Genomic DNA, 55810 nt, shown 5'->3' with positions numbered 1-55810 from the left:
GATGAAGGCCTCGGCCTGCATCGCGGCGAAGCCGATCCGCGGCAGGTCCCGGGTGTTCGGGAAGACCAGGAAGCGCGGCTCCCACTCGGGCTGGAACTTGGCGTTGAACTTGTACAGCGACTCGATCTGGAACCAGCGCGACAGGAAGACCAGCAGCCCGCGCCAGGCCCGCAGCACCGGTCCGGCGCCGATCCGCTCGCCGCGGGCCAGCGCCGAGCGGAACATCGCGAAGTTGAGCGACACCCGGCGGATGCCCAGAGCGGGCACGGCCTGCAGGGCGGCGACGATCAGCAGCTCGTTCAGGCCGGGGTCGGCGGCGCGGTCGCGGCGCATCAGCTCCAGCGAGATGCCGTCCGGGCCCCACGGCACGAAGTGCAGCACGGCCTTCAGGTCGTCGCCGCTCTCGCCCTCCTCGGGCTCCTTGTGGGCGGTGACCACGACGCAGTCGTCGTCGAGCGGGTCGCCGAAGCGGCCGAGGGCCATCGAGAAGCCGCGCTCGGTGTCGGTGCCGCGCCAGCGGGCGGCGGCATCGGCGATCCGGTACTTCTCGTCGAGGGCGAGCTCGGAGACGCGGCGCACCTTGCAGGAGTAGCCGTTGCGCTCGATCCGCTTGACCATCTGGCGGACGTTGCGCATGGCCCGGCCGGAGAGCGAGAACGCGGCGGTGTCGACGATCGCCTCGTCGCCCAGCTCTAGGGCGTCCAGGTTCGCCTCGCGGGTCCAGACCTCGCCGCCGACCTCGCTGCAGCCCATGACGGCGGGCACCCAGGCGTGCTCGCGGGCCTCGGCCATGAAGACCTTGATCGCGCCGGGCCAGGCCTCGACGTCGCCGACCGGGTCGCCGGAGGCGAGCATCACGCCGGAGACCACCCGGTAGGAGATGGCGGCCTTGCCGGTGGGCGAGAACAGCACGCTCTTGTCGCGGCGCAGCGCGAAGTAGCCGAGCGAGTCGCGCTCGCCGTGCCGGTCGAGCAGGGCGCGGACCTTCTCCTCGTCCTCCGCGGTGAGCTCGGGCTTCGGCTTGCCCGGGCGCAGCGCCAGGTAGGCGGTGGTGAAGGCGGTCAGCAGGCCGAGCCCGCCGAGCAGGTAGGCGACCAGGTCGGACATCCGCGCGTTGGTGTAGCGGATCGGGCCCTCGAAGCCGAACAGGCCGTAGGCGACGTGCTGGAGGCGCTCGTACAGGCCCGGGTGGCCGACCTCGTAGCGGGTCCGGACACTGACGATCATGAGACCGAGCAGGACGCTGACGGTGCCCATGGCGATCAGGTTGACGAGCGCGCGCCAGCGGGTGCGCGGGTCGGCCTTGGCGTAGAACTCGCGCCGGTGCACGAGCATCACGGCGAGGACCACGAGGGAGACGACGGCCGGGCCGATCTGGTGCCAGCGCACGATGTGCAGCGCGGCGCCGACCGGCAGCAGGACGCAGACCGCACGCCAGGCCCGGAGCTTGCGCCGGCGCAGCGCGTGCGCGAGCAGCACCAGCAGGATGCCGATCATCATCGTGCCGACCGCGGCCAGGGAGGTGGTCCCGCCCGGCAGCTGTCCGGCGACGGTGTGCATCCTGGTGTGCCGGAGCTTGGGGAACACCGCACTGGCGATGTCCACCAGTCCGATCAGCAGACAGGCGTAGCCGACCGCGCCGGGCAGCCAGGCCCTCGGGACGGCAGCGGCCTGGTTGCGAAGCGTCTGCAGACCGCGACGGCGGCGCGGCTGCTCGGGGCTCGGCTCATCGGACACGGGAACACTCATGGGAGCTCAGCGTAGAGGCTGTGGGGAGCTGTCCTGTCACTCCGGGGGAGCACGTGTGATGGACCTTCATGCCTTTTCCTTCATCAGGCCATACGCACGCAAAGAAACCGGAAACGGACGGTAAACCGGTGTCGAGGCGCGCTGCGATTGAGCCAGGGGTGGGAGCCGGGGCCACCGCCGCGTGGCGCGACGGGGACCTCCGGGACGCGTTACGTACGGTGGACGCCGCATTCTAGGGCGCCGGTTGCCCGCGTTCGCCCCCGGCCTCCCCGACGGTCCCGGCGTCCGGACAGCCTAGCCTCGGTGGCCCCGCCTGACGGACCGCCAGACGATGAAGCGTGCACCGACAGGGTCCTACCGGAAGGCCGACGGCATGGAACTGACCAGCGACGCGCTGGTGAACTCGCTGCTCGCACTCGGCGCTGCGGCTCTCGTCACCACCCTCTGGATCTGGCCCCGGCTCGCCCGGCAGAGCCCGCTGCCGGTCCTCGGCCGGATCGGCCTGCTGACTGTCACTCAGACCTCGGTGCTGGCCGTGCTGGCGCTGTCGGTGAACAACTCCTTCGGGTTCTACACCTCCTGGGACGACCTGCTCAACCCCGGCGGCACCAAGCTCGTCCTGACCAGCAACGAGAACCACAAGGGCGGCACCCCGGTCTCGGACGCGCTGATCCAGCCCACCGACGAGGGCGGCCTGGAGACGGTCCCCAACCTGCCCAAGGGCGCCCCCGAGGAGGTCGGCAAGATCGAGTCGGTCCGGGTGAGCGGCAAGGAGACGGGCTACACCGACCAGATGTTCGTCTACCTGCCGCCGGAGTACTTCGACCCGAAGTTCGCCCTGGTCCGCTTCCCGGTCATGGTGGGCATCGCCGGCTTCCCCGGCACCACGCTGAACATGCTGAAGGAGCTGCCGGTCGTCCAGACCGCGGCGGACCTGCAGAAGAACGGCAAGATGCCGCCGACCATCATCGTCCTGGCCCGTCCGACGGTCGCCCCGCCGCGCGACACCGAGTGCGTGGACGTCCCCGGCGGCCCGCGCGCGGAGACCTGGTTCGTCAAGGACGTCCCGGAGGCGCTGAGCACCACCTACCGGACCGGCCGTTCGGCCACCTCCTGGGGCGTCTTCGGTTACTCGACCGGCGGCAGTTGCGCGATGCGGCTGGCGATGCGCTTCCCCAACGTCTACGGCAGCGCGGTCGGCCTGCACGGCGACTTCAGCGTGCGCGAGGACCAGTTCACCGGCGGCAACCTCTTCAACAGCGACAAGAACCTCACCCAGCAGAGCGACCTCGGCTGGCGGCTGCAGAACCTCCCGGCCCCGGCCCTCTCCCTCCTCGTGGTCTCCACGCGCAAGGAGTCGGACTACCCGCAGACCGTCCAGTTCGTCGACCAGGCGCAGCAGGTCGCCGCGAGCAACCCGCAGTTCAAGGTCGAGTCGCTCTACCTGGACGACGGCGGCCACAACTGGGACAGCTGGATCCGGGAGCTGCCGGCCTCGCTGGAGTGGGTGGGCGCGCACCTCGGCTAGCACGTGCGGGTGATTACCCGCCGGTCGGCCCGCCCGGCCGGCGGCCCGGAGGGAACGTATCGCGACCGCCCGCCCGACCCGCGGCGGGCGCCGCCCCGGATCCGCGCAGGAGGCGCCGTGCTGAGCACCCGCTCGCTCTTCAACGAGATCTACCGCAACGACGAGGCCTACCAGCTGTTCTGCAGCATCGCGGCCGGCGGCGAGGATCAGGGCGGCTGGGAGAACGAGCGGATCACCACGCTCACCCGGGACCCGGCCCTCGCCCCGAAGGTCGCCCGGCACGGCGCCGACGAGCGCAAGCACGGCCGGATCTTCACCCAGCTGCTGAACAAGCGCGGCCTGCCCAAGGTCACCGTTCCCGCCGACGCCGACTACTGCATGCTGCTGGAGGCCCAGGGCGTCGGCCTGGCCCACGAACGGCTGAACAGCGACATCCCGCTGACCGACCGCGAGATCATCACCTACCTCGCGCACAGCCGGGTCACCGAGCAGCGGGCGGCCGAGCAGATGCGCCTGCTGGTCAAGGTGTACGGGGACAACCCCGACCTCGGCCGCGCGATGCGGATGATCTCCGCCGACGAGGACAACCACCTCGCGTACTGCCACGAGGAGCTGCTGCGGCTGCGGGCCGAGGGCCACGGTCCGTACATCCGGCACACCCTGGAGGCCAGCGCCCGCGGCGAGATCCGCACCCACCGGGACGTCGGCCTCGCGGTGACCGCGCGGATGGCCCGGATCCTGCGCTGGCCGCGCTGGCAGCTGGCGGCCGTCTCCCTCGGGGTGCGCGCCCTCTACCTGTACGACCGCGCGTTCGGCTGGCGGCGGATGGTGCGGCTGCGGATGCCCGAGCGCCGCAACGCCCTGGGCACCCCGGCGCCGCCGCACTCCGAGCACGAGGCGCTTTGAGCGCCGCTGCGGGTCAGCGCCCGATGATGAGGCTCATCGCCTCGGCCCGGGTGGCCGGGTCGCGCAGCTGCCCGCGGACGCAGGACGTGATGGTCTTGGCGCCCGGCTTGCGGATCCCGCGCATCGACATGCACATGTGTTCGCACTCGACGACGACGATGGCGCCTCTCGGCTCCAGGATCCGCATCAGTGCGTCGGCGACCTGGCTGGTCAGCCGCTCCTGCACCTGCGGGCGGCGGGCGTAGACGTCGACCAGCCGGGCCAGCTTGGACAGGCCGGTGATCTTGCCGCTGGTGGACGGGATGTACCCGACGTGCGCCACCCCGCGGAACGGCACCAGGTGGTGCTCGCAGACGGACGTCAGCTCGATGTCCTTCACGAGCACCATCTCGTCGTGGCCGAGGTCGAAGGTGGTCGTCAGGACGTCCTCCGGCTCCTGCCAGAGGCCCGCGAATATCTCCTTGTACGCGCGCGCGACCCGGGCCGGGGTTTCCAGCAGCCCCTCGCGGTCCGGGTCCTCCCCGACGGCGAGCAGCAGCTCGCGGATGGCGTTCTCGGCCCGCTTCTGGTCGAAGGTCCCGACGGCGGACGGACCGTCGAGCGTCACCGGGTCGATCATGCGGGCCTCGCTTACTAGGGGAAACATCGGGGCGAACAGCACGGATGCCGCGCCTCCAGGGTACAAACCCTGGTGACGCGGCATCCATTCCGTCCTGAGGTCCGCCCGGGACCCGTGGATCAGCCCTCCGCGGGCGGCTCCGCGGTCGGCAGCGGCGGGAGCTTCACGATGTCGACCGGGGCGGTGTCGGCCGTGGCGGCGGCGCCGTTGGTGAGCGCCAGCTCCTTCGGCGACTGCACCGGTGGCCGGGTGGACGGCGTGCGGCGGGCGGAGCCCGTCCAGGCCGGCCGGGCCGGGCGCTTGACGACCGGGGCGAAGATCTCGGCGATCTGCTCCTTGTTGAGGGTCTCCTTCTCCAGGAGCTCCAGGACCAGGTTGTCGAGCACGTCGCGGTTCTCGACCAGGATCTCCCAGGCCTCGTTGTGCGCGGCCTCGATGAGCTTCTTGACCTCCTCGTCGACCAGCCCGGCGACCTCCTCCGAGTAGTCGCGCTGGTGGCCCATCTCGCGGCCCAGGAACGGCTCCGAGTTGTCGGTGCCGAACTTGATCGCGCCGAGGCGCTCGGTCATGCCGTACTGGGTGACCATGGCCCGGGCCGTCGCGGTGGCCTTCTCGATGTCGTTCGAGGCACCGGTGGTCGGGTCGTGGAAGACCAGCTCCTCCGCCGCGCGGCCGCCCAGCATGTAGGCCAGCTGGTCGAGCATCTCGTTGCGGGTGGTGGAGTACTTGTCCTCGTCCGGCAGCACCATCGTGTAGCCGAGGGCCCGGCCGCGGGACAGGATGGTGATCTTGTGCACCGGGTCGCTGTACTGGCAGGCCGCCGCGACCAGGGCGTGGCCGCCCTCGTGGTACGCGGTGATCTTCTTCTCCTTGTCGGACATGATCCGCGTGCGCTTCTGCGGACCGGCCACGACGCGGTCGATCGCCTCGTCCAGGATGCCGTTGTCGATCAGCTTCTTGTCCGAGCGGGCGGTCAGCAGAGCGGCCTCGTTGAGGACGTTCGACAGGTCCGCGCCGGTGAAGCCGGGGGTGCGCTTGGCGACGGCCGACAGGTCGACGTCGGGCGCGATCGGCTTGCCCTTCTGGTGCACCTTGAGGATGTCCAGACGGCCCTGGAGGTCGGGGCGCTCCACCGCGATCTGGCGATCGAAGCGGCCCGGGCGCAGCAGCGCCGGGTCCAGGATGTCGGGGCGGTTGGTCGCGGCGATCAGGATCACGCCGCCCTTGACGTCGAAGCCGTCCATCTCGACCAGCAGCTGGTTGAGGGTCTGCTCGCGCTCGTCGTGGCCGCCGCCGAGACCCGCGCCGCGGTGCCGGCCGACGGCGTCGATCTCGTCGACGAAGACGATCGCCGGGGCGTTCGCCTTGGCCTGCTCGAACAGGTCGCGGACGCGGCTGGCGCCGACACCGACGAACATCTCGACGAAGTCCGAACCGGAGATGGAGTAGAACGGCACCCCGGCCTCGCCCGCGACGGCGCGCGCCAGCAGGGTCTTGCCGGTGCCGGGCGGGCCGTAGAGCAGCACGCCCTTGGGGATCTTGGCGCCGACGGCCTGGAACTTGGCCGGCTCCTGGAGGAACTCCTTGATCTCGTGGAGCTCCTCGACCGCCTCGTCGGCGCCGGCGACGTCGGCGAAGGTGGTCTTGGGGGTGTCCTTGGTGAGCAGCTTGGCCTTGGACTTGCCGAACTGCATGACCCGCGAGCCGCCGCCCTGCATCTGGTTCATCAGGAACAGGAAGACCAGGACGATGATCACGATCGGCAGCATCGACAGCAGCAGGCTGACGAAGGTGCTCTGCTTCTCCGGGCTGATGGTGTAGCCCTCGGCGAGCGTGCTCTGGTCGTTGTCGTTGATCTGGGCCTGCAGCTTGTCGGCGATCGCGACACCCTGGTCGCCGATGTACGAGGCCTGGAACTTGCTACCGGACGGGACCTTGCCCGTACCCGCGCCGGACAGCGTGGCGCCGTCCTTCAGCTGGATCTTGATCGTGTTCGAGTCACCAGTGGTGATCTGCGCGGACTTGACCTGCTTCGCGTCGATCGCCGCGACCACCTGACCGGTGTCCACCGTCTTGTAGCCGTTCGAATCCGAAACGACCTGCATCAAGACGATGACGGCGAGGACGGCCAGCACGATCCACATGATCGGCGCACGGAAGTATCGCTTGACGTCCATCCATGCGGGGCGTTGCCGCCCCGTCCCTCCTGCCACTCAACGGCGCCGGGGGGCTGTGGGCCGCGGCGCATCCGAATCGGTGCTCATGTGAAGAGCGGTTTATTGGACCGTACCGCAGTCGAACCCACCGATGGCGGGAGCAGAGCGACACGGTTGTAGTTCTTTGTCCCCCGGTCCAACGGGCGAGAACAACCTACTGTTCCCGCCCGTAGCCCGAACGGGGCTCTCAGCCGCCGTAGACGTGCGGCGCGAGAGTACCGATGAACGGCAGGTTACGCAGCTTCTCCGCGTAGTCGAGGCCGTAGCCGACCACGAACTCGTTGGGGATGTCGAAGCCGACGTACTTCACGTCGATCTCGACCTTGGCCGCGTCCGGCTTGCGCAGCAGGGTGCAGACCTCCAGCGAGGCCGGGCCGCGCGAGCCCAGGTTGCCCAGCAGCCAGGACAGCGTCAGGCCGGAGTCGATGATGTCCTCGACGATCAGGACGTCCCGGCCGGCGATGTCGGTGTCGAGGTCCTTGAGGATCCGCACCACGCCGGAGGACTTGGTGCCCATACCGTAGGACGACACGGCCATCCAGTCCATGGTGACCTGGGAGTGCAGCGCCCGGGCGAGGTCGGCCATGACCATCACGGCCCCCTTGAGGACGCCGACGATCAGCAGGTCCTTGCCTGCGTAGTCCCGGTCGATGCGCTCGGCCAGCTCCAGGAGCTTGGCGTCGATCTCGTCCTTGCTGATGAGCACCTTCGCGAGGTCAGCGCCCATGTCGTTCTGGTCCACCGGGGATACGTCCTCAAACGTTCGGGGTCTGTGTGGCCGGCGGCCGGCTCCCCCGGGGCATGCCCGCCCGTCAGTCGCCCTGCCGCCGAAAGACCAGCGTGCCACACCTGCGGGTGGCCTCGACGCCCCCGGGTAGGTGCAGCGGCCCCTGACCCCTCCATCCGGTGACCAGCTGGTCGACGGTTTCCAGGTGCCGGGCGAACAGGTCGCCGGCCGGACAGCCCGCCCGAAGAGCGGCCCGGCGCAGCACCCGGCGGCGGACGGCGGGCGGCAGCTCGGCCAGTTTGACGGCGTCCAGGGCGCCTTCGCCGGCCCGAAGGTCGCGCTCGGCCAGGGCGGCCCACTGGTCGAGCGCATCGGCGTCGTCGCGGAACAGCCGGGCGGTGCGGGCCAGCGCCTCGACCACGCCGCCGCCCAGGTGCTTCTCCAGCACCGGCAGCACCTCGTGGCGCACCCGGGAGCGGGTGTAGGCGGGGTCGCAGTTGTGCGGGTCGTCCCAGACCGGGATCGACTGGGCGGAGCAGGCCTGCCGGGTGGCGGCCCGGTCCAGCTCCAGCAGCGGGCGGCGGTAGCGGCCCTTCTGCGCGGGCATCCCGGCCAGCGAGCGGGCGCCCGAGCCGCGGGCCAGACCCAGCAGGACCGTCTCGGCCTGGTCGTCCCGGGTGTGACCGAGCAGCACGGCGATCGCACCGTGGCGCTCCGCGGCCTCGTCCAGGGCGGCGTAGCGGGCCTCCCGGGCGGCCGCCTCCGGGCCGCCGGCGCTGCCCACCCGGACCGGGATCGCCTCGACCGGGTCCAGACCCAGCGAACGCAGCCGCTCGGCCACCTGGGCGGCGCGCTCGGCGGAGCCCGCCTGGAGGCCGTGGTCGACGGTGACGGCGCCGACCCGCAGGCCGATCTTGGGGGCCTCGAAGGCGGCGGCGATGGCCAGCGCCATGGAGTCCGCGCCGCCGCTGACGGCGACCAGGACGAGCGGCGAGCCGGGCGCGGCCGGGGTGCGGGGCAGCCCGGACGGGTGCCGGGCGGCGTTGCCGATCAGCGTGGTGCCGACGGCGGCGCCGACCAGCGGCGCGCCGGCCGGGCGTCCGCGGGACTCGCGGGCGGGCGCGGTGAAGGTGGAACCGGCCTCGGCGGCGAGGTCGGTGAGCGTGCGGCGTACGGCCAGGCGTATCGCGGCGACGGCGGGATGTGGGCCCACGGCGGACGACTCCTCGACGGAGGGGGACAGGACGGCGGTGGGCGCGGCGGGGGCCGCGCACGTGTGAGCACCCTGTTACCGGGCGCTCACAGATGGTGGCAGAAAGGAGCGACCCGCTACGCCACCCGCGCCACCAGTACGACCACCGTCCCACGTTCGGGTGAATGGAGAAACGTATCTTCTCCCTCGGTCCGCCCGATTGGACCACTCGTACGAACGGGTTTGAAACCCGGTTGACCGCCGCCGACCGGCGGCGGTCCGCTGCTGCCCCGTCAGCGCGCGACGCGGGCGACCCACGCGGCCGGGTCGTGGATCTCCTCCTTGGTCGGCAGGGTGTTCGGAGACGTCCAGACGCGGTTGAACCCGTCCATCCCGACCCGCTCGACCACGCCCCGGACGAACACCGCGCCGTCCTGGTACTGGCGCAGCTTGGCGTCCATCCCGAGCAGCCGGCGCAGGATCAGGTCCAGCCGGTTCGCGCCGCGGTCCCGGCGCTGCTGGAACTTCTCCCGGATCTCCGCGACCGTCGGCACCACCGAGGGGCCGACCCCGTCCATCACCACGTCCGCGTGGCCCTCCAGCAGCGACATGACCGCCGTCAGCCGGCCCAGGATCTCGCGCTGCGCGGGCGTCTGGACGATCTCCAGCAGCCCGGTGGAGGCCGCTCCGGCGGGCTCCCGGCCGCCGGAGCCCGGCAGCCCGCCGCCCAGCGCGCCGGCCGCGTCCCGCAGCCGGTCCAGCAGGGCGCCCGGGTCGACGTCCGTCTCGCCCAGGAACGACTGCACCTCGGACTGGATGTGGTCGCGCAGCCAGGGCACCGCCGTGAACTGCGTGCGGTGGGTCTCCTCGTGCAGGCACACCCAGAGCCGGAAGTCGGACGGGTCGACGTCCAGTTCCCGCTCGACGTGCACGATGTTCGGCGCCACCAGCAGCAGCCGGCCCGGACCGGGCCCGGCCGGGCCGAGCCGCGGCTTGTCGAACAGGGCGGCCGGGCTGTCCGGCGCCTCCAGCGAGGGCTCCGCGGGGGCGAAGGTCTCGTACTGTCCGAGCACCCTGGTCGCCAGGAACGCCAGCAGCGCGCCCACCTCGATGCCGGTGGCCTTCTCCCCCACCGAGCCGAACACGCCCGCGGCCGGACTGTTCGCCCGACGCGCCTGGAGCTTCTCCACCAGCGGCTGGACGACCGTCCGGAACCCCGCCACGTTGGCCCGCACCCACCCCGGGCGGTCCACCACGAGCACGGGCGTCGCGACGGCGTCGGACAGGCTCGCCGACCGCATCCCGGTGAACCCCCGCACGTGCTCCTCGGCCGCCAGGGCGTGCCGGCGCAGCTCGGCCACCACGGCCGCCGCCTCCGCCCGGCTCACCTCCGGCCCCGGCCGCACCAGCCTGGTCGCGGTAGCGACCGCGAGATTCCAGTCGACCATGTCAGAACCGCCACTCGCGCTCGTCATGTCCTCACCGTACGTGCTCAGCCCCACCCGGGGCAGCCACCCGCCCCACCCACGCCCTGCCCCGTCCTGCCGACCCCCAACCCCACCCGACCGGGCACGCACGACCTCGCCCCGACCACGACCGCCCCCGGGCGCACCGAGGGCGGCAGCAGGGGCCCGAGCGGGCCGCGGCGGCCGCGCCGCCGGGCGTGGTCAGCGGCAGCCGCAGGTGGTGAGGCGGGCGGCGAGACGGTCCATGGCCGCGCGGGTGGTGTCGGCGGAGGTGTCTCCCGAGGTGTGGGTCATGACGGCGAAGGTGAGGAGGCGGCCGTCGGCGTCGACGACGGTGCCGGCGAGGGTGTTGACGCCGCGCAGGGTGCCGGTCTTGGCGCGGATCAGGCCGGCCGCGGCGGCGGCGCCCGAGTCGGCGCCGTAGCGGCTGCCGAGGGTGCCGGTGAAGCCGGCGACCGGGAGGCCGGTGAGGACCGGGCGCAGGGTGGGGTGCTGGTCGGAGGCGGCCAGGGCGAGGAGCTGGACCAGGACGGCCGGCGGGATCGCGTTGTCGGAGTCGAAGCCGCTGCCGTCGCCCAGGAACACGTTCGTCATCGGCACGCCGAGCCGGGCGAGTTCCTGCTTCACCGCGGTGGCGGCGCCCTCGAAGCTGGCGGGCTGGTGGGCGGCGATGGCCGCCTGCCGGGCGATCGCCTCGGCGATGGTGTTGTCGGAGGTGGTGAGGAGCCGTTCGACCAGCCGGTCGACGGTCGGCGAGTCGACCCGGCCGAGGACGGGGGCGGTGGCGGCGGCCGGGGTGGCGGCCGGCTTGGCCTTGCCCTCCACGGTGATGCCCTGGGCCCTGAGCAGGACGGCGAAGGTGTCGGCGGCCGCGCCGGCCGGGTCGGCGACGCGCGGCGGAGCGTCCGCGCGGCTCTTCGGGTCGGCCTTGCCCTCGTCCGCCATCAGCGGGACGACGAGCGGGAGGTTCTCCGCGTCGTAGTTCTTGTCCTCCGGGTTGCCCGTGTACATCGACAGGTCGTAGTCCAGCCTGACCGTCGTCGTGCCGCCCGCCTTCAGGGCGGCGGCGGTCTGCCGGGCCAGCGCGTCGAGCGAGGCGGGGGCGGTGTCGGCATCCACGGGCAGGCCGCCGATCTGCACCTGGTCGGCGGGCAGCGCGGTGAGCGTCGGGTCGCCGCCGCCCACGAGGGTGATCTCGCCGGGGCCGGCGCCCTTGACCACCCGGGTGGTGAGCCGGGTTTCTCCGGGGATCAGCGACAGGGCCGCGATCGAGGTGGCGAGCTTGGTGGTGGAGGCCGGCGTCGCCGGGGTGTTCTCGCCGGAGCCGTACAGGAGTCGGCCGCTGGCGGCGTCCCCGACGGCGAGGGTGACGGTGCCGAGGCTCCGGTCGGCGAGGGCCGTGGCGAGCGCCTGCTGGAGGCCCTGGGTGGTGGGCAGGCCGGCGTCCGGGCCGGCCTCGGCGGAGGCCAGGACGGCACCGGGCGCCGGGGCCGGGCGGGCGAGCGGGGACGCGCTGCCGCTCGGGGCGGGGGCGCCGCCCCCGGTGGCCGGGTCGGCCGCGCCCTGGGTGCCGGCCTCGCCGGAGCGCTTGCCCTTGCCGTGGCCGCTCCTGCCCTGGTCGCCCTGGCCGCCCTGATCCCCCTGGCCGCCTTGGTCGCCCCCGCGGCCGCCCTTCTCGTCGCCCTCCTGGTCGCCCTCCCCGTGCCCGGCGCTGTGCCCGCCCGGCGTCGGGGACGGCTGAGCGTACGCACCACCGCCCGATGTCAGGACCGCCCCGGCGACCAGCAGAGCCACCCCGAACAGTCCTGCGGCCGTCCCCCTCCGGCGGCGCCCCGCCCCGACCCCTGTTCCCACCGACCGGCCCCTTTCCCGAGCACTCACTCCCGTAGGAGACACTTGGATTCTGTCAGTCCCTACCTTGGAGGAACCGTTGGAGTTCGACGTCCTTATCGAAATCCCGAAGGGCTCTCGTAACAAGTACGAGGTCGACCACGAGACCGGCCGCCTGCGGCTCGACCGGATGCTCTTCACCTCGACCCGCTACCCGGCCGACTACGGCTACGTCGAGGGCACGCTCGGCGAGGACGGCGACCCGCTGGACGCGCTGGTGATCCTGGACGAGCCGACCTTCCCCGGCTGCCTGATCAAGTGCCGCGCGATCGGCATGTTCCACATGACCGACGAGGCCGGCGGCGACGACAAGCTGCTGTGCGTCCCGGCGACCGACCCGCGCTGGGAGCACCTGCGGGACATCCACCACGTGTCGGAGTTCGACCGCCTGGAGATCCAGCACTTCTTCGAGGTCTACAAGGACCTCGAGCCCGGCAAGTCCGTCGAGGGCGCCAACTGGGTCGGCCGCGCCGAGGCCGAGGCCGAGGTCACCGCTTCGATCAAGCGTCTGGCGGAGCAGGGCGGCCACTGAGCCGCCGTTCCGATCTCGTTCGATCGACGCGGTTCGAGGTAGGTCGGGGCAGCCTGGGGCCGGGGTTCGCGGATTCGTCCGCGGGCCCCGGCCCTTGCCGTGTCCGGGGCCGGGGTACATCGTGGGTTCCGAGTGGTTCCCGACAGGCTGTCGGCATGATGGTTCATGAGGTTGGGCCAACCAAGAACTGCCGGGCCTGATTCCGATCCCTGGAGGCCGCATGCCCACGCCCGAGCCCGTCCCGTTCTCCACCGTGCTCCGTACCGCCAGCAGCGAGGAGCACGAGGCCGCGGAGCAGTCCTCGTTCATGAGCCGCCTGCTCGGCGGGCGGCTCGGGGTCGAGGCCTACGCCGACCTCACCGGACAGCTCTGGTACGTCTACCGGGCGCTGGAGGGCCGTACGGAGCAACTGGCGGAGCACCCGCTGGCCGGCCCGTTCATCGACCGGGCACTGCTGCGCACCGCCGCCATCGAGCACGACCTGGCGCACCTGCGCGGGCCGGACTGGCGGGACGGCCTGGCACCGCTGCCGGCCACCGCCGCGTACGCGGCGCGGGTGGAGGAGCTGGCCGCCGAGTGGCCGGCCGGCTACCTCGCGCACCACTACACCCGCTACCTGGGCGACCTCTCCGGCGGGCAGATCATCCGCGGCGTGGCGGAGAGGACCTGGGGCTTCGAGCGCAAGGGCGACGGCGTCCGGTTCTACGTCTTCGAGGAGGTCGGGAACCCGGCGGCCTTCAAGCGCGGGTACCGCGCCAAGCTGGACGCGGCCGGACTGGCGATGGACGAGATGGAGCGGCGCCGGGTGGTCGAGGAGTGCAAGCGCGCCTTCGTCCTCAACGGCGCGGTCTTCCACGACCTGGACGCCCGGTACCCGCTGGCGTCCTGAGACCGGTCCGCGGCCGACCGGACGGCCCCGGCGAGCAGCTGCCCGCCGGGGCCGTCGCGCGTCCCGGGGATGCGTCAGGACCGCGCGGTCCGTCGGCCGCGGACGAACGCGGTGGCGCCGCCGCCGAGGTGCCGGCGCACCCGCACACGGGCGTGCCGCTGGTTGCCGCCCGAACGGTAGGTGTCAGTCCTCCAGCCGGAAGCCGATCTTCAGCCCGACCTGGTAGTGCTTGACTTGCCCGTCCTCCAGGTGCCCCCGGACCTGCGTCACCTCGAACCAGTCGAGGTTGCGCAGCGTCCGGGAGGCCCGTTCCACCCCGTTGCGGATGGCGGCGTCGACGCTCTCGGTCGAGGACCCGACGATCTCGGTCACCCGGTACACGTGCTCGGTCATGGCGAAGCTCCTCAACTGTGCGACGGCCCCAGGTCCACCGTGCACCGCCCCCGGTCCGCCCGCACGCCGACCGCCACTGCGAACGTCAGAACGCCGCCCGCACCTGCCCGACGGGCACACCGCCGCCGAGCAGCGGGGCCGCGCCGATCCGCTCGACGGTCTCGTCCGCGCCCGTCACCCCGAGCCGGCGCAGCGCCGCCGCGAGGACCGGTCCGCGGGCCCGCTCCCCGCCGTCGTCGATCTTGAAGGCGAGCGCCCGCCCGTCCGGCAGTGCCACGACCTGGACGGACTCGGCGCCCATCTTGGACAGCGCACCCGGGACGGCCCGCATGAGCCAGGTGTCGGCCCGGCGGCTGCCGGCCACGTACTCGGGGTGGGCGCGCATCGCGTCGGCGACCCGGCGCTGCGGGGTGCCCTCGGCGGCCAGCACGAGCTCCCGGTAGCCGCGGGCCAGGCCGGTCAGGGAGACGGCCAGCAGGGGCGCGCCGCAGCCGTCCACACCGGCGTGGCCGACGGTCTCGCCGGTGGCCTCCTCCAGCGCCTCCCGGGCCAGCAGCTGAATGGGGTGGGCCGGGTCGAGGTAGCCCTCGGTGTCCCAGCCGTTGGCGACGCACGCGGCGAGCCAGCCGGCGTGCTTGCCGGAGCAGTCCATCAGGATCGGGGCGCGCTCGCCGCCGGAGCGCAGCAGCAGCTCGGCCTCGGTCTCGTCGAGCGGCAGGTCGGCCGGGGTGCGCAGGGCGGACTCGTCCAGCCCGGCGGAGGCCAGGATCGTCCGCACGCCCGCGCGATGAAACGTTTCTCCGGAGTGGCTGGAGGCGGCCAGCGCCAGCAGCTCACCGCCGATCTCCAGCCCGGCCCGCAACGTGGCCACCGCCTGGAACGGCTTGGCGGTCGACCGCGGGAACACCGGCGCGTCGGGGGCGCCGAGCGCGAACTCGACCGAACCGTCGGCGGCGAGCAGCACAAGCGAGCCGTGGTGCCGCCCCTCGGTGAAACCCGAGCGTATGACCTCGGCGAGAACGGTCGGGGTGGCGGACTGGGACATGACGGGGCCTTCCGGGGCAGGGGTGGACCGGGGCGAGCCGGGCCCCACCCGCCCATGGTGCCTCACCTGGGTCAGAGGGGGCCGCCCGCGAGCAGGTCGTCGACCCGTGCTTCCCCATCACGGTACCTGCGGGTGATCTCGGCGTTGCAACCGTCCGCGGTGCGCAGCAGCCGTTGGCGCCGCCCGGACACCTCGCGCTCGTGGGCCCGCAGCCGCTCCAGCGCGGCGAGCAGTTCCTCGGCCGAGTGCGCGGCCAGGTCGGCGAGCTGGACGTCGCCCATCAACGCGTCCGCCTCCAGCTGCGACTCGTACCCGCGCGGCGGCCCGAGCGTGACGTGCCGGGCCGAGCGCCGCACGGTGGAGGGCGCGTCGCTGAGGATGGCCGGCAGCCGGTCCAGCAGGTCGCCGGACGGCCCTTCGGTGCTGCCCGCCCCCGCCTGCCGCAGCGGGCCGCCGGGGCGGCGGTCCAGCTCGGCGCGCAGGATGTCCATCCGACCGTGCAGCAGCCGCCGCAGGTAGGAGAGGTCGGCCTCCTGCTCCAGCGTCTCCCGGCGCAGGGTCCGCAGCTGCTCCAGGCCCAGCCGCTCCATGGCGGGCCCGTCCTCCCCGGCCACCCGCCCCGACCGGTCCTGCGCCGCGCTGCTCGCGTCCATCAGCCAACCACCTGCCGTCATCCGTTCCCGCCCGCTCACGGCACCCCGTCCCTGCCGCCGGTCCGGCCCGTCCCCCGACGGACCGTGCACGTCCCGTCCGTTGGCACGCCCGGACACCCCCGAAGGTTCCGGTCCCCGGCGGACACCACCCGCCCGGGCGACACCACCAGAACGCCTGACCTACCGGCTCGACCGCCCGGTCGAACCCGGGCCCGGTGCGGCGGACCTCCTGGCGCCCCGGGCCGTATGTACGGTGCCCCAGCGTGCCACCCCGTCCGGCGCGGGCGCACCGCCCGTGCACCCGAACGGCCCCCTGGCGAACGGGGGTGGCTGATACGACCACCCCTTTCCGCAGCGAGAACGGCGCCCGACCCCGCGCATGCGGACGCAATCCGGCGCGCACCACCCCTGCGCACGCCGCCCCGAAGCGCACGCGGATCCCCCGCTCGGACGACGGGACGGCTCCGGCACAATGGCCGCATGCGAGCAGTGGTGCAGCGGGTGAGCGAAGCCAGGGTGACGGTGGCCGGCGAGACCGTCGGCGCGATCGAGGGGCCCGGACTGTGCGTCCTGGTGGGCGTCACCCACGACGACACGCCCGCCGAGGCCGCCCGGCTGGCCCGCAAGCTGTGGACGCTGCGCCTGCTGCCGGCCGACGAGAACGGCGTCGAGCAGTCCTGCTCCGACCTCGCCGCCCCGCTCCTGGTGATCAGCCAGTTCACGCTCTACGGCGACGCCCGCAAGGGCCGCCGCCCCACCTGGAACGCCGCCGCCCCCGGCCCGGTCGCCGAGCCGCTCGTGGACGAGGTGGTCGCCCGGCTGCGCGCGCTCGGCGCCAAGGTGGAGACGGGCCGGTTCGGCGCCGACATGCAGGTGGCGCTGGTGAACGACGGCCCGTTCACGGTCCTCGTCGAGGTCTAGGGCACGCCCCGGGCACTCACTGCGGGACGATCACGTCCTGCGTGCCCAGCACCGTCCCGGCCAGCAGCACCGCGTCCACCGGCACGTTCCGCTTGACGATCGCCAGCGCGATCGGCCCCAGCTCGTGGTGGCGCGCCGAGGACGTGACGAAGCCGAGCGCCCGTCCGTCCGGGTCGGAGGCGAGGCGCACCTCGGTGCCGTGCGGAGGCAGCGTCTCCTCGGTGCCGTCCAGGTGCAGGAAGACCAGCCGGCGCGGCGGGCGGCCCAGGTTGTGCACCCGGGCGACGGTCTCCTGCCCGCGGTAGCAGCCCTTCTGCAGGTGGACGGCGGTGCGCAGCCAGTCCACCTCGTGCGGGATGGTCCGGTGGTCGGTCTCGAAGCCGAGCCGCGGCCGGTGGGCCTCGATGCGCAGCGCCTCGTACGCCCAGACGCCGGCCGCCGGTCCGTACCCGGCGGTGAGCTTCTCCAGCTCGGCTCGCGGCACGAACAGGTCTCGCCCGTACGGGAGTTCGCGTACGGCGGCGACCCCCTCGACGGAACCGGCGGAGCCGGCCGGCAGGTGCACGACGGCGTAGTCGGCGGTGGCGTCGGCGACCTCGACCCGGTAGAAGAACTTCATGCTCTCCAGGTAGGCCAGCAGGCCGCCCTGGGTGCCCGGCTCGACGTGCGCCCACGTGGTGGTGCCGTCGTCGACCAGGTAGAGCGCGTGCTCGACGTGCCCGTGCGGGGAGAGCACCAGCGCCTCGGTGGCCTCCTGCGGCGGCAGCGCGCTGACGTGCTGGGTGAGCAGCAGGTGCAGCCAGGACAGCCGGTCGGCGCCGGTGACGGTGACCACGCCGCGGTGCGAGAGGTCCACGAAGCCGGTGCCCTGCGCGAGGTTGCGTTGCTCCCGGAAGATGTCGCCGTAGTGGGCGGCGACTCCCTCGTCGGCCCCCTCGGCGGGGACGGCTCCGGGCAGGGCAAGCAGCGGGCTCTTCACACCGGTCATACCGGCCAGCTTACGACTGGCCGTTCCCGAGCTTGGCGGTGCAGTCGGCGCAGCGGCCGAAGATGGCGAAGTGCTTGAGGTCGGTGTCGAACCCGTGCCGCGCGCGCAGGCTCTGGATGAGGGGTTCGGCGATCTCGGTGTCCGTCTCGGTGACCTTGTCGCAGTCCCGGCAGACCAGGTGCAGGTGGTGGTGGCGGCCGGCCAGGTGGTAGGTCGGGGCGCCGTGGCCCAGGTGCGCGTGCGAGACCAGGCCGAGCTCCTCCAGCAGCTCCAGCGTCCGGTAGATGGTGGAGATGTTGATGCCGCTGGCGGTCTGCCGGACGTGGCTCAGGATCTCGTCCGGGGTGGCGTGGTCGAGGGTGTCGACGGCCTCCAGTACGAGCTGGCGCTGGGGCGTCAGCCGGTAGCCGCGTTCGCGCAGGTCGGCCTTCCAGTCTCCGGAGAGCTGCCAGTCGGTGGTGCCGGTGTCCGCCACGATGCTGTCCCTGCCACGGTCGGGGTCCTTGGAACAAGTGTAGGGACCGGCCGCGGGCCGGTCCCTACGTTGTGCGCGGGTGGTACCCGCCCGCGCCGCGCCTACTCGGAGGCCTGCTTCTCGACGGCCTACTTGAAGAAGGCGATGCCGTCGTCCGGCAGGTCGTTGATGTCCTGGATCAGCTGCGCGGGGCTGAGCACCTTCTTGAGCTGGGCGGACATGTACGGCCGCAGCGGCACGGTCGGGGCGGCCTTCTCGCCGACCCAGAGCAGCTCACCGTTGACGAAGCCGTACAGCCGCTTGCCGCCGGAGTACTCCGGGGAGCCCTCGATCCGGGCCACCGCGTCGGTGGAGACGTCGACCTGCGGCTTGCCGTCGGCCAGCTCGCCGTACCAGATCTCGACGGTGCCGTCGTCGCGGACGGAGGAGATCTCGATCCCGCGCGCACCGGTGGTGCCGTCCTGGTTGCTCGTGATGCGCCAGAACGCGTGCTCGTTCTCCAGCGGGCGGACCCGCTCGCCCTCGTTGTTCAGCACCCAGGTGCGGGAGCGGAACTCGAGGAAGGGACGGCCGTCGTGCCGGATCACGATCTCCTGGCCGAAGTTGCACTTCTCCGTGCCGGGGAAGTCGTACACCCCCGCGCCCTCCCAGGTGCCGAGGAGGAAGGCGAGCGGGACGACGTCCTTGTGGAGGTCAGAGGGGATCTCGATCATGTTCCTGGTCGCTGTCGTCGGTGTGGGACTGCTTCAACCGTACGGCAGGCTCAGCGCTGGCCCTGGTACAGCTTCATCACCGAGAAGATGGCGAACCAGGTGATCAGCACGGCCATGAGGGCCAGCAGACCGTCGAAGAACATTTCCAGACCGGACACGGGGGGCTCCCAGGCGGCGACAGTGTGGTGGATTTTGCTGGCGCTCACTCTATCCGCCGGGCATCGGCGGGTCGCGGTGAGCCCCACCACGTCGGTGTTCACGGGATCGGGTCGGCGCGGTTCACGGGACGACTTCCGCGTGCCGCCGAAGGTTTGCCCGCGCGATCCGGGGATTCCGGGAACCTGACGTTCCGGGCGCTCTAAGGTGGCGCCATGTCGAAGAAACTCGTCATCAAGGTCACTGCCGGGGCGGACGCGCCGGAGCGGTGCTCGCAGGCGTTCACGGTGGCGGCCGTGGCCGTCGCCAGCGGCATCGAGGTCTCGCTCTGGCTGACCGGGGAGTCCTCCTGGTTCGCCCTGCCGGGGCGGGCGGCGGAGTTCGAGCTGCCGCACTCGGCGCCGCTGCCCGACCTGCTGGAGTCGATCATGGCGGGCGGGACGGTGACGCTGTGCACCCAGTGCGCGGTGCGCCGCGGGATCGAGCAGAAGGACACCGCCGAGGGCGTCCGGATCGCGGGCGCCCAGGTCTTCGTCAGCGAGATCATGAGCGACGGCGTCCAGGCGCTCGTCTACTAGTACCAACGCCGTTCAGTTTGGGCGGTCTGGGCGGTGTCAAGGGTCGGTTGTGAGCATGTTGATGCTGATGGTGGCCTTGTAGGTGGCTCGGTCGATGGCGGGTCCGCGGGCGTTGTACTTGGAGATCGCGCGTTTGACGATGCGGTCTTTGGTGCGGACCCGGCGTCGGGGCAGTAGCTGGGCCAGGACGTGGCGGCCGATGACTCCGACCAGGTCGATCACGGTGTCGGCGATGATGCCCGCGGCCAGGACGAGCTGGTCGCGGGCGGCGGACAGCGCGACGGTGAAGCCGGCCCGGTCGGGATCGGTGCCGGCGATGCTGTCGGTGGCGTCCGTCATCACGGTCCGCAGTGCCTGGTAGGCGACCAGCAGTGCCCAGACCTCCTGTTCGACCCCGGCCGGGGTGCGGGCGCGCAGGACCCGGCCGCCCAGGATCGTGGATTTCAGCTCCGCGTAGGCCGTCTCGATCTCCCAACGCTCGTGGTAGAGCCGAACGAGTTCACGGGCCGGATGCGCCGACGCATCGGTGAGGGTGGTCAGCAGCCGGTAGTGGCCGGTGCGGGCCCCTTGGGACGTGATGATGCTGATCTCGGCGTCGATGACGCGGACGGTCAGTGCTCCGAGCCGGGCCAGGAACGAGCCGTCGCCGCAGCGGGCCACCGGCGGCAGCCTCCGCCCGGACTTGCACCGCACCAGCAGGTGCGCGCCGGTGGCGGCGAAGCGGTTCAGCAGGTCGGCGGCTGCGAAGTTGCGGTCGCCCAGCAGCAGCATCCCGGCGCGCAGATCGCCTGCCAGCCGGCCGGCGTATTCCAGCTCGCCGACGGTGGCCGGGCCGAACGCCGCACCGATCACCGCCCTCGTGCCGCAGGCCACCAATGCCGCAAGCCGGACCTGTGGATAGCCGCCGGTCCCGTTGTTGCACCGCTGCTTGGCGAACACCGCAAGATTCGCCGCAGCGTCCGGCACCGGCAGCAGTGTGCCGTCGACCGCCACCACCAGCAGCCCGCGCCACCGTGCCTGGGCCGCGGTCGTGGCCACCGGGCCGCGGACCAGATCGAACAGCGCCTTCATCGGCGCGGCCCCCAGACGCTGGCGGGCCTGCCGTAACGCGCTGCCGCCGGGCCTGGTGGGTGCCAGGTCCGTCAGTCCGGCGCACATCCGGTCGAAGACCTGCCGGTAGCCCAGCCCGGCGAACAACGCTCCCGCCAGCAGCAGGTACACAGTGACCCGCGCCGGCATCAGCCGGACCCGCCGCTGGACCGCCTTCGTCTCGGCCAGTACCTCATCGACCATCTCGAACGGCACGATCCGCGTCAACTCGCCGATATGACCCGGCGCGAACGCGCCGGACGCTATCCCGACCGTCCGCGTTGTGGCAGCCTGTTCCAACAGCGGAGCTCCCGTGGTGAGGATGTCTTGGAGTGACAGACCTCTTCTACGGCAGCTCCGCTGCTTTGCCTACCGGCCTTGACACACAGGCCCCACACCAAACTGAACGGCGTTGCTACTAGTACTGGGCACCCCCGTCCCGGGGGTGATGTTCCTGATCGGGGCGGTCCCGGTCGTGGCCGGGCTCGTCCCACTTCGGGTCGTCCCAGCGCGGGTCGTTCCACCAGTCGTCGTCCGGGTCGCGCTTGTTGGCGAACACCGCCGCGGCCGGGGGGATGACCATCGCGACCACGCACAGCGCGATCGCGGCGGGCACGGAGAAGAAACGCACCACACCCCAGGCCAGGACGAACATGCCCAGGCACACGCCCATCATGGCGAAGTAGTAGCGACGCCGCCGGCTTGCCTGCACGCCTCCACGGTACGACCGAGGGCCCTGCCGCGGCAGGGCCCTCGTCATCGCCGTCCGCGGAAATCAGACCGCGATCGCGACCTCGACGGCGGTGCCCTGGGAGGCCACCACCTGACGGTCCACGGTCTGCCCCGGCACCAGCGCGCGCAGGGTCCACTTGCCCGGTCGGGCGAAGAACCGGAACTGGCCGGTCGCCGAGGTGGGCACCTCGGCCGTGAACTCTCCGCCCTCGTCCAGCAGCCGGACGTAGCCGTTGACCGGCTCACCGTCGCGGGTCACCGAACCCTGGATGATCGTCTCGTTCGCCACGTCAACTCCTGCCAGGTCCGGCCCGCCGGCCTTCGCACCGCACATGTCCGTCTTCCCTTCTGACTTACGGTCGAGCCGCGCGGGCTCAGTTGCCGCCGAGCTCGATCGGCACGCCGACGAGGCTGCCGTACTCGGTCCACGAGCCGTCGTAGTTCTTCACGTTCTCCTGGCCGAGCAGCTCGTGCAGGACGAACCAGGTGAGCGCGGAGCGCTCGCCGATGCGGCAGTAGGCGATGGTGTCCTTCGCCAGGTCGATGCCCTCGGCCTCGTACAGCGCCTTGAGCTCGTCGTCGCTCTTGAAGGTGCCGTCGTCGTTCGCGTTCTTGGCCCACGGGATGTTGCGGGCGCTCGGCACGTGGCCGGGGCGCTGCGACTGCTCCTGCGGGAGGTGGGCCGGGGCGAGCAGCTTGCCGGAGAACTCGTCGGGCGAGCGGACGTCGACCAGGTTGAGGTTGCCGATGGCGGCGATCACGTCGTCGCGGAAGGCGCGGATCGACGAGTCGGCGGCCTTCGCCTCGTACGCGGTCGCGGCGCGGGCCGGCACCTCGGAGACGAGGTCGCGGGAGTCCAGCTCCCACTTCTTGCGGCCGCCGTCCAGCAGGCGGACGTCACCGTGGCCGTACAGCTTGAAGTACCAGTAGGCGTACGAGGCGAACCAGTTGTTGTTGCCGCCGTACAGGACGACGGTGTCGTCGTTGGCGATGCCCTTGGCGCTGAGCAGCGCCTCGAAGCCGGCCTGGTCGATGAAGTCGCGGCGGACCGGGTCCTGGAGGTCCTTCTTCCAGTCGATCCGGACGGCGTTGCGGATGTGGTTCTTGTCGTACGCGGAGGTGTCCTCGTCGACCTCGACGATGACGACCTTCGGGTCGTCCAGGTGGGCCTGGACCCAGTCGGCGTCGACCAGGACGTCGCTGCGGCTCATGGTGGTGTTCTCCATCCGAGGGCGGTTGGCGGAAGGTGCTGCTCAGCGGGGTGCTGCGGGGGCGCCCGGACTGCTCCGGTCCGAAAGTCTGTCCGAATGATGGGACGGAGGCAGGTGTCCGGGACGGCCGAGCGGTGGATCGCGGCGTGTATCGGCGAGGGCCGGCCGCGGAGGCCGGACGGGATCGCCAGAGGATCGGCGGCGGGCAGTAACTGCCCTGCCGGAATGCCGAGTTAGCGCATTCGACACAGACAGGCGGCCACGCGGCACAGGTCGACCGCCCGCCGCTTCGTGAGATCCGTCTGTCGCTTCATGCCGACGATGCTAGGGACACCGGCGGCCCGCTGTCATCAGCGTATCGAATATCGAGACCAGATCGACCGAATGGCGAGATTTGACCTTTCCGCAGCCGTGGGGTGGTGGCCGGGGGCGGATCGGGGGCCGTCCGGGGCCGGAAACGGCAGCGCTCCGCGGTCCGCGCTGGACAGCGCGTCTCGCGGAGCGGAACGGAACCGATCGGGTGAACGCTCAGCCGAGGAGCTTGACGCCCTTCCCGTCGAAGTTCAGCTGCAGGCCGTCCTCGGTCGGCGTCACGCCGTCCTTGTCGGCCAGTTTGAGCCCGGCCGGGAGCGAGTCGAGGGTGAAGCCCACCGGATCGATCTTCTGGTTGGTGATCCCGGCGAACATCCCGGCCAGCCCGCTGAGCTGGAAGCCGTCCGCGGTGACGGTGTTGCCGTCGCTGTGCACCGAGCCCGTACCGACCGGCAGCGGCCCCAGCGAGGCCTTGACCTTGCCCGGCCCGCCGTAGGACAGGCTCAGCCGCGCGTTCGAGCCCACCGGCAGCTTGCCGCCGCCCGGCATCAGCTGCGAGGCCGGCGGCAGCAGCTGGGCGAGGTCCGCGTACGTGATCAGGCCGCTGCCGGTGCCGCTGTCCACCGTCGCCGAGTTCATGCTGTCGCTCACCTTGACGCCCGACAGCCGGGCCTTGAACCCGTGCAGCGCCACCTGGTGACCGCCGTCGCTGATCATCAGGTTGTCGGCCGAGATGCTGACATCGTCGAGCTTCTTCGACAACACCTGGGTGAGGAACGGGAAGCCCCCGATCGAGACGTCCGGGCGCTGGCTCATCCGGCCGCTGCTCACCATCCGGTCGGCGGCCTCGTCCTCGGCCACACCGACCGCGATCCGGTCGGCGCCCAGCAGCAGTCCGGACAGCACCACCAGGCCGGTCGTCGCCTTCAGCCATCCGCGCATCGCACTCCCCCGTCGTCGCCGGTCGCTGTCGTTCGCCGCCTCACGGCAGCGGCCCTCAACCGGGCCTCCGCACGACCGTACGACGTCCCGCCCCGGAACGTGGTTCCGGGGCGGGACGTCGGGGCGGGGCTCCGGGGCCGGCCCGCGGTCAGGCCAGGAGGCCGGTCGCCATCCAGATCAGCGGCGCGGCCACGGCGAGCGGCAGCGCCACGCCCGCCGTCATGTGCACGAACCGGGACGGCCAGTCGTACGAGGCGACCCGGCGGCCGACCAGCGCGCCCACGCCCGCGAGGGCCCCGAGCGCGAGCGGCGCACCCACCAGCAGTCCCAGCAGCACCGCCGCCACCAGGCCCAGCACCGGACCCAGCAGCTTCGGACCGGGCAGCGGCGCCGCGGCCAGCACGGTGGCCAGCGCGACCGCGCCGACCCCGGCCGGGACCCAGCCGGCCAGCAGCAGCGCCGTGCAGAGCACCGTCACCACGGTGGCGGAGCCGAGCACGGTCAGGGCGTAGAACCGCTCCTTCGGGTCCGACGGACGGAACGTCTGCAGCACCAGGACCAGCAGGAAGAAGCCGCCGAGGGTGCCGACCACGGCCGCGATGCCGCCGTCCGAGCTCGCCAGCAGCACCGCCACGTCCGCCGTGAAACCGGCCAGCGCGGCCAGGGCGATGCCCTGGCGGGCCGGCCACATGCCGTTCAGCCGGAACCAGCCGGCCGCCGTCAGCACCTGGAGCAGCGCGACCACGAGGGCCAGCGCCACCTGCCCGAGCGCGGCACTGCCGGCCAGCAGGGCGGCGACGGCCGCGGTGATCAGCGCGGGCTGGACGCCCGGCTCGATGATCGGCGAGCCGGTGCGGGGCGCGCGCGGTGCGGCCGGTGCGGCCGGCGGGACGGCGGGCGCCGTGGGCATCGCGGGCATCGCGGGCATCGCGGGCTGCGGCGGGAGGGCCGCGTACGGCGCCGCGCCGGGGGCCGCGGGCCGCTTGAGCGTCATGGTCGGCTGGTCGAGGCCGGGAGCGGCCATCGGCACCGGAACCGGGGCGGGCGCGGCGTGCCGGGGCCGGGACTGCGGCTGCGCGACCGGCATCGCGTCGGAGACGACCACCGGCGGAAGCAGCGTGGTGGCGGCCGCGTCGTCCATCGGCGGGACCGGCGGGAGCAGCGTCGTCGCCGCGTCGTCCACCGGAGGCACGGGCGGGAGCAGCGTCGTCGCCGCCGCGTCGTCCACCGGCGGCTGCACCGGCTGCCCGTACCCCGGGTGGCCGTACTGCTGCTGGTAGCCGTGCTGCGGGCGGGGCTGCTGCGGCTGCTGCCAGCCCCCGTAGCCGCCGTTGTTCACGTCGTTCATGTCCGTCACGCCGCTCAGCCTCCCGCGAACGGGGGCAGGACCTCGACGGTCCCGCCCTCGGTGAGCTCGACGGTCGCGTGGTCCCGGCCGCCCACCTGGGCGCCGTCCACGAGGTAGGAGCAGTGCCCGAGGAGCTGCACGAGCTTCGGCCGGTCGGCGTGCCGCTCCTCGGCGGCCGCCAGCGCCTCGGCCAGGGTCGCCGCCTCGTACGGCTCCTCGGCCAGTCCGGCCTCGGACTTCGCCGCAGCCCAGTAGCGGATCGTCCCGCGCACCCGGGCGCCGCTCGCGGGCTCGGTGGTCGCGCCCATGGCAACCCCTTCTCGTCGTCCTCGCCCGGCCCGGTGCCCCGGTCCGGCTCGCCACCGGGGCGGCCGTCCGACCACCCGAAAGGTGGACGTGCGCGGTGCCGCCGATGTGCGTCCCATGATGGCGTGTCCGCCGCCGCGAGCGGCAATCGCCCTGGCCGGGCGGATCCGGAGCGCCAGTCGAAGCTGTGTCCAGGCTCACCCAGCGCGCGCCCGGATTGGGCGAACCGCCGGATTCGAGCCCTCCCGGCGAGGCGGCCGGTCGGCTATCCTCGTCGTCCAAGAGGGATCCGGGCAGAGTCGCCCCCGGGTCCTTTTGTGCTTTCAGGACGCCAGTACGGACGTTCTTGCGAATCGTCGGCCCACCCCCGGCGGTGAGCGGGAACCGCCCCGCCTATCGCGGCACAACGACGTGCCCCGTCCGGCCGGGGTGACGCCACCCCGGTGTCGGGCCGCCGCCCGGCGCAAGACCAGGACCGGAGGTTTCGCGGGATGAGCAGGGCAGAAACGGTGCGCCAGGGGTTGCGGGACCCCCGGCACGTGCGCCGTTGCGCCGTGCGCGCCGGCCAATCCTCCGGTGCGCTCCCGGCGTCCGAACCCTCCTTCCTCGCCCTCCTGCCGCCCGCCGCCACCCTTCTTGGGACACTCCCCCAGCCTCCGGCCGGGGGGACCCCCCTCGCGCGGCACCTCCTCGAATGTGCGCCATCCGGCTGTGGCGGCAGCCGTAAAGCGACCGCGACGACCCGGAAAGGGGACTACCGGGTATGAGTTCTCTCCTCCTCCTCACCAACGCATTGCAGCCCTCCGCGGAGGTACTGCCGGCGCTCGGCCTGCTGCTGCACAACGTCCGGGTGGCGCCCGCCGAGGGATCCGCCCTCGTGGACACCCCCAACGCCGACGTCATCCTGGTCGACGGCCGACGGGACCTCCCACAGATCCGCAGCCTCTGCCAGCTGCTCCGCTCCACCGGCATCGGCTGCCCGCTGATCCTCGTGGTCACCGAGGGCGGCCTGGCCGCCGTGACCGCCGAGTGGGGCATCGACGACGTCCTGCTGGACACCGCCGGCCCGGCCGAGGTCGAGGCCCGGCTGCGGCTCGCGCTCGGCCGGCTCCAGGTCGTCGCCGACGACAGCCCGATGGAGATCCGCAACGGCGACCTCTCGGTCGACGAGGCCACCTACTCCGCCAAGCTCAAGGGCCGCGCTCTCGACCTCACGTTCAAGGAGTTCGAGCTGCTCAAGTACCTTGCCCAGCACCCCGGCCGGGTCTTCACCCGGGCGCAGCTGCTGCAGGAGGTCTGGGGCTACGACTACTTCGGCGGCACCCGGACGGTGGACGTGCACGTCCGGCGCCTGCGCGCCAAGCTCGGCGTCGAGCACGAGCAGCTGATCGGCACCGTGCGCAACGTCGGCTACCGCTTCGTCGTCCCGGAGAAGCCGGAGAAGGGGGAGCGCCCGGAGCTCGCCCAGCGCCCCTCGGCGCCGCTGGAGGCGTGACCGGCGCGCCGGGCGGGGCGATCCCGCCCGGCTTGTCCGGTTCACCCCCTCGTCGCCCACCGTCCTCCCGTCGGCAGCCACAGGTCCCACTGCCGACGCCGACGCCACACGCGTAGACTCCCCTCGTGGCCAAAGTGACGCGCGACGATGTAGCCCGACTGGCCGGTACCTCGACCGCAGTCGTCAGCTACGTGATCAACAACGGGCCGCGCCCGGTCGCGCCCGCCACCAAGGAGAAGGTCCTCGCGGCGATCGAGCAGCTCGGCTACCGGCCGAACAGCGTCGCCCAGGCGATGGCCTCCCGCCGCACCAACCTGATCGGCATGGTCGTCCCGGACGCCCGCCAGCCGTTCTTCGCCGAGATGGCGCACGCCGTGGAACGGGCCGCCTCCGAGCGCGGCAAGCTCGTGCTGATCGGCAACTCCGACTACGTGGACGACCGCGAGGTGCACTACGTCCGCGCCTTCCTCGGCATGCGCGTCTCGGGCCTGATCCTGGTCAGCCAGGGCCCCTCGCAGCGCGCCGCCGAGGAGTTCGCCGCGATGGAGGGCGCGAAGGTGGTGCTGCTGCACCGCCGCCCCGAGGCGATCGACGACGTCGCGGTGGTCACCGACGACGTGGGCGGCGCCGAGGCCGTCGTGCGCCACCTGCTGGAGGTGCACGGGCACCCGTACGTGGCCTGCTTCGGCGGCCCGGTCGACTCCCCCGCGCCCGGCGACCCGGTCATCGACCACGTCGAGGGCTGGCAGCGGGCCATGGACGCGCACGGCCTGCCCACCGAGCCGCACCTGATCGACGCGCCCTTCCACCGCTACGGCGCGTACGAGGTCGCGCTCGGCGTGCTGCGCTCGCCGGACCGGCCGCCGGCGATCTTCTGCTCCACCGACGACCAGGCGATCGGTGTGCTCCGGGCCGCCCGCGAGATCGGCCTGAAGGTCCCGGAGGACCTCGCGGTGGCCGGCTTCGACGACGTGCCCGAGGCCGCTCTCGCCGACCCGCCGCTGACCACCGTCGCCTCCGACCGGGACGCGATGGCGCGCGCCGCCGTCGACCTGGTCCTGGACGACTCGCTGATGGTGCCGGGATCGGACACCGAGCGGGTCCGGAAGTTCCCGTCCCGCCTGGTGGTCCGGCGTTCCTGCGGCTGCGACGGAGCGGCCCCGGGCGCCCCGGCCGTCCCGACCACCATCGAAACGGAGTAACAAACTCCGATCCGACGCCCGCCGCGCACTGCCTGACCAGGCTTTATGAGAAGTCAACGGGCTTCTCGGACCCTTCTGAGCCCGCGTTCATCCGATCCTCATCCGCCGGGCGGACGTTGTTCGGCATGAGCGATCAGCAGCGCAGCGAGCAGCAGTACGGGTGGACCGGACAGCACGGCGCGCAGCCGTCCGCGCCGCACGAGCACCGCATCATCGAGGGCACCGTCCTCGGCGGCAGCACGGGCACCGGCGCCGACCACGGCACTGACGCCCACGGGTACGGCTACCGCGAGGACCACTCCGGCGGCAGCTTCGACAGCCCGCCCCCTCCGCCCATGCCCCCGGCCCCGCCGTCCGCCGACTGGCCCGGCAGCCCCCAGGGCCTCGAAGGCTCCGGCGACCACGGCGACCGCACCCGGCGCGGCATGCGCCGCGGACGGCTGGCCCTGGTCACCGCCGTCGCCGCGATCGCCGCCGTGCTCGGCGGGGTCACCGGCGGGTTCATCGCCTCCCAGGAGCGCTCCGCGGACACCCGGAGCACCACCATCGCCAGCCCGGTCGCCGCCCGCTCCGACGGCGGCGCCGACGTCGCGGCCATCGCGGCCGCCGTCTCGCCCAGCGTCGTCCAGATCACCGTCAAGGCCCCCGGCGGCACCGCCACCGGCACCGGCGTGGTGCTCGACAAGAGCGACCGGATCCTCACCAACTTCCACGTGATCTCCGGCGCGGTCGACGGCAGCGGCCAGATCACGGTCACCTTCAAGGACGGCTCGACCGTGCAGGCCGCCGTCACCGGCACCGACAAGTCCCTGGACGCCGCGGTGATCACCGCGAACGGCGCCAAGAACCTCACCCCGGCCACCCTCGGCGACTCCTCCACCGTCGCCGTCGGAGACCCGGTCGTCGCCATCGGCAACCCGGACGGCCTCACCGGCACCGTCACCTCGGGCATCATCAGCGCCGAGAACCGCGCGGTCACCGTCCAGGTCGACGAGGGCGCCACCGGCGGCAACGGCGGCTACGGCTTCCCGTTCCTGCCCGGCCAGCGCGGCGCGCAGCAGCAGCCGAGCAACAGCGGCACCACCACCTACAAGGCCTTCCAGACCGACGCCGCCCTCAACCCCGGCAACTCCGGCGGCCCGCTGATCAACGCCAACGGCCAGGTCATCGGCATCAACTCGGCCATGTACTCGCCCAGCGGCACCGGCTCCACCGCGGGCGGCGGCAGCAACTCGGCGGGCAGCGTCGGCCTCGGCTTCGCCATCCCGATCAACGACATCAAGCAGGTTCTGCCGAAACTGCAGGCCGGCCAGAACGTGTAAGACGGACAATTGCTCCGAGCAGGTCCCCAACACGACGAGAAAGGGCAAGGGCCCATGACCCCGTCCGCCGACGACCGCAACCCCGCCGAGTCCGGCCACACCTCGGCCAGACTTCTCGTGGTCGACGACGAACCCGCGCTCCGGGACGCCCTGGAGAGCAGCCTCGCCTTCGAGGGATACGAGGTCGCCACCGCCACCGACGGCTACGAGGCCCTCGAATCCGTCGAACGCGACAGGCCCGACCTCGTCCTGCTCGACATCATGATGCCCCGGATGGACGGCCTCACCGCCGTCCGCCGGATGCGCTCGCGCGGCGACACCGTCCCGGTGCTCATGCTCACCGCCCGGGACGCCGTCGGCGACCGCGTCACCGGCCTGGACGTGGGCGCCGACGACTACCTCGCCAAGCCCTTCGAACTCGACGAGCTCCTCGCCCGGGTCCGCGCCCTGCTCCGCCGCAACGCCCTCGCCACCGAGGCCGCGGCCCGGGCGGCGGCCGAGGACGAGAGCGAGGTGCTGGCCTTCGGCGACCTGCGGATGAACACCGCCACCCGCGAGGTCACCCGCGCCGGCCGGTCCGTCGAGCTGACCCGCACCGAGTTCATGCTCCTGGAGATGTTCCTGTCCCACCCCCGGCAGGTCCTCACCCGCGAGCAGATCCTCAAGGCGGTCTGGGGCTTCGACTTCGAGCCCTCCTCCAACTCCCTGGACGTCTACGTCATGTACCTGCGCCGCAAGACCGAGCAGGGCGGCATGCCCCGGATCATCCAGACCGTACGCGGCGTCGGCTACGCCCTGCGCCCTGCGGCCGGCACCAGCGCGTGAGCAACGTTCCCCCGCCGCCCCTCGCGCCGCCCCGCCCCTCCCGGATCCAGCGCCTCGTGCACTGGTTCCGCTCCCGCTCGCTGCGCGGCCGCCTCACCTTCCTGAGCGCGGCCGCAGTGGCGGTGGCCATCGCGTTGTCGGCGCTGGCGTGCTGGTTCATCGTGGAGAAGCAGCTCTACGGCCAGGTGCAGACGGACCTCGCGAGCGCGCCGCTCCCGCCACCGCCCCGGGTGCCGAGCCTCTCCTGCTACGACACCCCGCAGGCGGCCCTGCAGGCCCAGCCGCGGGGCGTCGCGCCGGAGAACAGCACGTCGGTCGCCCGGGACACCCAGTACGTCGCGGAAGACCCGGCGGGGGTCTGTCTGCCCCCTCTCGCGACCAAGGCGATCGTGGTCAGGCCGAGTGACTCCGCCGTGTTCCGGCTCAAGGTCGGTCAGTCGGTCATCCGGGACGGCCACTTCACCGACGGGACGCCTGCGGTCGTCCGCGTCGCCCTGACCCACTTCGGAGCGCGGCCCGTCCTGCTGATGGTCGCCAGCCCGACCCAGTCCGTCGAGGACTCCCTCCAGGGCCTCGCCATCCTCCTCGGCGCCGTCTCCGTCGGCGGCATCCTCCTCGCGGCCATCGCCGGCCGGATCGTCGCCCACTCCTCGCTCAAGCCGGTCGACCAGCTCACCGACGCCGTCGAGCACATCGCCCGCACCGAGGAGGTCGGCACGACCATCCCGGTCCGCGGCGACGACGAGATCGCCCGCCTCTCCACCTCGTTCAACTCCATGAGCACCGCCCTCGCCAACTCCCGCGAGCGGCAGACCCGGCTGATAGCGGACGCCGGGCACGAGCTCCGCACGCCCCTCACGTCGCTGCGCACCAACGTCGACCTGCTGATCCGGAGCGACGAGACGGGCCGCCCGCTCCCGCCCGCCACGAAGTCCAAGCTGCTGGGCAACATGAAGGCGCAGATGCAGGAGCTCACCGTCCTCATCCAGGACCTGCTCCAGCTCTCACGCCCCGACTCCCCCAAGCCGGGGCCGAACCTCGCCGTGGTCGCCCTGCACGAGATCGCCGGGCGGGCCGTCGAACGCGCCAAGTTGCGCGGCCCCGGGCTGGTCTTCGACACCGGGACCGAGCCCTGGTTCGTCCACGGCGACGCCTTCGCCCTCGAACGGGCCGTGATCAACCTGCTGGACAACGCGGTCAAGTACAGCCCGCCCGGCGGCACCATCGAAGTCCGCCTCCGGGAGGGCGTGTTGACCGTCCGCGACCACGGCCCCGGCATCCCGCCCGACGAGCTGCAGTACGTCTTCGACCGGTTCTGGCGCTCCCCCTCCTCGCGCCAACTCCCGGGCTCCGGTCTCGGGTTGTCGATCGTCGCGCAGAGCGTCCGGGAGGCCGGCGGCGAGGTCTCGCTCGGCCCGGCCGCAGACGGCGGCCCTGGCGCCCTGGCAACCGTCCGCCTGCCCGGCGGCCCCATCGCCGAGTAGCCCGAAAGAGGGAGGGGCGGGGCGCCCCGACAGCGCCCCGCCCCTCCCGGACCGGCTCACGGTCAGCCGACGTCAGTCGACGTCGCTGCCCGGGCCGATGACCTTGATCCGGTCCTGCGCCGGGGCCTTCAGCGGCGCGGACGCCGAGCTGTGGGCACCCAGGTAGGCCACGAAGACCTCCAGGTCGGAGGCGCCGACGAGCTTGTCGGTGCCGGCCGCCAGGGCCGGGAAGCCGTCGCCGCCCGCGGCCAGGAACTCGTTCGCCGCGACCCGGTACTTGCCGGCCGGGTCGATCGGCGCGCCGTTGAGACGGACGGAGTCGACGACGACCCGGTCGGCCCCGGTCCTGCGCATGTCCAGGGTGTAGGTCAGCCCCCTGGACGCCTGGAGGATCTTCGGCGCGGCGGCGTTGCTCCCGCTGACCTGCTGCTGGAGCAGCTGGATCAGCTGGGCCCCGGTCAGCGTTTTGACCTGCATCATGTTGGTGAACGGCTGGACGGTGAACGCCTTGCCGTACGTCACCACGCCGTCACCCTCACTGCCGACCGCCTTGTGGACCAGGTCGGACCGGATGCCGCCGGGGTTCATGAACGCCACCTGCGCCCCGCCCTTGTCCGCCGGGGCCAGCCCCTCCAGCTGCGCGTCCGCGATCAGGTCGCCGAGCGGCTTCTCCAGGTCGCTGCTGCCGCGGCCGTTGATGTCCGAGGCGATGTAGCCGACCGGGCGGCCCGCGATCGGCGCGGCCAGCTCGGAGTAGCGGGCGATCAGCTCGCTCATGTCCTCGGCCTTGGGCAGCGTGCGGCGCACGATGTGGTTCTCGGCCTTGACCGACGGACGCACGATGGTGCCGGTGGCCTTGTCCAGCTTCAGGTCGATCTCGGTGAAGAGCCGGCCGAAGGAGGCGGCGCTGGTCACCGAACGCGGCACGCCGTTCGGGTCCGGGATCATGCACGCGTACGCGTTGTGGGTGTGGCCGGTGACGATGGCGCCGACCGCGGGGTCGATGTTCCGGGCGATGTCGACGATCGGGCCGGAGACGCCCTGACCGGCCGCGCCGCAGTCGTAGTTGTAGACGCTGCTGGCCGGGTAGCCGCCCTCGTGGATCAGCGCGACGATCGAGTTGACGCCCTGCGCCTTGAGCTCGGCGGCGTACTTGTTGATCGTGGTGACCTCGTTGGCGAACTTCAGGCCCTTGACGCCGGCCGCCGTCACGATGTTCGGCGTGCCCTCCAGGGTGACGCCGATGAAGCCGATCTTCACGCCCTGCGACTTCGTCACCCAGTACGGCGGCAGCAGCGGCTCGCCGGTGTTCTCGTCGGTGACGTTGGCGGACAGGTAGTTGAAGTTGGCGCCGCGGAACTTGCGGCCCTTCTCGTAGCAGCCGTCGACCGGGTGACAGCCGCCGTTCTGCAGCCGCAGCAGCTCCTGCGCACCGTGGTCGAACTCGTGGTTGCCGACCGACGTGACGTCCAGGCCGAGCTTGTCCATCGCCTCGATGGTCGGCTCGTCGTGGAACAGCGCCGAGGTGAGCGGGCTGGCCCCGACGATGTCGCCCGCCGCGACGGTGATCGAGTCGTCCGCCGCCTCGCGCGCCTCGCGCAGCGCCGTCGCCAGGTACTCGACGCCGCCGGCCGGGGTGCTGACCTGCTGGCCGGTGGCCGGGTCGATCTCCCGGATCGTGCCGGCCGAGCCCGCCGGGGGCTCCAGGTTGCCGTGGAAGTCGTTGATCGCCAGCAGCTGGAGGTTGACGGTCCGGTGCCGCCTGGAGTTCGCGTCGGCGGCCTGGGCGGCCGACGGCACGGCCACCGAGCCGAACAGTCCGGCCGCGGCGACCACGGCGAGCGCCGCACGTCGTGATCTGACGGTGAGCATGAGGAGGTCCCCTGCGCCTAGGAGCACCCGGCCGCGGAACCGGCGCAGGCGCGCGTGGATGTGGGTGTGCGCGAATGCAGCCTAGGGTCAACGCGCGTAGCTGTCAGGTTTTCTGACGTAACGACTGGGTTACTCGTCGACGAACCGTCGTGAACGAATCAGGATCGGCCCCACACCGGGGCACCCCGGCTCACACGCCGGGCTCGGCCGCCAACTGCCGCTCGGCCCGCTCGCGCTCGGCCACCGCGTCCTCCGTCATGGCACGGTCGGTGTAGACCAGCGGCCGCTCGGTCTCGGTGATGATGTGCTTGACCACCTGGACGTTCCCGTTGACGTCCCAGACCGCGATGCCCGGCGACAGCGTCGGGATGATCTCCACCGCCCAGCGCGGCAGACCCAGCACCCGACCGGTCGCCCGCGCCTCCTCCGCCTTCTGCATGTAGATCGTGCGGGTGGAGGCCATCTTCAGGATCGCCGAGGCCTCCCTGGCCGCCGCGCCGTCCACTACGTCCGACAGGTGGTGCACCACCGCGACGAAGGACAGGCCGAGCCGACGGCCGAACTTCAGCAGACGCTGGAACAGCTGTGCCACGAAGGGGCTGTTGATGATGTGCCAGGCCTCCTCGACCAGGAAGATGCGCTTCTTGCGGTCCGGCCGGATCCAGGTGTGCTCCAGCCACACGCCGACGATCGCCATCAGGATCGGCATCGCGATCGAGTTGCGGTCGATGTGCGAGAGGTCGAAGACGATCAGCGGTGCGTCCAGGTCGATGCCATCGCTGGTCGGGCCGTCGAACATGCCGCGCAGGTCGCCGTCGACCAGCCGGTCCAGCACCAGCGCCACGTCCAGGCCCCAGCGCTGCACCTCGTCCACCGCCACGCCCAGCGACTCCACCGACGACAGGTCGGGGTTGCGCAGCGTGTCGATGATGTCGTCCAGGACCGGCTGACGGTCCTTCACCGAGGTCACCACGTGCGCGTGCGCCGCCTTCAGCGCGAAGCCGGCCCGTTCCTCCAAGCCGCGGCCCATCGCCACCTCGATGATGGTGCGCAGCAACGACAGCTGGCCGGTCTGAGTGATCGCCGGGTCCAGCGGGTTGAGCTTCACCCCGCCGTCCCGGGCCGCCATCGGGTCCAGGCGGATCGACTTTATGCCCAGCGCGTCGGCGATCAGGTTCCACTCGCCGACACCGTCCTCGCCCTGCGCGTCCAGCACCACGACCTGCCGGTCGCGGAACCTCAACTGCCGCAGGACGTACGTCTTCTCCAGCGCCGACTTGCCGTTGCCGGACTCGCCCAGCACCAGCCAGTGCGGGGCCGGCAGCTGCTGCCCGTACAGCTGGAAGGGGTCGTAGACGTACCCCTTGCCGCTGTACACCTCACGCCCGATGATCACCCCCGAGTCGCCCAGCCCCGGTGCCGCGGTGGGCAGGTAGACCGCCTGCGCCTGACCGGTCGAGGTGCGCACGGGCAGCCGGGTGGTCTCCACCTTGCCGAACATCAGGCTGGTGAACGCGTCGGTGAGGTTGCCGAGCGCCATGGGCGGCCTCCTGGTGCCAGCGGTAGGGGTGGACGAGCGCAGTGGGTGGAATGGCGCAGCGGGTGGACGCGCGCGGCGGTCAGCGGCGGATGCCGGTGGCGAACGGCAGGGTGTTGACGAAGGCCCGGTGGTGCTCGCGGTCGCACCACTCCAGCTTGAGGTAGCTCTTGCCGGCCGAGGCCCGGATGGTCCGCTTGTCGCGGGCCAGCGCCTCGGGGTTGCGCGAGGAGACCGTGATGTAGCCGACCAGGTTCACCCCGGCCGCGCCGGAGGCCAGGTCGTCACCGCGCTGGTCGACCCGGCCGGTGTGGGCCAGGTCCCGCGGGTCGACCGTGCGGTTCATCTTGGCCGCGCGGCTCGCCTCCGCCTCGTCGTTGGTCTTCTCGGTCAGCATCCGCTCGATCGCGACGTCGGTGGGCTCCAGGTCCATCGTCACGGCGACCGTCCGGATCACGTCCGGGGTGTGCACCAGCAGCGGCGCCAGGAAGTTGACGCCCACCGGGGTGAGCGGCCACTCCTTGACCCACGCGGTGGCGTGGCACCACGGCTCCCGGGTCACCGACTCGCGGGTCTTCGCCTGCAGGTACTGCGGGTGGGTCGCGTCCAGCTCGGCCGGCCAGGCGTTGCGCCGGGACATCGCCTGGATGTGGTCGATCGGGTGGTCCGGGTCGTACATCGAGTGCAGCAGTGAGGACAGCCGGGCCTGGCCCAGCGGCTGGCGCACCCGGATGTCCGCCTCCGCGAGCCGGGCGCAGATGTCGGTCAGCTCGCGCGCCATCACGGCCGCCAGCCCCTCGTCGTCCCGGGCCCGCCCGCCGGTCGCCGTCCGGCCCATCGCGTGCGCCTCGGCCGCCAGGTCGCGGGTGTAGTGCATGCAGGCCACCAGGTACGCCCGGTGCTGCTCCGAGGAGGTCGACACCATCGACTGCAGCTGGTCGTACGACTCCTGCAGCCAGCGCGGCGCATCGCGGTCACCGCGCCGCTCGACGTCCTTGGCGTGCGCGTCCGGGTCGGCCGGCAGGGTACGGGCCAGGATCTGCAGCCGGGTCACGAAGCCGTCCCCGTTGGCGACGTGCTTCAGCAGCGTGCCGAACCGGTCGACCAATGCCTCCTGGTCCTCCGAGTCGCGCAGGCCCACACCCGGGCCCTCGATCTCGATCGCGGCCGTCACCGTGCGCCGCTCCAGGTGCATCAGCACCCCGACCTCGTCCGGCCCGAACGGCGCCGTCAGCCAGCGCAGCCGCCCCACGCCCGGCGGCGGGCCGACCTCCACCTCCCGGCCGTCCAGCCGGGTGCCGGCGTCCATCACGTCCGAACGCCACACCGCGCGGCCGCTGCGGACCGTCCGCCGGTAGGTGCGGTTGATCTCCACCCACTTGTAGAACGTCCGCTTGCGGTACGGCACGTAGACCGCCGCGATGGCCAGCGCGGGCAGGCCGACCAGACCTGCGATCCGCAGCCCCAGGACCGGCATCAGCAGGCCCCAGAGCATGCCGAGGAACGCCCCGAAGATGATCATCAGGATCTCGCCGGTCTCCCGGTTGCGGCCGATCGGCGCGTTCGGGCGGGCCTTGCCGATCAGGTAGGTGCGGCGCTGGTGCACGTACGGCTGGGCGTACTGGGCACCGTACTGGCCGAGCGGTTCGCTGCTCACTTACCCGTCACCCCCCCTTCGCTGGATTGCTGTCGCGGATCGGAACCGGAGCCTGCGGCGGCGGCCCGGCCTGCGGCGGCGGGGCCGGCGTGCGGCCCGCGTGCGCGGCGATGCCGGGCGCGACCGAACCCCCGCCCGCACCCCCGCCGCCCGTGCCGGCCGCCTGCGGACCGCGATCGCCGTGGGTGGTGATGCCCTGCTTCATCAGGTTCGCGGTGCCGTTGATCATCGCCGACCCGGCCGACACCGCGCTGGCCCGGGCCCGGCGCATGTTCAGCATCTCGTCGCCGAAACCCGGTACGAAGCGGTACACGGTGGCGCTCGCGAAGATCGACAGGAACAGGATCGCCAGCCCGGACAGCACCCGGGCGAAGTCGTCGTTCGCCCCCGCACCGGTCGCGACGGCACCCGCCAGGCCCAGGATGATCACGATGATCGGCTTCGCCAGGTCCACCGCCACCATCACCCCCGCCCAGCGGCGCACGTGCTTCCACAGCTGTTTGTCCACCAGCCCCGCGTACACCGCCGTCCCCAGCAGCGCGCCCACGTACAGCATCGCCGCCCGGATCAGCAGCTCGATCCAGAGCACCGCCGCCGCCAGCACCGCCACCAGCGACACGATGATCAGGATCAGCGGCCCGCCGCCCGTGTCCCCCTTCTCCAGGGTGTCGGCGAACCCGCCCAGGTACGTCCCGGTGTCCGACTTCGTCCCGACCGCGATCGCCTTGGTCAACCCGTCCGTGGCGCTCACCACGGTGTACAGGATCAACGGCGTGAACGCGGACGCCACGACCGTCAGCCACAGGAACCCGATCGCCTCCGAGATCGCCGTCGTCAACGGCACCCCGCGCACCGCCCGCTTCGTCACCGCGAGCAGCCACAGCACCAGCGTGATGATCGTCGAAGCCGCGAACACCACCGCGTACTGCTGCAGGAACGACGCATTGGTGAAGTCCACCTGCGTCGTCCCGTCGATCGCCCCCGACAACTTCCGCACAACCCAAGCCGCCGCCTGCGCACACCCCTTGGCCAACGACCCGAGCGGATCGGTCACGGTGCCGACGGTGCCGCTGCCCGGAATCACGACGGCCCCGTTCGGGGCACAACCCGCGTCACTGCCGGGGATCGGTAGATCGACCTTCTGACAGGTCGGGGTGGCGGAGGGTGTCGGCGAAGGATCCGCGAAGACCCGTTGGGCCGTCAGCAGCGCGGCCAGCTGCAGGCTGGCCATAGCGCCTGCCAGTGTGGCCGCGCGGCGCACGATGGAGCGGCGTGTGGTCTGATCAACGGGCATAGCGGAACCCCCCGAACTGCTGGACGGCGCCGGTGATCTCGTCGGCGGTGGCGGCCTGCTGGTCTCCGGGCATCGGCGCGGGGCCCTGCCGGCTGGCGTAGTCACTGAGCTTCCAGTCGCCGGCCGTCCAGCGGAGCGAGAGCGTCAGGGTGAACCAGTTGGTGGTCACGGGCTGGACGGAGCGTTCGCCGGCGAGGCCGGTGAGGCCGGTGCACCAGACATCGATCTTGGCCTCGGCATCGCTGTAGCCGACCTGCTTGGTGCCGACCGGGATGGTGCGGCTCACGAAGGTGAGGCCCTTCGGGGCGCGGCCCTGTGGGTCGAGGCCGTAGCGGGTGGCGGTGTCGCCGCCGAAACCCTGGTCCAGGCGGGACTGGAGGGTGGGGAGGGCGGCCGGGTCGGCGATGGTGGTGACGATGGTGTGGCGGGTGTCGGTGCGGAACATGTCGGCTCCGCCCATGGCCACCGCGTAGTTGGTGGCGGCGGACTGGGCGCCCTGGTCGGTGTGCGCGAAGCCGCTGGGGATGCCGTTGGTGGTGGTGCCGACGGGCTGGTCGCCGCTGGGGACGGGGCCGACGCCGGAGGGCGCGGTGGGGGTGGCGTTGTCGGAGGAGCGGGCGTTGTTCCCCGGGGCGGGCTTGCCGTGGTTGGCGATGGAGATCGCGACGACGAGCAGCGTGACGACGACGAGGACGGTCAGCAGGGCACGGAGCGGTCTCGGCTGACGCCCGTTCAGCTGCGAGGAGGGCTGTTCGCCGACCGGTAGCCGCGTACGGGTGTGCGGCTGGTCGTCGGACAACGGCACGGCGGCCCTCCTGGTGCGGGGAGCCGGGCGGCTCCGGGGGCCCTCCGGCCGTGGGCGGGCGCGGACGGAGGATGGGAACGGGGATGGACTCCTGGCGGGCGGACTCCGGGCGGTCCGGGCGGAGACCTGACCTCAGGACCTCAGGTCGGCAGGACTACTGCTGTCCGATCGTCAGATCGCCATGCCGTAGACAATGGTGAACAGAGTGCCGAGTGATCCGATGATGAACACGCCGGTCAGCCCGGCGATGATCAGCCCCTTGCCCTGTTCGGCGCCGAAGCTGTCCCGCATGGCGGTCGCACCGATCCGCTGCTTGGCGGCTCCCCAGACGGCGATGCCGAGGCAGACGAGGATGGCGACGGCCATGATGACCTCGACCATCACCCGGGCCTCCGACCCGAGAGTCGCGAACGGGCCCCAGTCCGGGGCGATCCCGCCGATGATGGTGTCGATATTCGGCTTCTTTGGAGGGTCCTCGGCCAGGTGGCCGATCGCGATGCTCTGCACGCTGCTCAGGTTCATTTCCATCTCACCGCCCGATCAGGCAAATTCAAGGGCCCCGACCCCGCCCGCGCGAAGGGTCGGTGCCTATTCTTGGCCAGATCTGATGTCGACTTGGCTACTTCTCGCGTATTGGTCGTGAGGCATCGGACACGTACGCGAGGATGTCCACCGTACGAAGGATAGCGCTCACTCTTTGTATCTCTGATGATTGCGGTGAGCAACGCCTTCCGGAACACTTCGACTGACGATTCGTCGGGATGGTGCTGATGGTACTCCGGAAGGCCGGTACGGCCGCCGCTGCGGCGGGAGTTGCCGGGATCGGGTTCATCGGGCTGGTGACGGTCGGGACGTACGCGGCGAGCGGGACACCGCAGCAGACGGCCAATCGCGCTGCACTGTCGGCGGGTTCGGTGCCCGCGACGTACCAGGGGATGATCCAGAAGTGGGGCGCGCTCTGCCCGGAGATCTCCCCGCCGATGCTCGCGGCGCAGCTGTACCAGGAAAGCGGCTTCGACCCGCAGGCCCGTTCCGGTGTGGGGGCGCTGGGAATGGCCCAGTTCCTGCCGGGCACCTGGGACATCTACGGCGTCGACGCGAATGGCGACGGCAGGAAGGACATCTGGGACCCGGCGGACGCGATCGCCTCCGCGGCGAACTACGACTGCGCGCTGGCCAGGGACGTCGCCAAGGTCCCGGGGGACCGTCAGGACAACCTGCTGGCCGCGTACAACGCCGGCCCGTACGCGGTGGAGAAGTACAACGGAGTGCCCCCGTACAAGGAGACGCAGGGGTACGTGAAGAACATCAAGGCGCTGGCGCGCAGCTTCACGGCGCCCACCGCGCCGGTGGAGGTGTCGCAGCAGTCGGCCGGCGCGATCTACTTCGCGCAGACGAAGCTGGGCACGCCGTACCTGTGGGGCGGTGACGGGCTGCCGTCGCAGGACGGGCGGTTCGACTGCTCGGGCCTCACCGTGGCCGCGTTCGCGACGGTGGGCATCACGCTGCCCCGGGTGGCCAACGACCAGTGGTACGCGGGGCCGCACCCCTCGCGGGACCAGTTGCGGCCGGGCGACCTGGTGTTCTGGGCGACGGACCTGAACGATCCGCGCAGCATCCACCACGTCGGGATCTACGTCGGCGGCGGCTACATGATCAACGCGCCGCACACCGGCGCGGTGATCCGCTACGACAAGATCGACACCAGGGAGTACATCGGCGCGACGCGGGTCACCTCGGACGGCGCGGAGGCACTTCCGGTGCGCAACGCGGACGGCAGCATCACGGGCAAGGGCGGCATCAGCAGCGGAGCCACCCCGGACGCGCCCGCCTCCCCCACCGCGACCGCCGCCGCGGCACCCCAGCAGGCCACCCCTCCCGCCGCACCTCCCACCGCACCTTCCGCGGCTCCCCATGCGGCGACGGCGCCGCCCGTCCCGACCACGCAGAATCCGCCGCCCACCGGCCAGCCGACCGTCCCGCCGACACCCCCACCGGCCGCCCGCCCGACGGGTCAACCGACCGCAAAGCCCTGAGCCCGCGAAGCCCCGGGCGTGTGAGTGCGCTGTGGACGCTGAGTCAAGTTTCCATAACCACGCGTTTACGTGGAACGCTGTGCCCCGGCGATGACGTTGGATCTGATGGCCCCTCGTCAGCTCATCGCGCCGGGCGGGCCGCCCGGCCGGAACGTACAAGGTGCTGCAGCGGACCAGAAGGAGGTGCGGCGTGTCGACGCCGCTTGCCGACACGACCAACCCCGACCTCGGCCTGCTCTACGCCGTCAACGGTCTGGCCAAGAGCTCCCCGCAGTGGCTGGACCACCTGGTCTCGTGGATCGGCGAGTACGGCATCCTGATCGGCCTGGCGATGCTCGGCCTGGTCGGCTGGCTCCAGGCCAGACGCCGTCCGGACGCGCCGGTGGCGATCGCCGGACTGCTCTGGGTGCCGCTGTCGGTCGCCATCGCCGAGCTGGCCAACCTGCCGATCGCCGCGATCGTGAACCGCCCGCGCCCGTTCGTGGACCACGGCGGGCTGCTCGTCCTGGTGGACGGCAAGGCCGGCACGCACTCCTTCGTCAGCGACCACTCGACGATGACGATGGGCGTCGCGGTGTCGCTCTTCCTGGTGAACCGGCGGCTCGGCTGGATCGCCGGCGGGCTCGCCCTGTTGCAGGGCTTCTGCCGGATGTTCATGGGCGTCCACTACCCGACCGACGTGATCGGCGGCTACGCGCTCGCCACCGCCGTGGTGCTGCTGCTGGCGCCGATCGCGATGGCCGTCCTGGTCCCGCTGTGCCACGCGCTGACCCGCACCGCCGTCGCCCCGCTGATCCGGGCGCCCGAGCGCGGCGGCGCTCCGCGCGGCCGTCGGCGCGGCCGCGAGCGCGGGGCCGTCCGCCCGGACGAGCAGCCGCCGGAGTCGGACCTGGCGGCCTGAGCGGCTACCCGGGTTCGCCCCCGCTGCCGGAGAGGTGGTCCGCCCCTTCGCGGCGGGCCAGGTCGCGCGAGCGGCGGGCCGGGGAGTACCAGCCGCAACTGCAGGTCGCGTAGGCGAAGGACCCCCGTTCGCTGATCGCGACGCGGTGCTCGGGCATCCGGGTGCCGGGCGCGGCCGACAACTCACTGTGCACGTCGTTCACGGTAGCGTGCCGGGCCCCCAGCCCGCGACGCCCTCCGCGCCCGGGTTCGGCGTAACCATCCGAGCCCCGACTCGTTTGCCCGACAAGAGCCCTGCCCACCCGGTGGTGTCCGGCAGGGCAGTCGGGCCCGAGGGGGTTGTCGCGAGGATGAAGATGACCGACCAGCAGCGCACCGAACGGCCGGGGCGCCGGCCGGTGCCACACCTGCGCTCGGCGGCCGGGGCCGCCCTGCTCGCCGCCGCCCTGACCGCACTGTCCGGCTGTTCGGGCGGGTCCGGCGGCGGCTCGTCCGACCAGAGCGTCCCCGATCAGCTCGCCGCGGACCCGGTCACCGCCGTCCGCAACGCCGCCGACATCACCGGCCGCACCGGCTCCGCGCACACGGCCACCGAGCTGACCACCGAGTCGACCGAGAAGAAGGCCGTCTTCGCCGGCACCGGCGGCTACGACTACGTGAAGCGGATCGGCCGCCTGGAGATCGCGGTGCCGCCCGGCGCGGCGACCACCGGCAAGATCGTCGAGGTGTTCCTGCCGGGCACGGTCTACCTGCAGAACAGCGGCGCCAAGGTGCCCGAGGGCAAGTGGGTCAAGCTCGACGTCCGCCAGCTGCCGGACGGCAACCTGGTCAGCAGCGGCGCCACCGACCCGGCCACCGCGGCGGGCGCGCTGCGCGGGGTGCAGAAGGCGGACGCGGTCGGCGCCGAGACGGTCGACGGGGTCCCCCTGCACCACTACCGCGGCACCCTGGACCTGTCGAAGGCGGCCGACGCGACCGGCGGCCGGGGCGGCGACGGCCTGCGGATGGGCGCCCAGACCTTCACCGTCAAGGACGTCCCGTACGACGCCTGGCTGGACGACCAGGGCCGACTGCACAAGGTGGTCGAGGTCTTCACCTTCGCCGGGGTGGCCGGTTCGAAGGAGGCCAAGGACCAGGTGAAGGTCACCTCGACCATCGCGCTGACGGACTTCGGCAAACCGGTGGAGGCGGCCGAGCCGGCGGCCTCGGACATCTTCGCCCTGAAGCCCACGGAGAGCCCGAAGTAGGCGGTCGGGGCAGCGCTCCGGCGCCGGGGCGTATCGGGGCGCCGCCGGAGCGGGTGGCCGTCCGGGGAGCCGCGGTCACCCGTTTCGGCGGCGCCGAGATGGCCCGTCCGTGCCATGTGGACGGGCTCCGAAGTGCCTAGGCTGGACGTCGGGTGGCTGCCGCCCGGGCTGGCGAGGCACTGAAGGGGTGGTGCAGGTGGTGTCGTCCACGGGCGGCCGCAGCAACGGCCACGACGACGCGGCCCTCGACGAGATCGAGCTGGCCGGCGAGCTGATGATCGCCGCGACGGCCAGCACCGGCGACCGGCTGCCGACCGAGCGGATCGACGAGGTGCTGCTCGACCGGCCCGAGCCCGGCCGGCCGGACGCTGACCGGTGTGACGGGCCGTAGGGCCCGCGGGCTCAACTGCGCAGCAGCCGGCTGATCGCGGCGGTGGCCTCCGCCACCTTGGCGTCGAGCTCGGCGCCGCCCTGTTCGGCCGCGGCCGCGACGCAGTGCCGCAGGTGCTCCTCCAGCAGGGAGAGCGCGAAGGACTGCAGGGCCTTGGTGCTGGCGGACACCTGGGTGAGCACGTCGATGCAGTAGACGTCCTCGTCGACCATGCGCTGGAGCCCACGGATCTGGCCCTCGATCCGGCGCAGCCGCTTGAGGTGGGCGTCCTTCTGCGCGCTGTACCCGTGCGGGCCGTGCCCGCCCTGGTGTGCTGCGGCGGCGGCCGGGGTCTGCTCGGCGTGCGGCTCGGTGCCGGGCGCGTGGTCCGCCTCGGTGCGCGCTTGCGTCGTGGTCATCGGCCCGCCTTCGTCTGAGTGCCTGGTGGCTGCGTCGGCCACCAGTGTCCAACACCGGGGCCGTCCATGGTGTTCCTGGGACCGGACCGGGCCCGGCGGGGCTTGGACGGGGGGCTGCGGACGGACGCGGGCGGCCCGCCGGCCGGGCTCACCCGTCTGGGCGGCGCCCCGGTCTTCCGTATGCAGGACGAGGGCAATCCGGGCGAGGTTCCGTCAGACTGGGGGCTCACTTCCGCACATGGAAGTGCGCTCCGGGTCCGTCGGTGCGACAGCCGAACGGAAGAGGAGGTTCCGCCTCCTGCCGAACCACCCCGTTTGCGCGATTGCGCTTGGTTGCACCTAGCATCGTTCAGTCCCTACCCCGCACATCGGAGATTGATTTCCGTGCGTTTTAGCCTGACCCCGAAGGAGACGAGCTTCTACGACATGTTCGCCGCCGCCGCGGAGAACCTCGTCGTCGGATCGAAGCTCCTGCTGGAACTGCTGGGATCAGACGTGTCGGCCCGCGCGGAGATCGTCGAGCGCATGCGCGCCGCCGAGCACGCCGGGGACGACACCACCCACGCCGTCTTCCACCAGCTGAACTCGTCCTTCATCACGCCCTTCGACCGCGAGGACATCTACAGCCTCGCCTCGTCGCTGGACGACATCATGGACTTCATGGAGGAGGCCGTCGACCTGGTCGTCCTCTACGACATCCAGACCCTGCCGAAGGGCATCGAGCAGCAGATCGAGGTGCTCGCCCGGGCCGCCGAGCTCACCGCCGCGGCGATGCCGAACCTGCGCAGCATGTCGAACCTCACCGAGTACTGGATCGAGGTCAACCGCCTGGAGAACCAGGCCGACCAGATCCACCGCAAGCTGCTCGCCCACCTGTTCTCCGGCCAGTACGACGCCATCGAGGTGCTCAAGCTCAAGCAGGTCGTGGACGTCCTTGAGGAGGCGGCGGACGCGTTCGAGCACGTCGCCAACACGGTGGAGACCATCGCCGTCAAGGAGTCCTGACCCCTGTGGACATGGCAGCACTCATCGCCGTCATCGGCGTTGCGTTCTTCTTCACGTACACCAACGGCTTCCACGACTCGGCGAACGCGATCGCCACGTCGGTCTCCACCCGGGCGCTGACCCCGAGGGCCGCGCTCGCGATGGCCGCCGTGATGAACCTGGCCGGCGCCTTCCTCGGCAGCGGTGTGGCGCACACCGTCTCCAAGGGCATCATCGAGACCCCGACCGGCAACCAGGGGATGGCGGTCCTGTTCGCCGCCCTGGTCGGCGCGATCGCGTGGAACCTGACCACCTGGTACTTCGGCCTGCCGTCCTCCTCCTCGCACGCGCTGTTCGGCGGCATGGTGGGCGCCGCGCTGGCCGGCGGGATCGACGTGATCTGGAGCGGCGTCCTCGACAAGATCGTCATCCCGATGGTCGTCTCGCCGGTGGTCGGCCTGATCGGCGGCTTCCTGGTGATGCTGGCGATCCTGTGGATCTTCCGCCGGGCCAACCCGCACCGCGCCAAGCGCAACTTCCGGGTCGCGCAGACCGCCTCGGCCGCGGCGATGGCGCTGGCGCACGGTCTGCAGGACGCGCAGAAGACCATGGGCATCGTGGTCATGGCGCTCACCATCTCGGGCCACCAGACCACCAGCGACATCCCGGTCTGGGTGAAGATCTCCTGCGCCACGATGCTCTCGCTGGGCACCTACGCGGGCGGCTGGCGGATCATGCGGACCCTCGGCCGCAAGATCATCGAGCTGGACCCGCCGCAGGGTTTCGCGGCCGAGGCCACCGCCTCGGCGATCATGTACATCACGTCGTTCGTCTTCAAGGCGCCGATCTCCACCACGCACGTGATCACCGCGGCGATCATGGGCGTCGGGGCCACCAAGCGGGTCCGCGCGGTGCGCTGGGGCGTCGCCGGGAACATCGTGCTCGGCTGGTTCATCACGATGCCGGCGGCCGCCATCGTCGCAGCGCTGATGTACTGGTTCGTCCACCTGTTCTGGGGCTGAGCCCGCTGAAGTGACAGGGCCCGCCCCCACATCTCGGGGGCGGGCCCTTCTCATGCTCCACGGCGGCACCGCCATGCAGCACCGTGGAGCAGCTCGGTCTCCGGATCTAGCCGAAGCGGCCGGAGATGTAGTCCTCGGTGGCCTGCACCGAGGGGTTGGAGAAGATCCGCTGGGTGTCGTCCAGCTCGATCAGCTTGCCCGGCTGGCCGACGCCGGCCAGGTTGAAGAAGGCGGTGCGGTCGCTGACGCGGGCCGCCTGCTGCATGTTGTGGGTCACGATGACGATGGTGAACTGGGACTTCAGCTCGCCGATCAGGTCCTCGATGGCGAGGGTGGAGATCGGGTCGAGCGCCGAGCAGGGCTCGTCCATCAGGAGGACCTGCGGCTCGACCGCGATGGCGCGGGCGATGCACAGGCGCTGCTGCTGGCCGCCGGAGAGGCCGGCCCCCGGCTTGTTCAGCCGGTTGTGGACCTCGTTCCAGAGGTTGGCGCCCTTCAGCGAGCGCTCCACGACCTCGTCCAGGACGGCCTTCTTCTTCACGCCCGCGAGGCGCAGGCCGGCGACCACGTTGTCGTAGATCGACATGGTCGGGAACGGGTTCGGCCGCTGGAACACCATGCCGACCGAGCGGCGCACGGCGACCGGGTCGACGTTGGAGGCGTAGAGGTTCTCGTCGTCCAGGAGCACCTTGCCCTCGACGCGGGCGCCCGGGATCACCTCGTGCATCCGGTTGAGGGTGCGGAGGAAGGTGGACTTGCCGCAGCCGGAGGGACCGATGAAGGCGGTCACCGAGCGGGGCTCGATGCTCATCGAGATGTCCTCGATGGCCTTGGTGGAGCCGTAGTAGGCCGACAGTCCGCTGACGTCGATGCGCTTGGCCATGATCGTTGCTTCTCTCGTCTGTCTTCGTCAGTCGGTCGCTCAGTGTCCGCCCTTGGGCGAGCGCCAGCGTGCGATGCCCCGGGCGATGAGGTTGAGCCCCATCACGAAGGCGATCAGCACCAGCGCCGCACCCCAGGCACGGGCGTAGCCGAAGTCGTTGTTGACCAGGGAGTACTGCTGCCAGATGTACATCGGCAGGGACTGCTGCGGTCCGTCGAACGGGTTGCTGTTGATGTAGTCGGCGCCGAACACCAGCATCAGCACCGGGGCGGTCTCGCCCGTGATGCGGGCGACCGCGAGCATCACACCGGTGGTGATGCCACCGATCGCGGTGGGCAGGACGATCCGCAGGATGGTCTTCCACTTCGGCACGCCGAGCGCGTACGACGCCTCGCGCAGCTCGTTCGGGACGAGCTTGAGCATCTCCTCGGTGGAGCGGACCACGACCGGCATCATGAGGATCGCCAGCGCGAGGCTGCCGGAGAAGCCGGAGTAGCTGAAGCCGAGGGCGAGGTTCCAGAGCGACAGGATGAACAGACCGGCGACGATCGACGGCACGCCCGTCATGACGTCGACGAAGAAGGTGACGACCTTGGCGAGCTTGCCGCGGCCGTACTCGACCAGGTAGACGGCGGTGAGCAGACCCACCGGGGCGGCCATCGCGGTGGCCAGGCCGACCTGCTCGAGGGTGCCGATCAGCGCGTGGTAGATCCCGCCGCCGGGGCCGGAGGCGATGACGCCCTTCATCGAGTGGCTCAGGAAGTACCCGTTCACCACGCCGGCGCCCTGCTGGACCGTGTAGACGGTCAGCGCGACCAGCGGCACGACGGCGAGGATGAAGGCGACCCAGACCACCGAGGTGGCGAGGCGGTCCTTGGCCTGGCGGCGGCCCTCGACCTTGGCCGAGAGGACGTAGCCGATCACGACGAAGAGGAGCGCCGAGATCAGGCCCCACTGCAGGTGGCTGGCCAGGCCGCCGACGGCGCCGACGGCGCAGCCGAGGGCGATCGAGCCCGCCGCGACGGCGGCCGGGGCCCACTTGGGCAGGCGGTTCGCGGTCAGCGCGTGGCCGAGCGGGCGGGCCTCCGCCGGGATGGTCGTGGTAGCGGCGGTCATGCTCCGGCCCCCGAGTACTCCTTGCGGCGGGCGACGATCAGCCGCGCGGCACCGTTCACCAGCAGGGTGATCACGAACAGGACGAGGCCGGAGGCCATCAGGGCGTCGCGGCCGTTGTCGCCGGCCTCGGCGAACTTCAGCGCGATGTTCTGCGCGAAGGTGCCGCCGCCCGGGTCGAGGATGTGCAGCGAGAGGACGCTGTTCGAGGACAGCACCACGGCGACGGCGATGGTCTCGCCGAGCGCGCGGCCGAGGCCGAGCATCGAGGCCGAGATGATGCCGGGGCGGCCGAAGGGCAGCACCGCGGTGCGGATCATCTCCCAGCGGGTCGCGCCGAGCGCGAGCGCCGCCTCCTCGTGCATCCGCGGCACCTGGCGGAACACCTCGCGGGAGACCGCGGTGATGATCGGGAGGACCATGATCGCGAGCAGGATGCCGACGGTGAACAGGTTGCGCGGGGTGGTGCCGACCTTGGTCTGGTCGAAGATGTACGTCCAGCCCAGGTACTGGTTGAGCCAGCTGGTCAGGCCGTCCATGTGCGGGACCAGGAACAGCGCGCCCCACAGGCCGTAGACGATGCTGGGGACGGCCGCGAGCAGGTCCACCAGGTAGGCGAACGGCTGGGCGATCCTCCGCGGCGCGTAGTGCGAGATGAACAGGGCGATCCCGATCGCGACCGGGACGGCGATCGCCATCGCGATGAGCGCGCTGACGATGGTGCCGAACGCGAGGACGGCGATGCCGAAGACCGGTTTCGGGGCGTCCGGCGTCCACTCGAAGGTGGTGAGGAAGTTGCCGTCGTTCTTGCTGAGCGCGAGGCCCGAGCGCCAGGCCAGGAAGCCGGCGATGGCGCCCATCACGACCAGCAGGAGGATGCCCGAGCCCCGGGCGAGGTTCATGAAGATCTTGTCGCCGAAGCGGCTGTCGCGCTGTCGGCGTTCCCTGCCTCGCGGGGCGGCAGGGGGGGATGAAGTCATTGGTCTACTCCGGTCTGGTGGTGCCGCCCCGGGAGGGGGCGGCACCATGGCGGCGGTGCCCCGGACGTGTTGCTGGGTCGGGCGTTCCGGTGGGACGGCCCCGGCCCCCTCGCTCACGGGGCCGCACCACCGGTGGTCCTGCTGGGTCAGGCCAGGGTCGGGATGACGGCGTTGACCTTGTCGGTCAGCTCCTTCGGCAGCGGGACGTAGCCCTTGTCGCCGATCGCCTTCTGACCGGCCTCGCTGGCGGTGTAGGTCAGGAAGGCCTTCAGCGTGTCGAGCGTGTCCGCCTTGTTGCCCTTGTCGCAGACGATCTCGTAGGTGACCAGGACCAGCGGGTAGGAGCCCTCGTCCTTGGTCGCGTAGTCGAGCTTCAGCGCCAGGTCGCTGCCGGTGCCCGCGATCTTCGCCTTGGCGAAGGTGTTGGCGGCGTTCTCGGCGGTCGCGGCGACCGGCTTGGAGGCACCGGTGTTTATCGCGGCGCTCTTCAGGCTGTTGGTCTGCGCGAAGGAGAGCTCGACGTAGCCGATCGAGTTCTTGACCTGCTTCACCTGGGCCGAGACGCCGGCGCTGCCGTTGGCCGACTGGCCGCCCTTGCCGGCCCAGGTCTTGGCGGCCGGGTAGGACCAGGCGCCGCCGCTGGCCGCGGCGAAGTAGTGGGTCAGGTTGTCGGTGGTGCCGGAGTCGTCCGAGCGGTGGAACGACTGGATGTCGGCGTCCGGCAGCTTGGCGCCCGGGTTGAGGGCGGCGATCGCCGGGTCGTTCCACTTGGTGATCTGCGAGTCGAAGATCTTGGCGGCGGTCGGGCCGTCCAGGACCAGGTTGTCGACGTTGTCGACGTTGTAGACGAGCGAGATCAGGCCGGCCGCCATCGGCAGGTCGATGCCCTGGCCGCCGGTGCAGGCCGCCTTGGAGGCGTCGACCTCGGCCGGCTTCAGGGCCGAGTCGGAGCCGGCGAACTGGACCTTGCCCTGGTTGAACTGCTGGACACCCGCGCCGGAGCCGCCGCCGCTGTAGTTGACCGTGGCACCGGAGCAGGAGGCGCCGAAGTTGGTCTTCCACACGTCGACGGCGTTGCCCTGGGCGGTGGAGCCCGCGCCCAGCAGCGGGGAGGGCTTGCTGCCACAGTTGATCGAGGGCGCGGCAGCGGAACCGCTGGAACCCGACCCGCCGGCAGTGTTGTTGTTGTCCGAGCCGCACGCGGCGAGCGACAGCGAGCTGACGAGCGCCATGGCACCGATCGCGAGGGCCTTGGTGCGGCCGTTCCGCTGGAGCTTCACTGGGGTGTCCCTTTCTGTGGCATTACCCGTCGCGCGGGCCGTGCGGACACGGCGGAGCGCGGGGGTTTTGCTGTGGTCCGGGGCCCGTGCGGCCCTCCGGTAGTCCCGAAGTTAGGCCGAGTAGGTGACACGACAGCCGGTCGCAAGTGAACGAGGAGTGAACCTCGAACGGATGGCAGGAAACTAGGTCAGGTAGTAACGGTTGCGTCACGGCAAGAACGCGGAGAGATCACTTCCACTGTTCCTTCACCAGCGGAACCCGTCTCTCCGTACCGGCTTCGCCCCCAGGATCGCCAGCAGGGCGTCCACCAGCAACCGGTCACGCTCGTGGGTCAGCCGAACGCGGGCCTTGCCCGCCGGGAGCCACTCCAACAGGTCCACCTCCCGGTTCGGCCGGAACGCCCCCGCGGTCGGCACCGCCGCCCAGTACCGGACCTCCTTCCGACGGCCCTGCACCGGGTAGTGCTGCGCCGGCAGCTCCGGACCGAGCACACAGGTGAACCCGGTCTCCTCCCGCACCTCGCGCAGCGCCGCCTCGGCCATGCCCTCGCCGGGGTCGAGCTTGCCCTTCGGCAGGCTCCAGTCGTCGTACTTGGGCCGGTGGATCACCGCGATCCGGGGCCGCCCCAGCCGACCGCTCTTCTTGGGCCGGCCGGGCAGCCACAGCACCGCGCCCGCGGCGAGGATCACCGGGGCGTGCTCCGCCGCCTGACCGGAGCTCGAGCGATCGCGCAATTCATGCCGTCCGTGGTGCGGGGGAATACCCCCAGCCCTCGGCGGGGGGAATCTCCAGCCAGCCGTCCAGGCCTGGCGGGAGCTCGGGCCACCGGCGGCCGAAGGCGTACCGCGCCGCCTCGACCTCCAGTCGTTGATCAGCATGCACCACGCCCAGCACGTAGGCGGTGGCGGGGGTGATCCGCGGCGTGCGCGCCGCCGTCGCCGCGGTGACCGCCGCGTCCGCCGCCTCCTGGTGCCGGCCCAGCACCTCGTCCAGCTCGTCCAGCTCCACCGACGGGCGGCCGCACACCTCCAGCGCGTAGCGGGCCCGCTTCACCAGGATCCGCATCCGCGCCCACGGAGCGTCGTCGGCCGCCAGCGCCGTGTCCGCGTCCACCGCGCCGCGGGCCTGCGGAACGGCGCCCAGGCGGCGCAGCCCGTCCCCGCCGTACGGCGTGGCGGCGCGCTGGAGCGGCAGCTGGGCGGCGCTCGCGGTCAGCGCGGTGAACGCGGCGGCCGCCTGCGGCATCAGCACCGCGCCGGCCCGCGCGTTCGCCGACTCCAGCAGCGGCGCGTCGCCGACCAGCAGTGTCATCCGGTCCGCCAGCGCGTGCAGCCGGGCCGACCGCAACTCCTGGAGCACGGTGGAGTGCGCCCTCGTCCGGGCCAGCGTCAGCTGCCGGTCCAGCAGCGCCCGCGCCTTCGGCGCGCCTGCGTGCCCGGCCAGCATGCCCGTCCCGTCCGGGTCGGTTCCGCTCAGCGAGTCGAGCGCGCCCAGCAGCCGGGCGGAGCGCCGGACGTACCCGGGCTCCAGCGCGAGCAGGTTGAGCAGCCAGCGCAGCTCGGTGCGCGACTCCTGCGCCCAGGTCTGCTCGAAGACGCTGCCGAAGGTGTGCAGCAGTCCGCCGATCCGCCGCACGGCGCCCAGCAGGTCGGCGGTGCCGGCCGCCGGGACGACGGCCGTGCCAGGTCTGGCGCCGACCTCGCCCACCGCGAGCGGCAGGGCGCGCAGGAACGCGCCGGCCTGGGCGGTGAGATGGCTGGAGAGGATGGCCCCGGCGGTCGCTGTGGAGGCCGCCCGGGCCGTCATCGGCGCTTCGGTCATGGCGTGGTAGATCCCCGTTCCCCCGGGTCCGTCCCCCGGGGCTGGTGGCCGACCGCCGGAGCCGTTCCCCTGCCGGCTCCAGCGGCTCGCATCAGTGGTCGCGTCAGCGGGAGGTGGCGGCCCGGCGGCGCTGGCGCGAGTCGATCAGCAGGTCCTGGATGTGCCGCAGCGGGCGGCCCTCGGCGTCCTGCGAGTGGCGGGTCCATGCGCCGTCCGGGCCGAGGTGCCAGGACTCGGTCTCGTCCGACACCCCGAGGTCGAGCAGCCCGGACAGCTCGGCGCGGTGTGCGGGATCGGTGATCCGCAGCAGCGCCTCGATCCGGCGGTCCAGGTTGCGGTGCATCATGTCGGCGCTGCCGATCCAGACCTCCGGATCGCCGTTGTTGCCGAACACGAAGAGGCGGGAGTGTTCGAGGAAGCGGCCGAGGACGCTGCGGACCCGGATGTTCTCGCTCAGCCCCGGCACGCCCGGGCGGATCGCGCAGATCCCGCGGACCCACACGTCCACCGGCACGCCGGCCTGCGAGGCCCGGTACAGCGCGTCGATCACGGCCTCGTCGACGATCGAGTTGACCTTGAGCTTCACGTAGGCCGGGCGGCCCGCGCGGTGGTGGGCGATCTCGTTGTGGATCCGCGAGACCAGGCCGTCGCGCAGGCCGCGCGGAGCGGTCAGCAGACGGCGGTAGGACTCGCGGCGCGAGTAGCCGGACAGGCGGTTGAACAGGTCCGAGAGGTCGGCGCCGACCTGCGGGTCCGAGGTGAGCAGCCCGAGGTCCTCGTAGAGCCGGGCGGTCTTCGGGTGGTAGTTGCCGGTGCCGACGTGCGAGTAGCGCCGCAGGGTGTCGCCCTCCTGACGGACCACCAGCGACAGCTTGCAGTGCGTCTTCAGCCCGACCAGGCCGTAGACGACGTGGCAGCCGGCCTCCTCCAGCTTGCGGGCCCACTTGATGTTGGCCTGCTCGTCGAAGCGCGCCTTGATCTCGACCAGGACCAGTACCTGCTTGCCCGACTCCGCCGCGTCGATCAGCGCGTCCACGATCGGCGAGTCGCCCGAGGTGCGGTACAGCGTCTGCTTGATCGCCAGGACGTCCGGGTCGGCCGCGGCCTGCTCCAGGAAGGCCTGCACCGAGGTGGAGAAGCTGTCGTACGGGTGGTGCAGCACGACGTCCCGCTCGCGCATCGCGGCGAAGATGTCCGGCTGGGAGGCCGACTCGACGTCGGTCAGCCCGCGGGCCGTGCCCGCCACGAACTTCGGGTACTTGAGCTCCGGGCGGTCCAGCTCGGAGATCCCGAACAGGCCGGTCAGGTCGAGCGGGCCGGGCAGCGGGAAGACCTCCGCCTCGGTGATGTTCAGCTCCCGCACCAGCAGGTCCAGGATGTAGGGGTCGATCGACTCCTCGACCTCCAGCCGGACCGGCGGGCCGAAGCGCCGCCGCATCAGCTCCTTCTCCAGGGCCTTGAGGATGTTCTCGGTGTCGTCCTCCTCGACCTCCAGGTCCTCGTTGCGGGTGACCCGGAAGGCGTGGTGCGCGAGCACCTCCATGCCCGGGAACAGCTCCTCCAGGTGCGCGCCCATCACGTCCTCCAGGGGGACGTAGCGCTGGGGCGAGGCCTCCAGGAAACGGGCGAGCGACTGCGGGACCTTCACGCGGGCGAAGTGCTTGTGCCCGGACACCGGGTTGCGCACCACCACGGCGAGGTTGAGGGACAGCCCCGATATGTACGGGAAGGGGTGTGCCGGGTCGACCGCCAGCGGGGTCAGGACCGGGAAGATCTTCTGCCGGAAGAGGGTGTGCAGGCGGGCCTGCTCCTTCTCCGCCAGCTCCGGCCAGCGGACCACCTCGATGCCCTCGGTGGCGAGGTCCGGCAGCACCTCCTGCTGGAACGCGGCGGCGTGGCGGGCCATCAGCTCGCGCGAGCGGGTCCAGATCAGGTCGAGCACCTCGCGCGGCTGCAGGCCGGAGGCGCTGCGCTGGGCGACGCCGGTGGCGATCCGACGCTTGAGGCCGGCCACCCGGACCATGAAGAACTCGTCCAGGTTGCTCGCGAAGATGGCGAGGAACTTGGCCCGCTCCAGCAGCGGGATCTGCGGGTCCTCGGCGAGTTCGAGGACCCGCTCGTTGAACGCGAGCCAGCTCCGTTCGCGGTCCAGGAACCGGCCCTGCGGAAGCTCCTCGAAGTCCTGCTCGTCCACCGTCGACGGCTCCGGCGGCAGGCCGAGCGCATTCGACATCCGGGTCGGCGGGGACAGCGGGGCAGAGACGGGGCGAGGGATGCTCATGGGCTCCAGCTCCTCCAGCAGCAGGACGGCGTCCGAACGCGAATGGCTCTGCGGACCGTCGTCATCGCCCGACGCCAACGTCCACCCACCCGGCGCGGTCCGTACAGGACCGGCCGAGGTGTTTCGGCCGCCGCTGCACGAGCGAGACACTACGGACTTCATCCTGTGATCTTCGCGGCAACAATTGAATCCACGGTAAACACCGCATGGCCAGGAGGAAAGCTGAGTCGGTCGGGGCCGGAGCGGCGCCGCCCCGCACCCTGCCCCGACCGGCACTTGCGGCTAGACCGCCCGGTCCGCCTGGTACTGGACGCGATACATGAGGTCCACCTCGTGCACGGTGAATCCCAGTCGTTCATATACCCGCACGGCGGCCGGATTGTCGGCGTCGACGTAGAGAAGTACGGTCTCCAGTCCACGCTCACCGGGGCCTGAGCCGGTCAGGTGACGCAGGCCCGCCGCGGTCAGCGCGCGACCGAGGCCGCTGCCCTGCTCGGCCGGGTCCACCCCGACGACGTACACCTCGCCGAGCGCCGGCTCGGAGGCCGTGGCCTCGTGCACCTTCGTCCAGTGGAAGCCGACCACCTTGCCGTCGCGGGTGGCCAGGAAGAAGCCGGCCGGGTCGAACCAGGGCTCGGCCAGCCGGTCGGCCAGGTCGCGCTGGGTCCAGGCGCCCTGCTCGGGGTGGTGGGCGAAGGCGAGGGCGTTCAGCCTCAGCCACTCGGCGTCGTCCTCGCCCGGACGGAAGGTCCGCAGCTCGACGCCCTCGGGGAGGGGAACAGTATCGGTCTGCGGGCCGGTGCGGCGCATCTGCCGCAGCTCGCGGACCAGCTCGGCACCGTACCGGTCGGCCAGGTGGCGGGCCGCCGGGTGGCCTCCGTGCACCCAGAAGTCGACGGCGTCCCGGCCGGCCCGGTGGGCCTCCGCGAGCACGGCCTCCACCAGGGGGCGGGCGAGGCCGCGGCTGCGGACGGTAGGAGCGATCACGAGTTCGGCGGCGGGGTTGGCGTGGGCTTCCGGGGCCGCGTCCTGGGGGGCTTCCAGCTGGGGGACTTCCAGCTGGCCGTAGGCGACAACGGCCTCGTCATCAACCTCGATGAAGTGGGTGACGCCAGGGCGGGGCACATCCGAGGAACGCAGCCGGAGCCGGCCCTGCTCGGACACGGCCGCGCGGCCGTCGACGTCCTGGGCATCCGCGAGCACGCGCAGAGCACCGTCGCGCTGCTCGGGCCGGAGCACGCTGTTCGCAATGACCGCTGTCTGTTCGTCCATGGACTGACAATACGTCACCGGGGGTCGCCGTCACCGTAAACGCGAAGAACCCCCATCCGGAATCCGGATGGGGGTTCTTCAGAAGAATTGTTCGGCGGCGTCCTACTCTCCCACAGGGTCCCCCCTGCAGTA

General features: G+C 71.8%; 53 protein-coding genes and 1 pseudogene (1 of these 54 cut by a window edge). 17 read left to right on the top strand and 37 right to left on the bottom strand.

From position 1 onward, the window contains the following. Positions 1-1749: the 5' portion of a phosphatidylglycerol lysyltransferase domain-containing protein gene (locus tag ACWCXH_RS26895; protein WP_449804042.1), read on the bottom strand. It extends 90 nt beyond the left edge of the window; the window shows 1749 of its 1839 coding nt (coding positions 1-1749); it begins with the start codon at positions 1747-1749; the stop codon falls past the left edge of the window. A 373-nt stretch (positions 1750-2122) separates the two neighbouring features. Between ACWCXH_RS26895 and ACWCXH_RS26890 the strand changes: the two genes are divergently transcribed. Together ACWCXH_RS26890 and ACWCXH_RS26885 are read left to right on the top strand one after the other, a co-directional pair. After that, positions 2123-3277 carry an alpha/beta hydrolase gene (locus ACWCXH_RS26890; protein ID WP_449804041.1) on the top strand — a complete coding sequence of 385 codons (1155 nt, stop codon included), beginning with the start codon at positions 2123-2125 and terminating at the stop codon, positions 3275-3277. Positions 3278-3394: 117 nt separating this feature from the next. After that, entirely contained in the window at positions 3395-4183 is a 789-nt protein-coding gene (locus ACWCXH_RS26885; RefSeq protein WP_449804040.1) for a ferritin-like domain-containing protein, read from the top strand. A gap of 13 nt (positions 4184-4196) precedes the next feature. On the opposite strand, the gene folE is transcribed toward ACWCXH_RS26885, so the two are convergent. The 6 genes from folE to dacB form a co-directional block, all read right to left on the bottom strand. Next, a complete protein-coding gene (gene folE, locus ACWCXH_RS26880; RefSeq protein WP_449804039.1) occupies positions 4197-4802 on the bottom strand; it encodes a GTP cyclohydrolase I FolE in 606 nt (201 codons plus the stop codon). 119 nt (positions 4803-4921) lie between these two features. Then, on the bottom strand, positions 4922-6979 hold the full coding sequence (gene ftsH, locus ACWCXH_RS26875; protein ID WP_449804038.1) for an ATP-dependent zinc metalloprotease FtsH: 2058 nt from the start codon (positions 6977-6979) through the stop codon (positions 4922-4924). 226 nt (positions 6980-7205) lie between these two features. Next, positions 7206-7760 (bottom strand): hypoxanthine phosphoribosyltransferase, encoded by a 555-nt coding sequence (gene hpt, locus ACWCXH_RS26870; RefSeq protein ID WP_030059589.1) that lies wholly within the window; start codon positions 7758-7760, stop codon positions 7206-7208. 70 nt (positions 7761-7830) lie between these two features. Further along, positions 7831-8958, bottom strand: a complete 1128-nt coding sequence (tilS, locus tag ACWCXH_RS26865) for a tRNA lysidine(34) synthetase TilS (RefSeq protein WP_449804037.1) — start codon at positions 8956-8958, stop codon at positions 7831-7833. Positions 8959-9230: 272 nt separating this feature from the next. Beyond that, entirely contained in the window at positions 9231-10412 is a 1182-nt protein-coding gene (locus ACWCXH_RS26860) for a zinc-dependent metalloprotease (protein ID WP_449804036.1), read from the bottom strand. A 192-nt stretch (positions 10413-10604) separates the two neighbouring features. Beyond that, entirely contained in the window at positions 10605-12197 is a 1593-nt protein-coding gene (gene dacB, locus ACWCXH_RS26855; RefSeq protein ID WP_449804035.1) for a D-alanyl-D-alanine carboxypeptidase/D-alanyl-D-alanine endopeptidase, read from the bottom strand. Positions 12198-12333: 136 nt separating this feature from the next. On the opposite strand from dacB, the gene ACWCXH_RS26850 reads away from it, so the two are divergent. Beyond that, positions 12334-12825, top strand: a complete 492-nt coding sequence (locus tag ACWCXH_RS26850; protein ID WP_030059594.1) for an inorganic diphosphatase — start codon at positions 12334-12336, stop codon at positions 12823-12825. 220 nt (positions 12826-13045) lie between these two features. Further along, positions 13046-13714, top strand: a complete 669-nt coding sequence (locus ACWCXH_RS26845) for a biliverdin-producing heme oxygenase (protein WP_449804034.1) — start codon at positions 13046-13048, stop codon at positions 13712-13714. Positions 13715-13897: 183 nt separating this feature from the next. Here the strand turns inward: ACWCXH_RS26845 and ACWCXH_RS26840 are convergent, their stop codons facing one another. From ACWCXH_RS26840 to ACWCXH_RS26830, 3 genes are all read right to left on the bottom strand, one after another. Further along, positions 13898-14107, bottom strand: coding sequence for a dodecin (locus tag ACWCXH_RS26840; RefSeq protein WP_449804033.1), 210 nt, complete (start codon positions 14105-14107; stop codon positions 13898-13900). Between the two features lie 85 nt (positions 14108-14192). Further along, positions 14193-15152 (bottom strand): asparaginase, encoded by a 960-nt coding sequence (locus tag ACWCXH_RS26835; RefSeq protein ID WP_449804032.1) that lies wholly within the window; start codon positions 15150-15152, stop codon positions 14193-14195. A gap of 71 nt (positions 15153-15223) precedes the next feature. Then, positions 15224-15805, bottom strand: coding sequence for an RsiG family protein (locus ACWCXH_RS26830; RefSeq protein WP_449804031.1), 582 nt, complete (start codon positions 15803-15805; stop codon positions 15224-15226). Positions 15806-16285: 480 nt separating this feature from the next. Between ACWCXH_RS26830 and dtd the strand changes: the two genes are divergently transcribed. Further along, positions 16286-16726 (top strand): D-aminoacyl-tRNA deacylase, encoded by a 441-nt coding sequence (dtd, locus tag ACWCXH_RS26825; protein WP_449804030.1) that lies wholly within the window; start codon positions 16286-16288, stop codon positions 16724-16726. 16 nt (positions 16727-16742) lie between these two features. On the opposite strand, the gene ygfZ is transcribed toward dtd, so the two are convergent. From ygfZ to ACWCXH_RS26810, 3 genes are all read right to left on the bottom strand, one after another. Then, a complete protein-coding gene (ygfZ, locus tag ACWCXH_RS26820) occupies positions 16743-17714 on the bottom strand; it encodes a CAF17-like 4Fe-4S cluster assembly/insertion protein YgfZ (protein ID WP_449804029.1) in 972 nt (323 codons plus the stop codon). A 10-nt stretch (positions 17715-17724) separates the two neighbouring features. Beyond that, positions 17725-18189 (bottom strand): Fur family transcriptional regulator, encoded by a 465-nt coding sequence (locus tag ACWCXH_RS26815; protein ID WP_449804028.1) that lies wholly within the window; start codon positions 18187-18189, stop codon positions 17725-17727. Positions 18190-18317: 128 nt separating this feature from the next. After that, positions 18318-18902: an FABP family protein gene (locus ACWCXH_RS26810; protein ID WP_449804027.1), complete on the bottom strand. Its 585-nt coding sequence runs from the start codon at positions 18900-18902 to the stop codon at positions 18318-18320. A 371-nt stretch (positions 18903-19273) separates the two neighbouring features. Between ACWCXH_RS26810 and ACWCXH_RS26805 the strand changes: the two genes are divergently transcribed. Further along, positions 19274-19636: a DsrE family protein gene (locus ACWCXH_RS26805; RefSeq protein WP_449804026.1), complete on the top strand. Its 363-nt coding sequence runs from the start codon at positions 19274-19276 to the stop codon at positions 19634-19636. 36 nt (positions 19637-19672) lie between these two features. Here the strand turns inward: ACWCXH_RS26805 and ACWCXH_RS26800 are convergent, their stop codons facing one another. The 8 genes from ACWCXH_RS26800 to ACWCXH_RS26765 all read right to left on the bottom strand — a co-directional run bounded on the left by ACWCXH_RS26800 (position 19673) and on the right by ACWCXH_RS26765 (position 25578). Next, positions 19673-21025, bottom strand: coding sequence for an IS4 family transposase (locus tag ACWCXH_RS26800; protein ID WP_449804025.1), 1353 nt, complete (start codon positions 21023-21025; stop codon positions 19673-19675). A gap of 118 nt (positions 21026-21143) precedes the next feature. Then, a complete protein-coding gene (locus ACWCXH_RS26795) occupies positions 21144-21485 on the bottom strand; it encodes a DUF3099 domain-containing protein (protein WP_449804024.1) in 342 nt (113 codons plus the stop codon). A 15-nt stretch (positions 21486-21500) separates the two neighbouring features. After that, positions 21501-21791 (bottom strand): DUF1416 domain-containing protein, encoded by a 291-nt coding sequence (locus ACWCXH_RS26790; RefSeq protein ID WP_030059605.1) that lies wholly within the window; start codon positions 21789-21791, stop codon positions 21501-21503. Positions 21792-21831: 40 nt separating this feature from the next. Next, the gene (locus ACWCXH_RS26785; protein ID WP_449804023.1) at positions 21832-22668 is read right to left on the bottom strand and encodes a sulfurtransferase; all 837 of its coding nucleotides are present in this window, start codon (positions 22666-22668) and stop codon (positions 21832-21834) included. A 233-nt stretch (positions 22669-22901) separates the two neighbouring features. Continuing rightward, positions 22902-22982 carry an Ms5788A family Cys-rich leader peptide gene (locus ACWCXH_RS26780; protein WP_350517234.1) on the bottom strand — a complete coding sequence of 27 codons (81 nt, stop codon included), beginning with the start codon at positions 22980-22982 and terminating at the stop codon, positions 22902-22904. Between the two features lie 214 nt (positions 22983-23196). Next, positions 23197-23922 (bottom strand): LmeA family phospholipid-binding protein, encoded by a 726-nt coding sequence (locus ACWCXH_RS26775; RefSeq protein WP_449804022.1) that lies wholly within the window; start codon positions 23920-23922, stop codon positions 23197-23199. A gap of 148 nt (positions 23923-24070) precedes the next feature. Continuing rightward, positions 24071-25279, bottom strand: a complete 1209-nt coding sequence (locus ACWCXH_RS26770) for a hypothetical protein (RefSeq protein WP_449804021.1) — start codon at positions 25277-25279, stop codon at positions 24071-24073. A 5-nt stretch (positions 25280-25284) separates the two neighbouring features. Next, on the bottom strand, positions 25285-25578 hold the full coding sequence (locus tag ACWCXH_RS26765) for a MoaD/ThiS family protein (RefSeq protein ID WP_449804020.1): 294 nt from the start codon (positions 25576-25578) through the stop codon (positions 25285-25287). 761 nt (positions 25579-26339) lie between these two features. Between ACWCXH_RS26765 and ACWCXH_RS26760 the strand changes: the two genes are divergently transcribed. From ACWCXH_RS26760 to ACWCXH_RS26740, 5 genes are all read left to right on the top strand, one after another. After that, entirely contained in the window at positions 26340-27071 is a 732-nt protein-coding gene (locus tag ACWCXH_RS26760) for a response regulator transcription factor (protein WP_449804019.1), read from the top strand. Between the two features lie 125 nt (positions 27072-27196). Next, on the top strand, positions 27197-28273 hold the full coding sequence (locus tag ACWCXH_RS26755) for a LacI family DNA-binding transcriptional regulator (protein ID WP_449804018.1): 1077 nt from the start codon (positions 27197-27199) through the stop codon (positions 28271-28273). 125 nt (positions 28274-28398) lie between these two features. Continuing rightward, entirely contained in the window at positions 28399-29595 is a 1197-nt protein-coding gene (locus ACWCXH_RS26750) for a S1C family serine protease (protein WP_449804017.1), read from the top strand. Positions 29596-29649: 54 nt separating this feature from the next. Beyond that, positions 29650-30420, top strand: a complete 771-nt coding sequence (locus tag ACWCXH_RS26745; RefSeq protein ID WP_449804016.1) for a response regulator transcription factor — start codon at positions 29650-29652, stop codon at positions 30418-30420. After that, entirely contained in the window at positions 30417-31904 is a 1488-nt protein-coding gene (locus ACWCXH_RS26740; protein WP_449804015.1) for a HAMP domain-containing sensor histidine kinase, read from the top strand. Before ACWCXH_RS26745 ends, ACWCXH_RS26740 begins: the two co-directional genes overlap by 4 nt. Positions 31905-31976: 72 nt before the next feature. On the opposite strand, the gene ACWCXH_RS26735 is transcribed toward ACWCXH_RS26740, so the two are convergent. From ACWCXH_RS26735 to ACWCXH_RS26710, 6 genes are all read right to left on the bottom strand, one after another. Beyond that, a complete protein-coding gene (locus tag ACWCXH_RS26735) occupies positions 31977-33776 on the bottom strand; it encodes a bifunctional metallophosphatase/5'-nucleotidase (protein WP_449804014.1) in 1800 nt (599 codons plus the stop codon). 190 nt (positions 33777-33966) lie between these two features. Then, a complete protein-coding gene (locus ACWCXH_RS26730; RefSeq protein WP_449804013.1) occupies positions 33967-35316 on the bottom strand; it encodes an ATP-binding protein in 1350 nt (449 codons plus the stop codon). Positions 35317-35395: 79 nt separating this feature from the next. Continuing rightward, positions 35396-36970 carry an SCO6880 family protein gene (locus ACWCXH_RS26725; protein ID WP_449804012.1) on the bottom strand — a complete coding sequence of 525 codons (1575 nt, stop codon included), beginning with the start codon at positions 36968-36970 and terminating at the stop codon, positions 35396-35398. A 7-nt stretch (positions 36971-36977) separates the two neighbouring features. Next, a complete protein-coding gene (locus ACWCXH_RS26720) occupies positions 36978-38264 on the bottom strand; it encodes a hypothetical protein (RefSeq protein ID WP_449804011.1) in 1287 nt (428 codons plus the stop codon). Then, entirely contained in the window at positions 38254-39069 is an 816-nt protein-coding gene (locus ACWCXH_RS26715) for a hypothetical protein (protein WP_449804010.1), read from the bottom strand. Before ACWCXH_RS26715 ends, ACWCXH_RS26720 begins: the two co-directional genes overlap by 11 nt. Positions 39070-39240: 171 nt before the next feature. Then, on the bottom strand, positions 39241-39591 hold the full coding sequence (locus ACWCXH_RS26710) for a hypothetical protein (protein WP_449804009.1): 351 nt from the start codon (positions 39589-39591) through the stop codon (positions 39241-39243). A gap of 248 nt (positions 39592-39839) precedes the next feature. Between ACWCXH_RS26710 and ACWCXH_RS26705 the strand changes: the two are divergent. Both ACWCXH_RS26705 and ACWCXH_RS26700 read left to right on the top strand, forming a co-directional pair. Further along, positions 39840-40829 (top strand): annotated as a pseudogene (locus ACWCXH_RS26705) (C40 family peptidase); the annotation flags it as partial. A gap of 466 nt (positions 40830-41295) precedes the next feature. Further along, positions 41296-42006, top strand: coding sequence for a phosphatase PAP2 family protein (locus ACWCXH_RS26700; protein ID WP_449804008.1), 711 nt, complete (start codon positions 41296-41298; stop codon positions 42004-42006). 4 nt (positions 42007-42010) lie between these two features. Here ACWCXH_RS26700 and ACWCXH_RS26695 read toward each other — a convergent pair whose 3' ends face one another. Further along, positions 42011-42199 carry a hypothetical protein gene (locus ACWCXH_RS26695; protein ID WP_449804007.1) on the bottom strand — a complete coding sequence of 63 codons (189 nt, stop codon included), beginning with the start codon at positions 42197-42199 and terminating at the stop codon, positions 42011-42013. Between the two features lie 162 nt (positions 42200-42361). Between ACWCXH_RS26695 and ACWCXH_RS26690 the strand changes: the two genes are divergently transcribed. Beyond that, positions 42362-43252 (top strand): hypothetical protein, encoded by an 891-nt coding sequence (locus ACWCXH_RS26690; RefSeq protein ID WP_449804006.1) that lies wholly within the window; start codon positions 42362-42364, stop codon positions 43250-43252. A gap of 196 nt (positions 43253-43448) precedes the next feature. Continuing rightward, the gene (locus ACWCXH_RS26685) at positions 43449-43643 is read left to right on the top strand and encodes a hypothetical protein (protein ID WP_449804005.1); all 195 of its coding nucleotides are present in this window, start codon (positions 43449-43451) and stop codon (positions 43641-43643) included. An 11-nt stretch (positions 43644-43654) separates the two neighbouring features. Here ACWCXH_RS26685 and ACWCXH_RS26680 read toward each other — a convergent pair whose 3' ends face one another. Further along, complete coding sequence (locus ACWCXH_RS26680; protein WP_449804004.1) at positions 43655-44041, bottom strand: metal-sensitive transcriptional regulator; 387 nt, start codon at positions 44039-44041, stop codon at positions 43655-43657. A 384-nt stretch (positions 44042-44425) separates the two neighbouring features. Between ACWCXH_RS26680 and ACWCXH_RS26675 the strand changes: the two genes are divergently transcribed. Both ACWCXH_RS26675 and ACWCXH_RS26670 read left to right on the top strand, forming a co-directional pair. Further along, complete coding sequence (locus tag ACWCXH_RS26675; RefSeq protein WP_360263985.1) at positions 44426-45046, top strand: DUF47 domain-containing protein; 621 nt, start codon at positions 44426-44428, stop codon at positions 45044-45046. Positions 45047-45051: 5 nt separating this feature from the next. Beyond that, positions 45052-46047 (top strand): anion permease, encoded by a 996-nt coding sequence (locus tag ACWCXH_RS26670; protein WP_449804003.1) that lies wholly within the window; start codon positions 45052-45054, stop codon positions 46045-46047. Positions 46048-46153: 106 nt separating this feature from the next. On the opposite strand, the gene pstB is transcribed toward ACWCXH_RS26670, so the two are convergent. From pstB to mshD, 8 genes are all read right to left on the bottom strand, one after another. After that, positions 46154-46930 (bottom strand): phosphate ABC transporter ATP-binding protein PstB, encoded by a 777-nt coding sequence (gene pstB / locus ACWCXH_RS26665; protein WP_449804002.1) that lies wholly within the window; start codon positions 46928-46930, stop codon positions 46154-46156. A gap of 39 nt (positions 46931-46969) precedes the next feature. Further along, the gene (gene pstA, locus ACWCXH_RS26660) at positions 46970-48046 is read right to left on the bottom strand and encodes a phosphate ABC transporter permease PstA (RefSeq protein ID WP_449804001.1); all 1077 of its coding nucleotides are present in this window, start codon (positions 48044-48046) and stop codon (positions 46970-46972) included. Continuing rightward, positions 48043-49023, bottom strand: a complete 981-nt coding sequence (pstC, locus tag ACWCXH_RS26655; RefSeq protein WP_449804000.1) for a phosphate ABC transporter permease subunit PstC — start codon at positions 49021-49023, stop codon at positions 48043-48045. The genes pstA and pstC overlap by 4 nt, the downstream gene beginning before the upstream one ends. A 146-nt stretch (positions 49024-49169) precedes the next feature. After that, positions 49170-50303, bottom strand: a complete 1134-nt coding sequence (gene pstS / locus ACWCXH_RS26650) for a phosphate ABC transporter substrate-binding protein PstS (RefSeq protein WP_449803999.1) — start codon at positions 50301-50303, stop codon at positions 49170-49172. Positions 50304-50549: 246 nt separating this feature from the next. Beyond that, entirely contained in the window at positions 50550-51038 is a 489-nt protein-coding gene (locus tag ACWCXH_RS26645; RefSeq protein ID WP_449803998.1) for an NUDIX hydrolase, read from the bottom strand. 1 nt (position 51039) lies between these two features. Further along, positions 51040-52125, bottom strand: a complete 1086-nt coding sequence (locus tag ACWCXH_RS26640) for a CHAD domain-containing protein (protein ID WP_449803997.1) — start codon at positions 52123-52125, stop codon at positions 51040-51042. Positions 52126-52228: 103 nt separating this feature from the next. Next, entirely contained in the window at positions 52229-54406 is a 2178-nt protein-coding gene (locus ACWCXH_RS26635; RefSeq protein WP_449803996.1) for an RNA degradosome polyphosphate kinase, read from the bottom strand. Between the two features lie 282 nt (positions 54407-54688). Next, positions 54689-55678: a mycothiol synthase gene (mshD, locus tag ACWCXH_RS26630; RefSeq protein ID WP_449803995.1), complete on the bottom strand. Its 990-nt coding sequence runs from the start codon at positions 55676-55678 to the stop codon at positions 54689-54691. Between the last annotated feature and the right edge of the window lie 132 nt (positions 55679-55810).

The organism is Kitasatospora sp. NPDC001660, from assembly GCF_053596725.1.
The sequence above is the reverse complement of the archived record's forward strand: the minus strand, read 5'-3'. Positions and strand labels throughout refer to the sequence as shown.

What these genes read in the sequence shown, in the direction of transcription:
- folE (WP_449804039.1), bottom strand. Translation starts at nt 4,802, where the DNA reads ATGATCGACCCGGTGACGCTCGACGGTCCGTCCGCCGTCGGGACCTTC.
- ACWCXH_RS26790 (WP_030059605.1), bottom strand. Translation starts at nt 21,791, where the DNA reads ATGTGCGGTGCGAAGGCCGGCGGGCCGGACCTGGCAGGAGTTGACGTG.
- ACWCXH_RS26775 (WP_449804022.1), bottom strand. Translation starts at nt 23,922, where the DNA reads ATGCGCGGATGGCTGAAGGCGACGACCGGCCTGGTGGTGCTGTCCGGA.
- ACWCXH_RS26780 (WP_350517234.1), bottom strand. Translation starts at nt 22,982, where the DNA reads ATGAAGCGACAGACGGATCTCACGAAGCGGCGGGCGGTCGACCTGTGC.
- ACWCXH_RS26765 (WP_449804020.1), bottom strand. Translation starts at nt 25,578, where the DNA reads ATGGGCGCGACCACCGAGCCCGCGAGCGGCGCCCGGGTGCGCGGGACG.
- ACWCXH_RS26830 (WP_449804031.1), bottom strand. Translation starts at nt 15,805, where the DNA reads ATGGACGCGAGCAGCGCGGCGCAGGACCGGTCGGGGCGGGTGGCCGGG.
- ACWCXH_RS26795 (WP_449804024.1), bottom strand. Translation starts at nt 21,485, where the DNA reads ATGACGAGGGCCCTGCCGCGGCAGGGCCCTCGGTCGTACCGTGGAGGC.
- pstB (WP_449804002.1), bottom strand. Translation starts at nt 46,930, where the DNA reads ATGGCCAAGCGCATCGACGTCAGCGGACTGTCGGCCTACTACGGCTCC.
- ACWCXH_RS26720 (WP_449804011.1), bottom strand. Translation starts at nt 38,264, where the DNA reads ATGCCCGTTGATCAGACCACACGCCGCTCCATCGTGCGCCGCGCGGCC.
- ACWCXH_RS26640 (WP_449803997.1), bottom strand. Translation starts at nt 52,125, where the DNA reads ATGACCGAAGCGCCGATGACGGCCCGGGCGGCCTCCACAGCGACCGCC.
- pstC (WP_449804000.1), bottom strand. Translation starts at nt 49,023, where the DNA reads ATGACTTCATCCCCCCCTGCCGCCCCGCGAGGCAGGGAACGCCGACAG.
- ACWCXH_RS26840 (WP_449804033.1), bottom strand. Translation starts at nt 14,107, where the DNA reads ATGACCGAGCACGTGTACCGGGTGACCGAGATCGTCGGGTCCTCGACC.
- ACWCXH_RS26835 (WP_449804032.1), bottom strand. Translation starts at nt 15,152, where the DNA reads ATGTCCCAGTCCGCCACCCCGACCGTTCTCGCCGAGGTCATACGCTCG.
- ACWCXH_RS26890 (WP_449804041.1), top strand. Translation starts at nt 2,123, where the DNA reads ATGGAACTGACCAGCGACGCGCTGGTGAACTCGCTGCTCGCACTCGGC.
- ACWCXH_RS26860 (WP_449804036.1), bottom strand. Translation starts at nt 10,412, where the DNA reads ATGACGAGCGCGAGTGGCGGTTCTGACATGGTCGACTGGAATCTCGCG.
- ACWCXH_RS26805 (WP_449804026.1), top strand. Translation starts at nt 19,274, where the DNA reads ATGTCGAAGAAACTCGTCATCAAGGTCACTGCCGGGGCGGACGCGCCG.
- ACWCXH_RS26680 (WP_449804004.1), bottom strand. Translation starts at nt 44,041, where the DNA reads ATGACCACGACGCAAGCGCGCACCGAGGCGGACCACGCGCCCGGCACC.
- ACWCXH_RS26745 (WP_449804016.1), top strand. Translation starts at nt 29,650, where the DNA reads ATGACCCCGTCCGCCGACGACCGCAACCCCGCCGAGTCCGGCCACACC.
- ACWCXH_RS26760 (WP_449804019.1), top strand. Translation starts at nt 26,340, where the DNA reads ATGAGTTCTCTCCTCCTCCTCACCAACGCATTGCAGCCCTCCGCGGAG.
- ygfZ (WP_449804029.1), bottom strand. Translation starts at nt 17,714, where the DNA reads ATGACCGGTGTGAAGAGCCCGCTGCTTGCCCTGCCCGGAGCCGTCCCC.
- ACWCXH_RS26735 (WP_449804014.1), bottom strand. Translation starts at nt 33,776, where the DNA reads ATGCTCACCGTCAGATCACGACGTGCGGCGCTCGCCGTGGTCGCCGCG.
- ACWCXH_RS26845 (WP_449804034.1), top strand. Translation starts at nt 13,046, where the DNA reads ATGCCCACGCCCGAGCCCGTCCCGTTCTCCACCGTGCTCCGTACCGCC.
- ftsH (WP_449804038.1), bottom strand. Translation starts at nt 6,979, where the DNA reads ATGGACGTCAAGCGATACTTCCGTGCGCCGATCATGTGGATCGTGCTG.
- ACWCXH_RS26730 (WP_449804013.1), bottom strand. Translation starts at nt 35,316, where the DNA reads ATGGCGCTCGGCAACCTCACCGACGCGTTCACCAGCCTGATGTTCGGC.
- ACWCXH_RS26635 (WP_449803996.1), bottom strand. Translation starts at nt 54,406, where the DNA reads ATGAGCATCCCTCGCCCCGTCTCTGCCCCGCTGTCCCCGCCGACCCGG.
- ACWCXH_RS26750 (WP_449804017.1), top strand. Translation starts at nt 28,399, where the DNA reads ATGAGCGATCAGCAGCGCAGCGAGCAGCAGTACGGGTGGACCGGACAG.
- ACWCXH_RS26785 (WP_449804023.1), bottom strand. Translation starts at nt 22,668, where the DNA reads ATGAGCCGCAGCGACGTCCTGGTCGACGCCGACTGGGTCCAGGCCCAC.
- ACWCXH_RS26810 (WP_449804027.1), bottom strand. Translation starts at nt 18,902, where the DNA reads ATGATCGAGATCCCCTCTGACCTCCACAAGGACGTCGTCCCGCTCGCC.
- dtd (WP_449804030.1), top strand. Translation starts at nt 16,286, where the DNA reads ATGCGAGCAGTGGTGCAGCGGGTGAGCGAAGCCAGGGTGACGGTGGCC.
- pstA (WP_449804001.1), bottom strand. Translation starts at nt 48,046, where the DNA reads ATGACCGCCGCTACCACGACCATCCCGGCGGAGGCCCGCCCGCTCGGC.
- ACWCXH_RS26710 (WP_449804009.1), bottom strand. Translation starts at nt 39,591, where the DNA reads ATGAACCTGAGCAGCGTGCAGAGCATCGCGATCGGCCACCTGGCCGAG.
- mshD (WP_449803995.1), bottom strand. Translation starts at nt 55,678, where the DNA reads ATGGACGAACAGACAGCGGTCATTGCGAACAGCGTGCTCCGGCCCGAG.
- ACWCXH_RS26690 (WP_449804006.1), top strand. Translation starts at nt 42,362, where the DNA reads ATGACCGACCAGCAGCGCACCGAACGGCCGGGGCGCCGGCCGGTGCCA.